General features: G+C 58.4%; 60 protein-coding genes and 1 tRNA gene (1 of these 61 running past the window's edge). 29 read left to right on the top strand and 32 right to left on the bottom strand.

The window, feature by feature from the left end; all coding sequences use genetic code 11:
* Window positions 1-223 precede the first annotated feature (223 nt).
* Window positions 224-673, bottom strand: a complete 450-nt coding sequence (locus ACR0B3_RS12675; RefSeq protein ID WP_480809401.1) for a methyltransferase family protein — start codon at window positions 671-673, stop codon at window positions 224-226.
* Window positions 674-869: 196 nt separating this feature from the next.
* On the opposite strand from ACR0B3_RS12675, the gene kynU reads away from it, so the two are divergent.
* Window positions 870-2,063 (top strand): kynureninase, encoded by a 1,194-nt coding sequence (gene kynU, locus ACR0B3_RS12680; protein WP_480809402.1) that lies wholly within the window; start codon window positions 870-872, stop codon window positions 2,061-2,063.
* Here the strand turns inward: kynU and ACR0B3_RS12685 are convergent.
* Window positions 2,056-2,634, bottom strand: a complete 579-nt coding sequence (locus ACR0B3_RS12685; protein WP_480809403.1) for a TetR/AcrR family transcriptional regulator — start codon at window positions 2,632-2,634, stop codon at window positions 2,056-2,058. The genes kynU and ACR0B3_RS12685 overlap by 8 nt on opposite strands.
* Before the next feature lie 99 nt (window positions 2,635-2,733).
* On the opposite strand from ACR0B3_RS12685, the gene ACR0B3_RS12690 reads away from it, so the two are divergent.
* A complete protein-coding gene (locus tag ACR0B3_RS12690; protein WP_480809404.1) occupies window positions 2,734-3,198 on the top strand; it encodes a (2Fe-2S)-binding protein in 465 nt (154 codons plus the stop codon).
* 3 nt (window positions 3,199-3,201) lie between these two features.
* Window positions 3,202-5,442, top strand: coding sequence for a xanthine dehydrogenase family protein molybdopterin-binding subunit (locus tag ACR0B3_RS12695; protein ID WP_480809405.1), 2,241 nt, complete (start codon window positions 3,202-3,204; stop codon window positions 5,440-5,442).
* Between the two features lie 51 nt (window positions 5,443-5,493).
* Here the strand turns inward: ACR0B3_RS12695 and ACR0B3_RS12700 are convergent, their stop codons facing one another.
* The 4 genes from ACR0B3_RS12700 to ACR0B3_RS12715 all read right to left on the bottom strand — a co-directional run bounded on the left by ACR0B3_RS12700 (window position 5,494) and on the right by ACR0B3_RS12715 (window position 10,775).
* Window positions 5,494-6,816 (bottom strand): autotransporter outer membrane beta-barrel domain-containing protein, encoded by a 1,323-nt coding sequence (locus ACR0B3_RS12700; RefSeq protein WP_480809406.1) that lies wholly within the window; start codon window positions 6,814-6,816, stop codon window positions 5,494-5,496.
* A 403-nt stretch (window positions 6,817-7,219) separates the two neighbouring features.
* Window positions 7,220-7,999 carry a gamma-glutamyl-gamma-aminobutyrate hydrolase family protein gene (locus ACR0B3_RS12705; RefSeq protein WP_480809407.1) on the bottom strand — a complete coding sequence of 260 codons (780 nt, stop codon included), beginning with the start codon at window positions 7,997-7,999 and terminating at the stop codon, window positions 7,220-7,222.
* A 133-nt stretch (window positions 8,000-8,132) separates the two neighbouring features.
* Window positions 8,133-8,558 (bottom strand): GlcG/HbpS family heme-binding protein, encoded by a 426-nt coding sequence (locus ACR0B3_RS12710; protein WP_480809408.1) that lies wholly within the window; start codon window positions 8,556-8,558, stop codon window positions 8,133-8,135.
* An 81-nt stretch (window positions 8,559-8,639) separates the two neighbouring features.
* Window positions 8,640-10,775: a malate synthase G gene (locus tag ACR0B3_RS12715; RefSeq protein ID WP_480809409.1), complete on the bottom strand. Its 2,136-nt coding sequence runs from the start codon at window positions 10,773-10,775 to the stop codon at window positions 8,640-8,642.
* 205 nt (window positions 10,776-10,980) lie between these two features.
* On the opposite strand from ACR0B3_RS12715, the gene pepN reads away from it, so the two are divergent.
* The 6 genes from pepN to ACR0B3_RS12745 all read left to right on the top strand — a co-directional run bounded on the left by pepN (window position 10,981) and on the right by ACR0B3_RS12745 (window position 18,870).
* Window positions 10,981-13,533 (top strand): aminopeptidase N, encoded by a 2,553-nt coding sequence (pepN, locus tag ACR0B3_RS12720; protein WP_480809410.1) that lies wholly within the window; start codon window positions 10,981-10,983, stop codon window positions 13,531-13,533.
* Window positions 13,530-13,958 (top strand): hypothetical protein, encoded by a 429-nt coding sequence (locus ACR0B3_RS12725; protein ID WP_480809411.1) that lies wholly within the window; start codon window positions 13,530-13,532, stop codon window positions 13,956-13,958. The genes pepN and ACR0B3_RS12725 overlap by 4 nt, the downstream gene beginning before the upstream one ends.
* Before the next feature lie 126 nt (window positions 13,959-14,084).
* Window positions 14,085-15,344 (top strand): hypothetical protein, encoded by a 1,260-nt coding sequence (locus ACR0B3_RS12730; protein WP_480809412.1) that lies wholly within the window; start codon window positions 14,085-14,087, stop codon window positions 15,342-15,344.
* A 77-nt stretch (window positions 15,345-15,421) separates the two neighbouring features.
* Window positions 15,422-16,933, top strand: a complete 1,512-nt coding sequence (gatB, locus tag ACR0B3_RS12735; RefSeq protein ID WP_480809413.1) for an Asp-tRNA(Asn)/Glu-tRNA(Gln) amidotransferase subunit GatB — start codon at window positions 15,422-15,424, stop codon at window positions 16,931-16,933.
* Between the two features lie 153 nt (window positions 16,934-17,086).
* Window positions 17,087-18,325, top strand: coding sequence for a peptidase T (pepT, locus tag ACR0B3_RS12740; protein ID WP_480809414.1), 1,239 nt, complete (start codon window positions 17,087-17,089; stop codon window positions 18,323-18,325).
* Window positions 18,326-18,423: 98 nt separating this feature from the next.
* Window positions 18,424-18,870: a DUF4177 domain-containing protein gene (locus tag ACR0B3_RS12745; RefSeq protein WP_170733181.1), complete on the top strand. Its 447-nt coding sequence runs from the start codon at window positions 18,424-18,426 to the stop codon at window positions 18,868-18,870.
* Window positions 18,871-19,142: 272 nt separating this feature from the next.
* On the opposite strand, the gene ACR0B3_RS12750 is transcribed toward ACR0B3_RS12745, so the two are convergent.
* Window positions 19,143-19,385, bottom strand: a complete 243-nt coding sequence (locus ACR0B3_RS12750; protein ID WP_480809415.1) for a glycine zipper 2TM domain-containing protein — start codon at window positions 19,383-19,385, stop codon at window positions 19,143-19,145.
* Between the two features lie 362 nt (window positions 19,386-19,747).
* Window positions 19,748-19,823: transfer RNA gene (locus tag ACR0B3_RS12755), tRNA-Thr, on the bottom strand.
* Between the two features lie 179 nt (window positions 19,824-20,002).
* Between ACR0B3_RS12755 and ACR0B3_RS12760 the strand changes: the two genes are divergently transcribed.
* The gene (locus ACR0B3_RS12760; RefSeq protein WP_480809416.1) at window positions 20,003-20,878 is read left to right on the top strand and encodes a hypothetical protein; all 876 of its coding nucleotides are present in this window, start codon (window positions 20,003-20,005) and stop codon (window positions 20,876-20,878) included.
* A gap of 10 nt (window positions 20,879-20,888) precedes the next feature.
* Here ACR0B3_RS12760 and ACR0B3_RS12765 read toward each other — a convergent pair whose 3' ends face one another.
* Window positions 20,889-21,155 (bottom strand): DUF2312 domain-containing protein, encoded by a 267-nt coding sequence (locus tag ACR0B3_RS12765; protein WP_170686114.1) that lies wholly within the window; start codon window positions 21,153-21,155, stop codon window positions 20,889-20,891.
* 145 nt (window positions 21,156-21,300) lie between these two features.
* Here ACR0B3_RS12765 and ACR0B3_RS12770 point away from each other — a divergent pair, with 145 nt between their 5' ends.
* The gene (locus ACR0B3_RS12770; RefSeq protein WP_170686115.1) at window positions 21,301-21,519 is read left to right on the top strand and encodes a hypothetical protein; all 219 of its coding nucleotides are present in this window, start codon (window positions 21,301-21,303) and stop codon (window positions 21,517-21,519) included.
* 9 nt (window positions 21,520-21,528) lie between these two features.
* Here the strand turns inward: ACR0B3_RS12770 and ACR0B3_RS12775 are convergent, their stop codons facing one another.
* Window positions 21,529-21,744 carry a hypothetical protein gene (locus ACR0B3_RS12775; RefSeq protein ID WP_170685887.1) on the bottom strand — a complete coding sequence of 72 codons (216 nt, stop codon included), beginning with the start codon at window positions 21,742-21,744 and terminating at the stop codon, window positions 21,529-21,531.
* A 241-nt stretch (window positions 21,745-21,985) separates the two neighbouring features.
* Here ACR0B3_RS12775 and ACR0B3_RS12780 point away from each other — a divergent pair, with 241 nt between their 5' ends.
* From ACR0B3_RS12780 to ACR0B3_RS12795, 4 genes are read left to right on the top strand one after another with little or no spacing between them, the layout of a single operon-like run.
* Window positions 21,986-22,849 (top strand): MBL fold metallo-hydrolase, encoded by an 864-nt coding sequence (locus tag ACR0B3_RS12780; protein WP_480809417.1) that lies wholly within the window; start codon window positions 21,986-21,988, stop codon window positions 22,847-22,849.
* Window positions 22,850-22,868: 19 nt separating this feature from the next.
* Window positions 22,869-23,297 (top strand): YeeE/YedE family protein, encoded by a 429-nt coding sequence (locus ACR0B3_RS12785; RefSeq protein WP_480809418.1) that lies wholly within the window; start codon window positions 22,869-22,871, stop codon window positions 23,295-23,297.
* The gene (locus ACR0B3_RS12790; protein ID WP_480809419.1) at window positions 23,297-23,728 is read left to right on the top strand and encodes a DUF6691 family protein; all 432 of its coding nucleotides are present in this window, start codon (window positions 23,297-23,299) and stop codon (window positions 23,726-23,728) included. Before ACR0B3_RS12785 ends, ACR0B3_RS12790 begins: the two co-directional genes overlap by 1 nt.
* A gap of 9 nt (window positions 23,729-23,737) precedes the next feature.
* Complete coding sequence (locus tag ACR0B3_RS12795; RefSeq protein WP_480809420.1) at window positions 23,738-24,166, top strand: protein tyrosine phosphatase family protein; 429 nt, start codon at window positions 23,738-23,740, stop codon at window positions 24,164-24,166.
* Window positions 24,167-24,178: 12 nt separating this feature from the next.
* Here ACR0B3_RS12795 and ACR0B3_RS12800 read toward each other — a convergent pair whose 3' ends face one another.
* The 5 genes from ACR0B3_RS12800 to ACR0B3_RS12820 form a co-directional block, all read right to left on the bottom strand.
* Window positions 24,179-25,267 (bottom strand): FliM/FliN family flagellar motor C-terminal domain-containing protein, encoded by a 1,089-nt coding sequence (locus ACR0B3_RS12800; RefSeq protein WP_480809421.1) that lies wholly within the window; start codon window positions 25,265-25,267, stop codon window positions 24,179-24,181.
* 77 nt (window positions 25,268-25,344) lie between these two features.
* Window positions 25,345-28,026 (bottom strand): ATP-binding protein, encoded by a 2,682-nt coding sequence (locus tag ACR0B3_RS12805; RefSeq protein ID WP_480809422.1) that lies wholly within the window; start codon window positions 28,024-28,026, stop codon window positions 25,345-25,347.
* Window positions 28,014-28,319 (bottom strand): hypothetical protein, encoded by a 306-nt coding sequence (locus tag ACR0B3_RS12810; protein WP_480809423.1) that lies wholly within the window; start codon window positions 28,317-28,319, stop codon window positions 28,014-28,016. Before ACR0B3_RS12810 ends, ACR0B3_RS12805 begins: the two co-directional genes overlap by 13 nt.
* Window positions 28,316-28,696, bottom strand: coding sequence for a response regulator (locus tag ACR0B3_RS12815; RefSeq protein WP_170685895.1), 381 nt, complete (start codon window positions 28,694-28,696; stop codon window positions 28,316-28,318). The genes ACR0B3_RS12810 and ACR0B3_RS12815 overlap by 4 nt, the downstream gene beginning before the upstream one ends.
* Before the next feature lie 78 nt (window positions 28,697-28,774).
* Window positions 28,775-30,070, bottom strand: coding sequence for a short-chain fatty acyl-CoA regulator family protein (locus ACR0B3_RS12820; RefSeq protein ID WP_480809424.1), 1,296 nt, complete (start codon window positions 30,068-30,070; stop codon window positions 28,775-28,777).
* Between the two features lie 176 nt (window positions 30,071-30,246).
* Between ACR0B3_RS12820 and ACR0B3_RS12825 the strand changes: the two genes are divergently transcribed.
* From ACR0B3_RS12825 to aat, 4 genes are all read left to right on the top strand, one after another.
* Entirely contained in the window at window positions 30,247-30,783 is a 537-nt protein-coding gene (locus ACR0B3_RS12825; protein ID WP_170685897.1) for a LuxR C-terminal-related transcriptional regulator, read from the top strand.
* Window positions 30,784-30,933: 150 nt separating this feature from the next.
* Complete coding sequence (accB, locus tag ACR0B3_RS12830) at window positions 30,934-31,434, top strand: acetyl-CoA carboxylase biotin carboxyl carrier protein (protein WP_480809425.1); 501 nt, start codon at window positions 30,934-30,936, stop codon at window positions 31,432-31,434.
* A gap of 9 nt (window positions 31,435-31,443) precedes the next feature.
* Window positions 31,444-32,793 (top strand): acetyl-CoA carboxylase biotin carboxylase subunit, encoded by a 1,350-nt coding sequence (accC, locus tag ACR0B3_RS12835; RefSeq protein WP_480809426.1) that lies wholly within the window; start codon window positions 31,444-31,446, stop codon window positions 32,791-32,793.
* 48 nt (window positions 32,794-32,841) lie between these two features.
* Entirely contained in the window at window positions 32,842-33,474 is a 633-nt protein-coding gene (gene aat, locus ACR0B3_RS12840) for a leucyl/phenylalanyl-tRNA--protein transferase (RefSeq protein WP_480809427.1), read from the top strand.
* Here aat and ACR0B3_RS12845 read toward each other — a convergent pair.
* The 6 genes from ACR0B3_RS12845 to ACR0B3_RS12870 form a co-directional block, all read right to left on the bottom strand.
* Complete coding sequence (locus tag ACR0B3_RS12845) at window positions 33,438-33,797, bottom strand: DUF2155 domain-containing protein (RefSeq protein ID WP_170685901.1); 360 nt, start codon at window positions 33,795-33,797, stop codon at window positions 33,438-33,440. The two genes, aat and ACR0B3_RS12845, sit on opposite strands and share 37 nt — an antisense overlap.
* Window positions 33,794-34,246: an outer membrane lipid asymmetry maintenance protein MlaD gene (gene mlaD, locus ACR0B3_RS12850; RefSeq protein WP_480809428.1), complete on the bottom strand. Its 453-nt coding sequence runs from the start codon at window positions 34,244-34,246 to the stop codon at window positions 33,794-33,796. Before mlaD ends, ACR0B3_RS12845 begins: the two co-directional genes overlap by 4 nt.
* Window positions 34,247-34,249: 3 nt before the next feature.
* Window positions 34,250-34,633, bottom strand: a complete 384-nt coding sequence (locus ACR0B3_RS12855; RefSeq protein ID WP_170685903.1) for an NADH:ubiquinone oxidoreductase subunit NDUFA12 — start codon at window positions 34,631-34,633, stop codon at window positions 34,250-34,252.
* Between the two features lie 79 nt (window positions 34,634-34,712).
* Window positions 34,713-35,075: a RidA family protein gene (locus ACR0B3_RS12860; protein ID WP_480809429.1), complete on the bottom strand. Its 363-nt coding sequence runs from the start codon at window positions 35,073-35,075 to the stop codon at window positions 34,713-34,715.
* A gap of 210 nt (window positions 35,076-35,285) precedes the next feature.
* Complete coding sequence (gene clpX / locus ACR0B3_RS12865) at window positions 35,286-36,551, bottom strand: ATP-dependent Clp protease ATP-binding subunit ClpX (protein WP_170685905.1); 1,266 nt, start codon at window positions 36,549-36,551, stop codon at window positions 35,286-35,288.
* Between the two features lie 137 nt (window positions 36,552-36,688).
* Complete coding sequence (locus ACR0B3_RS12870) at window positions 36,689-37,321, bottom strand: ATP-dependent Clp protease proteolytic subunit (RefSeq protein WP_170685906.1); 633 nt, start codon at window positions 37,319-37,321, stop codon at window positions 36,689-36,691.
* Between the two features lie 307 nt (window positions 37,322-37,628).
* Here ACR0B3_RS12870 and ACR0B3_RS12875 point away from each other — a divergent pair, with 307 nt between their 5' ends.
* From ACR0B3_RS12875 to ACR0B3_RS12885, 3 genes are all read left to right on the top strand, one after another.
* Window positions 37,629-37,976 carry an ArsR/SmtB family transcription factor gene (locus tag ACR0B3_RS12875; protein ID WP_480809430.1) on the top strand — a complete coding sequence of 116 codons (348 nt, stop codon included), beginning with the start codon at window positions 37,629-37,631 and terminating at the stop codon, window positions 37,974-37,976.
* A gap of 91 nt (window positions 37,977-38,067) precedes the next feature.
* Complete coding sequence (locus tag ACR0B3_RS12880; protein ID WP_170685908.1) at window positions 38,068-38,205, top strand: entericidin A/B family lipoprotein; 138 nt, start codon at window positions 38,068-38,070, stop codon at window positions 38,203-38,205.
* Between the two features lie 829 nt (window positions 38,206-39,034).
* Window positions 39,035-39,451 carry a type II toxin-antitoxin system Phd/YefM family antitoxin gene (locus ACR0B3_RS12885; protein WP_480809431.1) on the top strand — a complete coding sequence of 139 codons (417 nt, stop codon included), beginning with the start codon at window positions 39,035-39,037 and terminating at the stop codon, window positions 39,449-39,451.
* 98 nt (window positions 39,452-39,549) lie between these two features.
* Here the strand turns inward: ACR0B3_RS12885 and ACR0B3_RS12890 are convergent, their stop codons facing one another.
* The 4 genes from ACR0B3_RS12890 to lepA all read right to left on the bottom strand — a co-directional run bounded on the left by ACR0B3_RS12890 (window position 39,550) and on the right by lepA (window position 43,624).
* Complete coding sequence (locus tag ACR0B3_RS12890; RefSeq protein ID WP_480684435.1) at window positions 39,550-39,999, bottom strand: hypothetical protein; 450 nt, start codon at window positions 39,997-39,999, stop codon at window positions 39,550-39,552.
* Between the two features lie 130 nt (window positions 40,000-40,129).
* Window positions 40,130-40,450: a hypothetical protein gene (locus tag ACR0B3_RS12895; RefSeq protein WP_480809432.1), complete on the bottom strand. Its 321-nt coding sequence runs from the start codon at window positions 40,448-40,450 to the stop codon at window positions 40,130-40,132.
* Between the two features lie 375 nt (window positions 40,451-40,825).
* Entirely contained in the window at window positions 40,826-41,596 is a 771-nt protein-coding gene (locus tag ACR0B3_RS12900; RefSeq protein ID WP_480809433.1) for a hypothetical protein, read from the bottom strand.
* A gap of 228 nt (window positions 41,597-41,824) precedes the next feature.
* Window positions 41,825-43,624, bottom strand: a complete 1,800-nt coding sequence (gene lepA, locus ACR0B3_RS12905; RefSeq protein ID WP_170397199.1) for a translation elongation factor 4 — start codon at window positions 43,622-43,624, stop codon at window positions 41,825-41,827.
* A 76-nt stretch (window positions 43,625-43,700) separates the two neighbouring features.
* Here lepA and ACR0B3_RS12910 point away from each other — a divergent pair, with 76 nt between their 5' ends.
* The 4 genes from ACR0B3_RS12910 to ACR0B3_RS12925 all read left to right on the top strand — a co-directional run bounded on the left by ACR0B3_RS12910 (window position 43,701) and on the right by ACR0B3_RS12925 (window position 47,731).
* Entirely contained in the window at window positions 43,701-44,828 is a 1,128-nt protein-coding gene (locus tag ACR0B3_RS12910) for a hypothetical protein (RefSeq protein ID WP_480809434.1), read from the top strand.
* A gap of 164 nt (window positions 44,829-44,992) precedes the next feature.
* The gene (locus ACR0B3_RS12915) at window positions 44,993-45,301 is read left to right on the top strand and encodes a hypothetical protein (RefSeq protein ID WP_480809435.1); all 309 of its coding nucleotides are present in this window, start codon (window positions 44,993-44,995) and stop codon (window positions 45,299-45,301) included.
* A gap of 65 nt (window positions 45,302-45,366) precedes the next feature.
* The gene (locus ACR0B3_RS12920; RefSeq protein WP_480809436.1) at window positions 45,367-46,308 is read left to right on the top strand and encodes a LysR family transcriptional regulator; all 942 of its coding nucleotides are present in this window, start codon (window positions 45,367-45,369) and stop codon (window positions 46,306-46,308) included.
* Window positions 46,309-46,441: 133 nt separating this feature from the next.
* Window positions 46,442-47,731 (top strand): MFS transporter, encoded by a 1,290-nt coding sequence (locus ACR0B3_RS12925; RefSeq protein ID WP_480809437.1) that lies wholly within the window; start codon window positions 46,442-46,444, stop codon window positions 47,729-47,731.
* A gap of 70 nt (window positions 47,732-47,801) precedes the next feature.
* Here the strand turns inward: ACR0B3_RS12925 and ACR0B3_RS12930 are convergent, their stop codons facing one another.
* Window positions 47,802-48,251, bottom strand: a complete 450-nt coding sequence (locus ACR0B3_RS12930; RefSeq protein ID WP_480809639.1) for a low molecular weight protein-tyrosine-phosphatase — start codon at window positions 48,249-48,251, stop codon at window positions 47,802-47,804.
* 28 nt (window positions 48,252-48,279) lie between these two features.
* On the opposite strand from ACR0B3_RS12930, the gene ACR0B3_RS12935 reads away from it, so the two are divergent.
* Window positions 48,280-48,984 carry an NAD-dependent deacylase gene (locus tag ACR0B3_RS12935; protein WP_480809438.1) on the top strand — a complete coding sequence of 235 codons (705 nt, stop codon included), beginning with the start codon at window positions 48,280-48,282 and terminating at the stop codon, window positions 48,982-48,984.
* Window positions 48,985-49,042: 58 nt separating this feature from the next.
* Entirely contained in the window at window positions 49,043-49,651 is a 609-nt protein-coding gene (locus ACR0B3_RS12940; RefSeq protein ID WP_480809439.1) for an HdeD family acid-resistance protein, read from the top strand.
* Between the two features lie 78 nt (window positions 49,652-49,729).
* Here ACR0B3_RS12940 and ACR0B3_RS12945 read toward each other — a convergent pair whose 3' ends face one another.
* The 6 genes from ACR0B3_RS12945 to meaB form a co-directional block, all read right to left on the bottom strand.
* Window positions 49,730-50,188 carry a copper chaperone PCu(A)C gene (locus tag ACR0B3_RS12945; RefSeq protein WP_480809440.1) on the bottom strand — a complete coding sequence of 153 codons (459 nt, stop codon included), beginning with the start codon at window positions 50,186-50,188 and terminating at the stop codon, window positions 49,730-49,732.
* A gap of 45 nt (window positions 50,189-50,233) precedes the next feature.
* Complete coding sequence (locus tag ACR0B3_RS12950) at window positions 50,234-50,584, bottom strand: hypothetical protein (RefSeq protein WP_480809441.1); 351 nt, start codon at window positions 50,582-50,584, stop codon at window positions 50,234-50,236.
* 69 nt (window positions 50,585-50,653) lie between these two features.
* Window positions 50,654-50,803: a hypothetical protein gene (locus tag ACR0B3_RS12955; protein ID WP_480809442.1), complete on the bottom strand. Its 150-nt coding sequence runs from the start codon at window positions 50,801-50,803 to the stop codon at window positions 50,654-50,656.
* A gap of 175 nt (window positions 50,804-50,978) precedes the next feature.
* Complete coding sequence (gene rpmB, locus ACR0B3_RS12960; protein ID WP_008756960.1) at window positions 50,979-51,266, bottom strand: 50S ribosomal protein L28; 288 nt, start codon at window positions 51,264-51,266, stop codon at window positions 50,979-50,981.
* A gap of 170 nt (window positions 51,267-51,436) precedes the next feature.
* Window positions 51,437-52,579, bottom strand: coding sequence for a Hint domain-containing protein (locus ACR0B3_RS12965; protein ID WP_480809443.1), 1,143 nt, complete (start codon window positions 52,577-52,579; stop codon window positions 51,437-51,439).
* A gap of 168 nt (window positions 52,580-52,747) precedes the next feature.
* Entirely contained in the window at window positions 52,748-53,725 is a 978-nt protein-coding gene (gene meaB, locus ACR0B3_RS12970) for a methylmalonyl Co-A mutase-associated GTPase MeaB (protein ID WP_480809444.1), read from the bottom strand.
* A 120-nt stretch (window positions 53,726-53,845) separates the two neighbouring features.
* On the opposite strand from meaB, the gene hrpB reads away from it, so the two are divergent.
* Window positions 53,846-54,017, top strand: partial view of an ATP-dependent helicase HrpB gene (gene hrpB / locus ACR0B3_RS12975; protein ID WP_480809445.1) — the beginning only. It continues 2,267 nt past the right edge of the window; the window shows 172 of its 2,439 coding nt (coding positions 1-172); it begins with the start codon at window positions 53,846-53,848; its stop codon lies beyond the right edge, outside the window.

Raw genomic sequence — 54,017 nt, forward strand, 5'->3', positions numbered from 1 at the left:
AGCCCAGTTTTTGCAGCTGCAAAGCCGAGTCCGGCGTCATCGCAACCCGGTTCTCGCCCTTAAACGTTTCCTTCGGCGTTCCTATTTTCACCAGTCGGTTCCCCCTAATTTTAGTTTCAGGCCAGATGGGTGATCAGCATAGAATGTCACGCAGAGATGTATCTCGCGCAAGATTATTTCGCAAGCGCAGCAATTGTGGCGCTGTGTCATGATAAGCACACCCTTAAATCCACCGCCGCGTTTTACGCTCATACCGAGCGAAATCGGCCCGGAAAGTACGGCGCAGCCGATCTTCCTCGGGTATGATAAAGCGCCGTTCAAGCAGCCAGACGAAAATCGGGATCAGCACCAGCGATAGCACTGCGTCAAACCGCAGAATCAGCCCAGTCAGGATCAGAACATCACCGGCATAAATCGGATTGCGGCTACGCTTGTAGATGCCCGATTGCACTATTGCCGATGGTGTTTCATGCGGAATGACCGTCGTGCGATGGCGGCGGAATTCGACCACGGCCATGATCACCAAGACAATACCGCCTCCGATCAGAATACCGCTCAGCAGATCCGTGATTGCTCCGTCCAACGACAACCCCAAAGGCAACGCGCGCGCCTGCATCCAAGCGAGCGCGGCAAAGCCCACAAGCCAAACAGGTGGAGTGTCGATCAGGCGCATGGCAGTCCCTTCGCGCGGCGACATAGGGTGGCAGATGTCGCTTCTGATCGCTCTCCTATCGTTTTCTGACTACATTGGCAAAAGCGCAGGGTGTCGCATCGGCCCAGGGCGCTGGATAACCCGCACCAATAGACAGACACAACGGGATCAGATAGCCAGTTGCAACCTGACCAATTCAGAAAGACAAAGTCTCGCCATGACCGATTTTGCCAAAACCAAATCCATGTTTCACCTGCCCGAGGGCGTTATTTACCTGCATGGCAACTCATTGGGCCCAATGCCAAAAGCAGCAGGCGCGCGCGTTGGCGAGATGTTGCAAAACGAGTGGGGCAAGATGCTAAGCACGAGCTGGAACGCGGCGGGCTGGATGGCCCTGCCGACCGAGCTCGGCGACCGCATCGCGCGGTTGATTGGCGCGGAACCCGGTTGCGTCATGGTCGGCGATACACTTTCGATCAAGGTCTATCAGGCGCTCGCCTCGGCGCTGGAACTTAATTCCGGGCGCAAGGTGGTTTTGTCCGACAACGGCAACTTCCCCTCGGACCTATATATGGCAGACGGGTTGTTGCGTTCATTGGGCCCCGACTACGAGCTGCGTATTGTCGACCCCGAAGATGTCGCGGCGCACATCACCGAAGAAGTCGCGGTGCTGATGCTGACCGAAGTGGGTTATCAGACCGGTCTTCTGCATGACATGAAAGCCCTGACCGAACTGGCCCACGCGAAGGGTGTAGTGACAGTCTGGGATCTGGCCCACTCTGCCGGCGCGATTCCGGTGGACCTGTCCGGGTGTAAGGCAGATTTTGCCATTGGCTGTACGTATAAATATCTCAATGGCGGCCCCGGCGCGCCAGGATTCATCTATGTCGCCCCGCATCTGCGCGACCGGGTTCGCCCAGCTCTGTCTGGTTGGCTTGGTCACGAAGCACCTTTCGCCTTTGATCTGGATTATCGCCCAGGCTCCGGGATCGAGAGGATGCGTGTTGGCACCCCTCCGATTATTCAGATGACAGCTCTTTCAACGGCGATGGATATTTGGGACCTGGCCGGCATGGAAGATGTACGCGCCAAATCCATTGAGTTAACCGAACTGTTCATAGATAGCGTCGAGGCCGCCTGCCCTGAACTGGAATTGGCCAGCCCGCGCGATCCGAACCTCCGAGGCAGCCAAGTGTGTTTTCGGTTTGCCGAAGGATATGCCGCCATGCAGGCGCTGGCCGCACATGGCGTCATAGGTGACTTCCGTGCACCCGATGTCATGAGGTTTGGATTTGCACCGCTCTACATCGACGCGGGTGATGTTAGTCAGGCCGTCGACATATTGGCGGACATCATGGGCAAACGGCTTTGGGACAAAGAAGAATACAAAGTGCGACTGCGCGTCACCTGACCTCAAGCGCCGCGCCCAACAGCGCAGCCAATTGCGAGATACCTTGTTCGAACTCTTCCGCGCTGGAGGCCGTCATCTTGATGCCCTTCAACGACGTCGTGATCGTCTTCGCGGCCTCGTCCGGTCCAACTGGCAAATGCGCACGACCTGCCGCATCCTCGCGGCGTAGCCAATCGGCATAGAGGCGGGTCAGTTCAGCCTCGCCCTCCTGCACGATATCGGTTGACATGGATTTCGTGGCATCCAGCATCTCGAGCCCATGAGGCGAGGCCAGAATCTCAGCCATCCCTTGCGACTGCGCCTGAATCGCCTGCGCGAGAATCTCGGGCAAAGGTCCGGCCGCCTTCAGGGCCTCGGCCACAGCAGCAGTTTTTTCCCCGTAATAGAACTGGGTCAATTCACGAACGATGGCCTCTTTATTCTTGTAATGCAGATACACCGCTGGCCGGGACATGCCTGCGCCCTTTGCAATGTCATCCATCGATGTCTTGCGAAATCCATAGGTTGCAAAGGCCTGAAAGGCCGAATTCAGGATGGCGGAGGTCTTGGAATCTTCTAGTGCACTCGTCATGGCAAAACCTCTGACAGTTTTTGTTCATTTTGTCAATTGACAGCCTGACACTTTTCATTAAATATGTCAGAGACCAGTCAAAGCTAAGTGAGGTGCGCCATGACGACGGCCCTTAAGATCAACGGAAAGACCCATCAGGTTGATCTGCCTGATGATGTACCCCTGCTATGGGTTCTGCGTGATGAAGTTGGACTGACCGGCACCAAGTTCGGTTGCGGCGTGGCAGCCTGCGGCGCGTGCACCGTGCATATTGATGGCGAGGCCGTACGGTCCTGCCAGGTGACGCTTTCGGATGTCTGGGGCGACGTCACCACGATCGAAGGGCTGGGAACACCCGACGCCATGGCCACGATCCAGAAAGCCTGGGTTGACCACCAGGTGGCGCAATGCGGTTATTGTCAGTCTGGCCAGATCATGCAGGCCGCAGCACTGCTGGCCGAAAACCCGACCCCCACTGACGCGGATATCGACGATGCGATGCAAGGCAACCTGTGCCGCTGTGGCACATACCCTCGCATCCGCGCCGCGATCCACGACGCCGCATCCAAGCTGAAGGAGGCCTGATCCATGGCAAGCATCGGTAAAATCCTGCGCCGCACCTTCCTGATCGGTTCAGCCGCCATCGTCGGCGGTGTGGCCTTCGGTGCCTATTACGTCACCCGCCCCGCGGCCAACCCGCTGAAACCGCGTGACGGCGAAACCGCGCTCAGCCCTTTTGTTCTGATCGATCAGCAGGGCGTGACCCTGTTCGCACCACGCGCAGAAATGGGTCAGGGCGTTATGACAACCTGGGCGGCGCTAATCGCCGAAGAGTTGGACGTTGAACTGGACGATATCCGCGTCTTGCACGGTCCGGCTGCGGCGGCCTATTACAACCACGCCCTCATGGGGGAAAGCCTGCCGGGCAAGGGCTACGACATCTCGGAATTCCAGCACAACCTGGGCGAAGCTCTGGGCGTTCTTGGCAGAACGCTCAGCCTGCAAGTCACCGGGGGTTCGACCTCGATGAAAGACGGGTTCGAGCGGATGCGGATGGCCGGGGCCACCGCACGCGAGACATTGAAACAGGCCGCGGCGGACCAACTGGGTGTGAAACGCGACCAACTCAAGACCGAAAATGGCGCAGTGGTTGCCCCGGATGGCACCCGCATTCCCTATACCGAGCTGGCCGAGGCCGCAGGCCAGATCGAACCGCCCGAGGTTGCGTTGCGCGATCCGTCCGAATGGCGTCTGATTGGTAAATCCCTGCCCCGCGTCGATATTCCGGGCAAATCCACCGGCACCGCCGAATTTGGCATCGACGTGCGGCCAGAGGGTCTGAAATTCGCCTCGGTCCGCATGAACCCCAAGCTGGGCGGTGTAATGAACGGTTTTGACGCAAGTGGCGCCGAAACCATGCCCGGTGTTGAAAAGATCGTCGATCTGGGCACGGGTGTCGCAGTGATCGCCAACAACACTTGGCTTGCCATGCAGGCGGTCGAGGCGATCGACGTGGATTGGGGCGATGCCCCCTATCCGCCCGAAAGTGATGCGATATTCGCGCAAATTGCCAAAGCGTTTGATGACGCGCCGAACTCGACCATGCGCGATGACGGCGATGTCGAAACCCTTCCCGAAGGTGCCACCGAGATCACAGCGGAATACACCGTGCCATATCTGGCCCATGCCACAATGGAACCGATGAACGCCACTGTTCTTTATTCCGGCAACAAGCTGGACATGTGGTGCGGTCATCAGGCCCCAACGCTGATCCAGATCCGCGCGGCCAACACCGCTGGTCTGGAAACCGACGCAGTCGAAATCCACACCACCTATCTGGGCGGTGGCTTTGGCCGCCGGGGCGAGCTGGATTTTGGCGAGATCGCCACCAAGGTCGCCATGGAGATGCCCGGCACCCCGGTTCAAACGACGTGGAGCCGTGAAGAGGATATGCGCCACGATTTCTACCGCCCCGGCGCTATGGCGCGGATGCGGGGGGCGGTGAAAGACGGCAAGGCTATCCTGATTGACGGCAAAGTCGCCTCGCAATCCCCGACACATCAGGCCGTTGAACGTGTGACCGGATTTGCTGGCGGCGGCCCCGACAAAGTTCTGGTCGAAGGCTTTTTCAATCAGCCCTACGCCGTGCCCAACTACCGCATGAGCGGTCACGTCGCCGATCTTGCTGTACCGGTTGGCTTCTGGCGATCGGTCGGCAACAGCCACAATGCCTTCTTCCACGAGACCTTCCTGGATGAAATGGCCCATGCCGCAGGGCGCGATCCGCTTGAATTCCGATTGGAGTTGGCAAGGTCCGAATTCGCCCCGGCTGCGGGGTGTCTGGAGGCCGTAAAAGAGATGTCAGGTTGGACCGGCAAAACCCCAGATGGCGTGGGGCGCGGCGTGGCAATGGCCTATAGCTTTGGGACCCCGGTCGCGCAGGTCATCGAAGTTGTGGACGAAGACGGCACCATCCGCATCAACAAGGCCTGGATTGCCTGCGATGTCGGCCTCGCCCTGGACCCGGCAACGGTCGAGGCGCAGATGATCGGCGGAATGATCTACGGGCTGTCTGCAGCAGTCCAGGAAGAAATCACCTTTGCCGATGGCGAGGTCGAACAATACAACTTCCCAGATTATGATGCGTTGCGGATGCAAACCACCCCAGTCACAGAAGTCCGGATACTGGAGACCAACAAACATCTGGGCGGCGTTGGTGAACCCGGGACACCCCCGTCAATGCCTGCACTGGGGAACGCGCTGTTTGACCTGACTGGCGAACGCGCCCGTAGCCTGCCACTGAACAAGCAGTTCGACTTGCTCGTATGATCAAATTGCGCCGACCCGGCTCTGGGTCGGCGCGAGCTCTTCCTGATGGCCTCAGAAGTTGACAGAAAGAAAGACTGCAGCTTCCGTCGCTTCAAAATCACTTTCGAACATGTCGAGATAGCCGATCGAAGCCTCCAGAAAAACAGCCTCGCTTGTGCGCCCTCTCACGCCCAAGCGGGTCGACCAAACAACATCGTTGTCCGTGTTTGCAACTGTTCCACCCCCTAAGTTCTCGCGTTCAAACCAATAGGTCGCGCTGAGCGATGCATAGGGTGAGATGACGTAGCTGCCATTGAAGAACGGGCGACTTACTTCAACCTCGGGCGTTAGGGCACTGTATTTTGCTTCTTGGATTTCACCAATAAACTCGGCTGGATTTCCCAGGTACGTCCCGGTGAGATCGTAATCCTCGGCGCTATAATGATAGTAATCATAAGAGATCGACGGACGAATTAAGTAAGCCCCGGCCTCATATTGTCCAATTGCTTCGAGATTCGCGTGCCAGCGGGTGCGATCAAAATCACCGCTCAGCTCCAGCACATCCACGTCTGTCGAGAAGCGACCGATCGTGGCGAGACCGTTCAGAACCCACCTCTCAGACATCCGCCAGGCGAAATAGGGTCCGATCGCGAATCCCGAAGTATCCTGAGAAAACTGCCCCTCAAAGCCGTCTAGCTGAGTGTTTTCGTATTCAAGCTGCAAACCCAAAACCAGATTATCCCGTACAAGACGGTCAATTCCAATTTCGAAAAAGCTGTCGTTCACGTCAAGTTCGCTGATGCCCCGGCTGTCCTCAATGTCGGTATAGGTAATATTGGTCCAGACATTCCATGTAGAAGCTGGCCCAAACTCGCGCCCTTCCGTTAGCGGAGGGCCAATGGCAACTGGATCACACAAGGCAGGGTCTAGCTTACCGGTCGCATCCGCAACGCAACTTTGATCGACACCTGCGGATCGCCCATTTGCATAGGTCGGGATGACAGGCCGACCGCTCTCGTCGGTCTCACCAATTCCATCGCCGCCTCCTCCACCCGAGCCTCCTGAGCCACCGCCGGACCCTCCGCCGGCTCCACCTGACCCGCCGCCCCCGAAACCACCACCGGAACCGCCGCCGCCACCAAAGCCACCGCCACCCCCGAATCCACCACCTGATCCACCCGAACCTCCGCCGCCGCCATTGCCGCCACCGGAACCGCCGTTTCCTCCGCCGCCGTTGCCGCCGCCGCCTCCTCCATTGCCGCCGCCCCATCCAGGCAGCGTCCAATCTCTTCTTTGGTTTTGCGTATCGATCAGACAGTCGCGCCCATTTGGTGCCCCGCCGCGTTTGAACAGACGATGAACGCCCCCTGATCCATTAGATACGAAGGGAGACAAGCTTAGATGAACTCCGGGCCGAGAACGGCTCCAGGTATCAACGGACGTGTTGCCCTGCGCAGCTTCCAGACGAAAAGCACCGCTTTCCGTCTGCGATAACCACAATGAGGATGAAGAGTCAGGTGTTCGCCCGATGTAAAGCAGGTCTCCGGCCGAGCTGCATTGTTGCGCATGCCCTGCAGTTCCCAAGATCACCAAACATAGTGCCGCAGGAACCAATTTTCTTAAACCACGAGGGTACTTTCCTGAAAAGATGCGCATGAACTGCTCCGAACCCAATCAGATTTGAATATTGCCAAGGGTATCTCGGCGCAAATTCCCGGTTCAGGAAAGATATCCAATTATCTTTTTATTCGAATGTTGCTGGCAAACCTTAGAACGATCCATCGACGGATCAGCGTGGCTAAGCAGACTGCCGGATCGCGCCGACCGTTTTCGCGTTTTTCCAATCATATACAGCGCGACCAAATTCCTTGAACAACGGCCGCGAGACCGGGTCATTCGCCGCATCCCATTCAGGGTGCCATTGGACCGATAATGTAAAGCCCGGCGCATCCTTGACATAGATCGCCTCGGGCGTGCCATCAGGCGCGTGGCCATCGATCACCACATTCTCGCCCAGCGTTTTGATCCCCTGCCCGTGCAGCGTATTGGTCATCACTTCGGCCGCACCCAACAGGCGGTGAAATACACCGCCTTCGGTCAGACTCACGACATGACGCAGGGCGAATTTCTCTTCCAAAGTACCGTCAGGCGGCATCCGGTGGTTCTGACGCCCAGGCAAATCGCGGATTTCAGGATAGAGCGTGCCGCCTAAGGCCACATTCACTTCCTGAAATCCCCGGCAGATCCCGAAAAACGGCTGCCCCCGCTCGGCACACGCCCGTACCAAAGGCAGGGTGATCGCATCGCGCGCCCGGTCGAATTCGCCATGCGCCTCGGTAGCGGGTTCGCCATATTCCTCAGGGTGAACATTGGGTCGGCCACCGGTCAGCAAGAAACCATCGCAGACCTCTAGCAACTCATCGACCGAAACATAGCGCGGATCGGCAGGGATCAGCAGCGGCAAACAATCCGAGACGTTCGAAACCGCCTCGGAATTCATCGTCCCACCCGCATGGGTCGGGTACTGATCATTCATCAGATAAGAATTCCCGATAATTCCAACGACGGGGCGCGCCATTCCATTTCCCTTGTTTCGCTCGTCTCTTGCAAAACCTATCGGCAGCCTTGGCCGCGCGCAACGGCACAGACCCTGCATGGCAGCGCAAGCGCTTGTTCAGCGGTGCACATCTGCGACACCGTTTGCAAAGGCGTTAAATCTCGCCGTTCAACCCAGCTGCTTCGATACCCGCCAGCGCAGCCTGGGCGTCGTTATCTGACGTGTCGCCGGTTACGCCAACCGCTCCGATCACCGCACCCTTTCGGTCGCGCAACAGCACACCACCGGGAACCGGAACAACCTGTCCACCATAAATACCGTTCACTGCCGCCATGAAATAAGCCTGTCCTTCGGCCCGCTGCATCTGCGCCGTGCCAGCCATGCCCAGCATCACCGATCCGTAAGCCTTGCCATGCGCAATTGCAAAACGTCCGGGCGCGGCGCCATCTTCGCGTTCAAACGCAATCACATGCCCACCGGAATCCAACACCACAACCGAGAGCGGTTTAAGTTCCATCTCGCGCCCTTTTTCCAGCGCTTTGCGAATGATAGTCCGTGCTTTACGCAATGAAATTACCATGCCCGATCCCTTTCATCTGGTCAAAAATATCCTCTGGGGAGCGCGAGGGGGCAGACAGCCCCCTCGTTCCCGCCGCTGCCTCTAGTTTACGCTCGCCTTCAGCTCCAGCCGACGCGCATGCAAAACCGGCTCGGTATAGCCCGAGGGCTGCACCCGTCCGCGGAACACCAGATCGCAAGCCGCCTGGAACGCGATCCCGTCAAAGCCCGGAGCCATCGGGTTATAAGTCGGATCACCTTCATTCTGACGATCCACAACAGCTGCCATTTTCTGCAGCGCGGCCATCACCTGCTCTTGACTGATTAGATCGTGATGCAGCCAGTTGGCCAATGCCTGAGACGAGATCCTGCAGGTCGCGCGATCCTCCATCAGACCGATATCGTTGATATCCGGCACTTTCGAACAACCGACCCCCTGATCGATCCAGCGTACCACATAGCCCAGAATGCCCTGTGCGTTGTTTTCGATCTCGCGAGTGATCTCATCCGAGCTGAGATTGCGACCACCAAGCAGAGGAATGGTCAACAGGTCATCTAACGTCCCCCGTGCACCTTCAGCGGCCAGCTCATCCTGGCGCGCCAGCACGTCGACCTTGTGGTAATGCGTGGCATGCAGGGTCGCGGCGGTGGGCGACGGCACCCAGGCGCAGGTCGCGCCGGATTGGGGGTGGCCGATCTTGGCCGCCAACATGTCTTGCATCCGATCCGGCATCGCCCACATGCCTTTGCCAATCTGCGCCCTGCCCTTCAGGCCACACGCCAGACCGATATCGACATTGCGGTCCTCATAAGACGCGATCCATGGCGTGTCCTTGATGTCGCCCTTGGGCAGCATCGGACCGGCCTCCATCGAGGTATGGATTTCATCCCCCGTGCGATCCAGAAACCCGGTGTTGATAAAGGCGACGCGCGATTTTGCGGCGCGGATACATTCCTTGAGGTTGGCCGAGGTGCGACGTTCTTCATCCATGATGCCCAGCTTTACTGTATTGCGCGGCAGGCCCAGAATGTCTTCAACCATGTCGAAAATCTCGACCGAGAACGCGACCTCCTCGGGGCCGTGCATTTTGGGCTTCACCACATAGACCGAACCCTTGACCGAGTTTCCACCCTCGCGCTTGAGGTCATGCATAGCGATCAGCGTCGTGCAGAGCGCATCCATCAACCCTTCACCAATCTCACGGCCTTCGGCGTCCAGCACGGCAGGGTTGGTCATCAGGTGACCCACATTGCGCACCAGCATCAGCGAGCGCCCTTTCACCGCTGCCTGCGCCCCATCGGGTGCTGAATAGACCAGATCCTCTGCAAGCTTGCGGGTGAAGGTTGCACCGCCTTTCGTGACCTCTTCGGTCAAGTCACCGGCCATCAGGCCGAGCCAGTTCCCATAGGCCTGCACCTTGTCGGTCGCGTCGACACAGGCAACCGAATCCTCACAATCCATGATCGTTGAAAGCGCGGACTCCAAGCGCACATCGGCAATACCCGCCGGATCGGTTGCACCGATCGCGCTATGCGCATCGACCATGATCTGGATGTGCATCCCATTGTTGCGCAACAATACGAACTCAGGCTTTTCACCCGCTCCACCGAAACCGGCAAACTGCGACGTATCCGCCAGAGCCGGTATCAGCGCGCCATCCTGAACGCTCAGCCCGGACACGTCCGCCCAGGACCCTTGGGCCAACGGTGCGGCCTGATCCAGAAACGCCTTGGCCCAGGCTATGACGCGCCCACCACGTTCGGTATCATAGGCTTTCCCGGTCGGCAAATCGCCCAGCGCATCCGTGCCATAAAGTGCATCATATAAGCTGCCCCAGCGGGCATTCGCCGCGTTCAGTGCGAAGCGCGCATTGGTGATCGGCACAACAAGTTGCGGACCTGGGGTCAGAGCGATCTCGGGGTCGACATTGGCGGTCTCGATCTCAAAATCGTCGCCTTCTTCAACCAGATAACCGATTTCGCACAGGAATGACTGGTATTCACCTGCATCGATTGGCAGGCCCCGCCTCGCTGCATGCCAGCCATCGATCCGGCTTTGAATATCAGCGCGCTTCTCCAACAATGCTCGGTTTTTTGGCCCCAACTCATTCACCAGCCGCGCCAGACCCGACCAGAACTGGTCTGCAGAAACTTCCGTTCCCGGCAGGGCTTTCTGTTCGATAAAGTCCACCAGTACCGGGTCGATCTGCAGCCCGCTGCGGGTCTGTCTACTGCTCATGTTCCGAATCCCCTACGATTGTGTGCGATGGTATGCGTCCTTCAATTAGGGCGTTCGTTTCCGATAGGCAACTTATGCCCTTAGGTCGCGGCCTTTTGGCCCATTGGGAAACTGTTTCAAATTGGCCTGAACGTTTGCGCGTTGGTTGCAGCACCCGCGCGAAGCCCCTAACGTCGCGCCAGACTCACGGATTATGAGGCCCCCGATGCGCGACGCTGCCCCCACCACGATCTATCTGATAGACTACACCCCGTTTGGCTATCTGGTGGACAGCGTGCATCTGACCTTTGATCTGGCCCCGCATGAAACTCGGGTCACCTCTCGCATTGCGTTCCGCCCGAACCCCGAGGCCACTGACCGTACGTTCTTCCTGCACGGGGAAGACTTGAAACTGATCAGTGCCGCGATTGATGGCAACGTGATCACGCCTGAGGTGACGCCGGAAGGCCTGACTGCCACCGTTCCTGATGGGCCTTTTGTATGGGAGGCCGTGGTCGAGATCGATCCCGGCAACAACACCGCGCTTGAAGGGCTTTATATGTCGAATGGCATGTACTGCACCCAGTGCGAGGCCGAAGGGTTCCGCAAAATCACCTATTACCCTGACCGGCCTGACGTGATGTCCACCTTCACCGTGCGCATCAACGGCGGCCTTCCAGTGCTTCTGTCGAATGGCAATCCATCGGGAATGGGCGAAGGCTGGGCTGAGTGGAGTGATCCCTGGCCTAAGCCTGCCTATCTGTTCGCGCTGGTGGCCGGTGAGTTGGTCGCCCATCCCGGTCAGTTCACCACCATGTCAGGTCGCGGCGTCGAATTGAACCTCTGGGTCCGACCTGGAGATGAGGGCAAATGCGCCTTTGGGATGGAAGCCCTGAAAAAGTCGATGAAATGGGACGAGGACGTCTATGGCCGTGAATACGATCTGGACGTTTTCAACATCGTTGCCGTCGACGATTTCAACATGGGCGCGATGGAGAACAAGGGGCTGAACATTTTCAACTCCTCTGCCGTTCTGGCCAGCCCCGAAACCTCGACCGATATGAATTTCGAGCGGATTGAAGCGATCATCGCCCATGAATATTTCCACAACTGGACCGGTAACCGCATCACCTGCCGCGACTGGTTCCAGCTGTGCCTGAAAGAAGGCCTTACTGTATTCCGCGACGCTCAGTTCACCTCGGACATGCGCTCAGCCCCAGTGAAACGCATCCACGACGCGATAGATCTGCGCGCGCGACAATTCCCCGAAGATAACGGACCCTTGTCGCACCCCGTCCGGCCCGAAAGCTTTCAGGAAATCAATAACTTCTACACCTCAACCGTCTATGAAAAAGGCGCCGAGGTCATCGGGATGCTGAAACGGTTGGTTGGGGATGAGGCCTACTCCAAAGCGCTGGATCTCTATTTCGACCGCCACGACGGGCAAGCCTGCACGATCGAGGATTGGCTCAAAGTATTCGAAGACACCACGGGCCGCGACCTGAGCCAGTTCAAACGCTGGTACAGCCAGTCGGGCACCCCGCGCGTTTCGGTCGCCGAAGACTGGGCCGATGGAACCTACACTCTGACGCTCAACCAACGGACCGAGCCGACACCGGGGCAGAATGACAAGCTGCCTCAGGTCATCCCCGTCGCTGTTGGCTTGCTTGGCGCTAACGGGGACGAGGTGCGCGCGACCGAAGTGTTTGAGCTGACCGAAGCCCAGCAGAGCTTTACTTTCACAGGCCTTGCCGCCAAACCCGTGCCTTCGATCCTGCGCGATTTCTCGGCCCCCGTGATCCTTGAGCACGAAACAAGTAACGCCGAGCGCGCCTTTTTGCTGGCCCACGACACCGATCCGTTCAACCGTTGGCAAGCGGGGCGGTCGCTGGCCGAGGATACCTTGCTGCGCATGATCACGGATGAGGCGACGCCTGAGGCCAATTACCTCGACGGGTTGCTGGCAGTTCTGCGCGATCAGGCACTGGACCCGGCCTATCGCGCGCTGATGCTGGGCCTGCCAACGCAGTCAGAGCTGGCGGCGGCGCTGTATGACAAGGGCAACACCCCCGACCCTATGGCGATCTGGCGGGCGGTTGAAACCTTGCGTCAGGCCACCGCTCAGCATGTACAGGACCTGCTGCCCCGACTGCATAGCGAGACACTGGTTGACGTGCCCTACCAGCCGGATGCTGAGCAATCTGGCAAACGGGCATTGGGCAGCGCGGCGCTTGCCCTGACTTCGCGGCTGGACGGCGGCTCCAAGGCGGCCGAGGAATACGCGCGCGCCGACAACATGACACTGCAGCTGACTGCCCTGTCGTGTCTGCTGCGCGCAGGCAAAGGCGAAACCGAGTTGGCCGCATTCTATGAACAATGGCAGCATGACCGGCTGGTGATGGACAAATGGTTTGCTCTGCAAGTGGCGATGACCGGGCCTGAAAATACGGTTGAGACCACGCGACGGTTGACCGAGCATGCTGATTTCAATTGGAAAAACCCCAACCGCTTTCGCGCATTGATGGGGTCTTTGGCAGGCAGCCATGCAGGGTTCCATCAGGCGAATGGGGCAGGATATGCCCTTTTGGCTGACTGGTTGATCAGGCTTGATCCAGTGAACCCGCAAACCACTGCTCGGATGTGCAGCGCATTTCAGACATGGAAACGCTATGACACAGATCGTCAGGCGCTGATCCGTAGTCAGCTGAACCGCATCGCCGAAACCCCTAATCTGTCGCGGGATACGACCGAAATGGTCTCGCGCATCCTCGGCGCATGACCCCGTTTGCGTTCACCCGGCAGAACCGCACCCAGCGTGCGGTTATGACTCTGATCTGTGTCTATGCCCTTTTGATCGGGCTGGTTATCCTGCTGAACGCCGCATGGTGGCTGATGGCCTTACTGGCCCTGCCAACCCTGCCCGCACTTGCGGATGTTCTGAAAGATACCAGCGCGGGAATGGAACTGACCGATAAAGCGCTGCGCTGGCACACGGGCAAACGTCAGGGCGAGATTGAGTTGTCGGACATCGACCGATTTCGCTTTGACACCCGCTGGGACTTTTCAGTGCGTGTATCTGCAGTGCTGAAATCTGATAAACGCCTGCGTCTGCCTGATGAATCACTTCCGCCGCACAAACAGTTTGAAGAGATTCTGAATCAAGCCGGATTCGCCGTTGAGCGCCATCATTTTAAAGTTTTCTGAAACGATTCCCCGATTCTGGGCGCAATTGGCCCTCGAATCCTGGGTTCAAAGCGACGCACGCTTGATTTGAGTGTAATTTTTGGCAAACTGGACGGGTTACAAGTTTGTTCCAGTTCGAGTTTTGCCATGTTTTGGTCTTTGAAGGCATTTGCCGCCCGTATTTTCGGTTCTACTGATCCCACCTCAACGCCTCTGCCAGCGTCGGTTGCCGATGCCACCGCATGGCTTGTTGCATCTGGGCAGTTGAACATTCCGATTGCTGAAACGAATGCGGATGAAGCGATCGGCCACAAGGTCATCGAACGGGGCCGCTATTTGGCGCGGCAGGATCTGTGGGCAGAGCTTTCACAAGAAATGCGCGCCGCAGATGAGGGCCGCAGGTCCACACCTTGCGGACAGCCAATTGCCGATTTACTGGCTTTTGGGGCCCGTTCGGATGTGGTTTTGGCAACGGAACATGCGCTATCGGACCACAAAGAACTGTCAGACTATAATCTTCTGGGTGGGATTTCCGAACTGGAATCTGAGATACAAAACCATCCCGACGATCCGATGATCACGCTGGTGGTTGCTCTCGCCCATATTGATCTTGCCTGGGCCTGGCGTGGGACGGCGCATCCCGATACCTTGCCAGCCCTGCATCAATCCCGCTGTGCGGCGCATTTTGACCGCGCCGCCGCGCTGCTGCCACTCTGCCGCGCGGCATTGCCGGACAGCCCTGCAATCGCTGCCGCAGACTGTGCGTTGCTGGCCGGCCACGTGGACCCGCGCACTCGCGTCGCGGACAAATACGAGGCGCTGATCACGCTCGACCCACAGAACCACCGCCACATGCGCGCGATGGGTAGCCATCTGCTGCCTCGCTGGTTCGGTAGCTATGAAGAGCTTGAGGTTCAGGCTTTGCGCAACGCCGCGCGCACGCAAAACATCTGGGGGGCTGGGGGCTATACCTGGGTGCAATTCGACGCCATTGCATTGGATGACGAAGCGTGCGCGCGGGTGGATGTCGAGTATTTCCTGGAGGGCTTGCGCGATATCGTTGCGCGCCGCCCGGATCAGCCGACCATCAATCTGTTGGCGGCCTATTGTTCGGTCACATTGCAAAACCGAATGGGCCAGAATCCAAAAGCTGATATCGCGCGTAAGCAGATATGCGAAGCCGCAAACTGGCTTATTCGCGATCACCTGACCGAGCTGCACCCCTTGATCTGGGCCCATGCGGCGAACGGGTTCAACAACAGTCTGCGCGTCAACTCGACCGAGCGTTTCGCTGCACGCGGTCGCCGAGACGCGCTGAAGGCCATTGCCAATCAGCTGCGGGATGAGCTGCGCAGCGGCCAAAGCGTGACCTTCACGCCGACGGGGCTGCAATTCTCAGAGAGCTAAAGCGCCTTTGCCCCTTGCCCCTTTGGCGCGCCGGGCCTAATACGCAGGCTTAGACTTCTGCGGAAATGAGGCGCGCCATGCTCGACCTGACATACGAAATGCCCAAACCCAAAACCATTGCCGGGGCCAAGCACGATTGGGAACTGGTGATCGGGATGGAGGTGCACGCTCAGGTCTCATCCAATGCCAAGCTGTTCTCGGGCGCGTCGACCCAATTCGGTGCCGAGCCGAATTCGAACGTGGCGTTCGTGGACGCCGCGATGCCGGGAATGCTGCCGGTGATCAACGAGTATTGCGTGGAACAGGCTGTGCGCACCGGGCTGGGTTTGAAAGCTGATATCAACCTGAAATCGGCGTTTGACCGCAAGAACTATTTCTACCCTGACCTGCCGCAGGGCTACCAGATTTCTCAGCTTTATCAGCCTATTGTAGGCGAAGGCGAAGTGCTGGTCGAGATGGGTGATGGCACCGCGCGCATGGTACGGATCGAGCGTATCCACATGGAGCAGGACGCGGGCAAATCGATCCACGACATGGACCCGCATATGTCCTTTGTCGACCTGAACCGGACCGGTGTGTGCCTGATGGAGATCGTTTCGCGCCCCGATATTCGTGGTCCTGAAGAGGCTGCCGCCTATATCGCCAAGCTGCGTCAGATCATGCGTTATTTAGGCACCTGCGACGGCAACATGCAGAACGGCAACCTGCGGGCGGACGTAAACGTTTCGATCTGTTTGCCGGGTGCTTACGAGAAGTATCAGGAAACACAGGACTTTTCGCATCTGGGCACACGTTGCGAGATCAAGAACATGAACTCGATGCGCTTTATCCAGCAGGCGATTGAGGTCGAAGCCCGCCGCCAGATCGCCATCGTCGAAGGCGGCGGTACCATCGATCAGGAAACGCGCCTGTATGATCCGGACAAGGGCGAGACACGCTCGATGCGGTCCAAGGAAGAGGCGCATGATTATCGCTATTTCCCGGACCCTGACCTGCTGCCGCTAGAAATCGAACAGGCGTGGGTGGATGACATCGCCGCCAAGCTGCCCGAACTGCCAGACGACAAAAAAGCGCGTTTTATCAGTGAGTTCGGACTGACCGACTATGACGCTTCGGTACTGACCGCCGAGGTGGAATCGGCTGCTTACTTCGAGGAGGTCGCCGGGGGACGCAGCGGCAAACTGGCTGCGAACTGGGTGATCAACGAGCTGTTTGGCCGGTTGAAAAAAGAAGATCATGACATCACCGAGTCTCCGGTGTCCCCCGCTCAGTTGGGTGGGATCATCGATCTGATTTCGTCTGATGCCATTTCGGGCAAAATAGCCAAGGACCTGTTCGAGATTGTCTATACCGAAGGCGGCGACCCTGCGAAAATCGTCGAGGATCGCGGCATGAAACAGGTGACTGACACTGGCGCCATCGAGGCCGCTTTGGACGAGATCATCGCCGCCAATCCGGCACAGGTCGAGAAGGCCAAGGTGAACCCGAAACTGGCTGGCTGGTTCGTCGGTCAGGTGATGAAGGCCACCGGCGGCAAGGCCAACCCGAAGGCCGTTAACGAATTGGTCAGCAAGAAGCTGGGTTCATAAATCTTCCGAGTTGTACAAACCCCGAACAGGGGTTTGTTCGACTTGTACATAACGAAAACTTAATTTTCGAGACCGGTATTGGGGCAAGCCATCGGCTTGACTCAGCGCCCGAATGCGCATTCTCATCCCCTCAAATCAGAGAGGTGAGCCGTCATGAAAAATCGTTTCGATCAGGAGTTGGAAACCCGGCTGGTACGCTATGCGGCGCTCGACAGTCAGAGCGATGAGACCTCGCCTTCGACCCCGAGCACCGAAATCCAGTTCGACATGCTGAACCTGTTGCGGCAAGAGTTGACCGAGATAGGTGCGCAAGACGTTCAGATGACCGGCGACAGCGTTGTCGTGGCCACCATCCCCGGTACGGCCGACGGACCGACGATCGGATTTCTGGCGCATGTGGACACCGCGCCTCAGTTCAATGCAACCGGCGTGAAGCCTCGGGTGATCAAAGGGTATAATGGCGGTGACATTACCTTCCCCGATGATTCTGATCTGGTGCTGTCGCCCGAAGAACACCCCTATCTGGCCGAGAAGATCGGGCATGATCTGATCACCGCGTCGGGAACAACCCTGCTGGGGGCCGATGACAAAGCGGGCGTTTCGATTCTGATGACGATGGCGCGGCACTTGCTGGAGAACAAAGACTTGCCCCACGGCCCGATTCGCATTGCCTTTACACCCGATGAAGAGATCGGACGCGGTGTTACCGAACAGTTGCCCAAAGATCTGGGCGCGGATTTCGCCTATACGCTGGACGGGCAGGAACTGGGTGAGATCGAATATGAAAGCTTCTCGGCCGACCGCGCGGTGATCAAGATCACCGGTGTGTCGATCCACCCCGGATTGGCCAAAGACAAAATGGTAAACGCGGCGCACCTGGCGGCAAAGATCGTGCAGACCTTGCCTCAGGCGACGATGACGCCCGAAGTGACAGACGGGCGCGAAGGGTTCATCCATGTGACCGACATGAATGGCGGCTCATCCGAGATGGAGATCAAGCTGATCCTGCGCGATTTCGAGATGGAGGCGTTGGAAGCCCAGCGCGATATTGTCCGTCAGGTCTGCGCCGCCGTGCAGGCGACCGAACCACGTGCGACCATCACCTGCGATATCAGTCATCAGTACCGCAACATGCGTTATTGGCTGGAAAAGGACATGACCCCGGTCGATCTGGCGCGCGACGCTTGTCGGGAACAGGGGATCGAGCCCGTATCTGTCCCGATCCGGGGTGGCACCGACGGCTCGCGCCTGACCGAGTTCGGCACACCAACGCCGAATATCTTTACGGGCATGCAGTGCATTCACGGCCCGCTGGAGTGGATCTCGGTCCAGGATATGGCGGTTGCGACCGAAACCTGCCTGTCGCTGGTCAGCAAGGCAGCGCGGAGCTAAGGCAACAGTACGGGCCGAAATTCGCCAATGCGTGATCTTGGCTTTCACCCGCCTGCCAAAATGTTAATTTGACCGGGTCAGGCAATCAGGACCAATTGATGCAGCGCTACGAATACAAAGTTGTCCCCGCTCCGCAAAAAGGCACCAAAGCGAAAGGCGTTAAAACGCCCGAGAGCCGGTTTGCCACCTCGATCGAGCAATTGCTGAACCAGTTGGGTCAGGACGGCTGGGAATACCAACGCGCCGAACTGCTGCCCAGCGAAGAACGTTCGGGCCTGACCGGATCGACGACCAACTGGCGGAATGTTCTGGTGTTTCGTCGGGCAATAGCGCTGGAAGAACCCGAACAGACCGAACCTGTGGATGAGGGCACCGCCCCAACCGCGCGCGCAGTTCCAGGCCCCGAGGAGGTATTGGCCAAAACACCTGCCGCCCCCGCCCCGATATCGGAAGAGCCTGAGGACCCGCCCTTGTCTCTGAAACCTTCGGACGAGGTGGTGGCCGAGGACGAGCACCCCGAGCAAGTGCGCCCATCCGGGTCGTGATTGGATAACAATCAACCGAAAGACACCGCATGAAGGGGCAAGGCACTGATACCCTGCCCCCATAACGGTTATGCTTTGTCAGTTCCGACCCGCGAACCCCATTGGCGAGAAACAACGCAGTTAGGGTGTTGCTGCTAAGCCAACTGACCTTGCATTTCGCACACCTGCGAAACTTGGCGCGCAGCCACCAGACAAGGGGACCTAAATGTCCTGCGAAGCCAATATTTGCGGAGCAAAACAAGGCTGGGGTACGAGGGTTTACTGCAAGGTTGTTAATTGCACGCTGCCTGGCCTGCATACATCCCAACGCCTGCACCTGCTGCAGTCGCGAGTGTCTTACCTGTACCGCCACCGAACCGATTTCCAACGACTCCCCCAAGGGCAGCGCCACCAAGGATTCCGGCAGCACAGCGAGCGTCATGCTGTACTTGCGCCTGAGTTGGCGTCGTCGGAGCCCCGCAAGCAGCCAAGAGCAGTGAGGTCGCAAGCGCACAGGTTATCAGTGCTTTGTTCATCTCGATTGCCTCTCAAATACCAAATAGTTATCTGATTAGGTGGCTTTGATCAGTCTAGCGTACAAGGTTTCAGCGTCTGTTCGATTTGAGTTTAATCAAAACTTAATAAAGAAGACCAAGGGACAAGGGCTTCGCGCGATTTTTGTTGGTTTCCTAAGATTGCGGGGGCCGGGTTCCTGATAAACCCCGACATTGGACTGGCCGCATTTTGTGGGAAATGGGCGATGAGCGCGGAACATCTCGGTAAGTTATTAAGGCACAATAAAGCGCGACAACTAAGTCTTTAGTTCCCCTATGTTTCCCCCGACACAACATGGGTCGCGAGCCAGATGGAGCATATAAACATAGGTGCAGATGTAAGATGGTGCCCCCACACGGACTCGAACCGCGGACCTACTGATTACAAATCAGTTGCTCTACCAGCTGAGCTATAGGGGCGCTGGGTGTCGATTAATGTTTCGGACCCAGGACTGCAAGCCCGAAATTTGGGGTCATCTTAACTTTGTGATGATTTGCCTTAGGATAGCGATGAGATCAGGCCCTTTCCGAATTTGACTGCCCCGGGGACAGGTTGTAACCCAAATGGCAATTCGGCCCCAGGTAAGGACGTTTACGAAATGCAGATGGTCATCCAGGCCGGCGCGCACTTTACGGATCACGATGAGTTGCTCGGCCTTCTGCAAGCAAATGCGCAGGTTGTTGGTGAAAACCATGTTGCGTTCTGGGGGCTTCGGCCGTTCCGAAAAATCTTTCGCCCGGCGTTGAAACCCTCGGCCGACCGACCATCGCGTCAGGATACGCTGGCGCGGTTTCAGAAACTGTTCCCAAAGGGGCAACAGGTGGACCGGGCGATCCTGTCAAGCGCGCTGTATCTGGGCGAGCGGGCTTCGATCATCATGGACGGGCAGTTCTATGCCAATGCCGGGCAGCGGATGGCCTATCTGGACCAACTGTTCAGCGACTCGACGGTGGAACTGTTCGTGGGTCTGCGCAATCCCGGCAGCTTTATTCCAAAGGTGCTGATGTTGCTATCGGCACCGGAACGCGCGCATATCCTGTCGACCACCGACCTGAGCTGCCTGAGTTGGCTTGCGATGATCGAGGATATTCGCGACCTTGCGCCGGACGTCAAAATCACCTTGTGGAGCAACGAGGATTCTCCGCTGATCCTTGGTGACATCGCGCGCGCTATGGTCGGACTGCCAGAAGATGCTCCGTTTGCGCAGGAATACGCGCTGCTGTCTTCGCTGGTCACGGAAGTGGGCAAAAAGGAAATCCAGAGCTTGTTGGAGCAGCAGGCTGCCCCCAATGATCCAATGCTCAGAGGAAGGCTGGCGCAGGTTTTTCAGCAGCAGGCGCTGACCGAGGCGATTGAAGAAGAAGTGGAATTGCCCGGCTGGAACGAGGATATCCTTGCGGCCTTTACCGAGCTATACGAGCAGGATCTGGCGCGGCTGCAAACCATGCCAGATATCCGGTTTCTGAAACCCTGAGCGGCAGGGGCTACATGCCCAGCGCTTCTTTGTACATCTCCAAGACCGCCTCTTCCTCGGCGATGTCATCCTTGTCGCGTTTGCGCAGCGCGACGACTTTGCGCATGACCTTGGTGTCGTAGCCGCGGGCCTTGGCCTCGGCCATGACCTCTTTCTGCTGGTCGGCGATGTCTTTCTTTTCGGCTTCAAGACGCTCGAACCGTTCGATGAACTGGCGCAGCTCGCCTGCGGTCACTCGGTAGTTGGCTGCGGCCTGATCTTCGGTGATGTCTTCCATCTGCGTCTCTCCCAAAGGCTGAAAATAGATGCCGGATACATCGGCACCGACCCGACCGCAAGCAGGCATTCTGCGCGGCGGGCTTGTCTGCCCTGCGCTGATCCGATAAGCGCGGTCTCGGGTTCAAAGGGTGAGCGTAGACAACATGTTCGACATTATCGTCTGGGGCGGGGCCGCCCTGTCTGTGGCCGGGTTGATCGGACTGGTCTGGTGCATCCTGCGGGTGATGAAAGCACGCAAGGCCAACCTGACGGATGATGAATTGCGCGCCGCAGTTCAAGGCGTCTTGCCGTGGAATCTGGCGTCGCTGTTTCTGTCGGTACTTGGGCTTATGATGGTTATCCTCGGGATTTCGCTGGGATAACCGGATCGATCAGATCGGCATATTGTCGAACCGCGCCTCCAATGCATCTTCGCACAGGGCGGCATCCAAACGGCGCAGGCGCGCGGGTATCTCGACACGTTGCGCACGCATCTTATCCAAAACCATGCTGACACGAGGCTGAAGCGCGAGCCGGGTTTCGAGACACGCACCATTCAACTTTTGTTCAAGCCGTTCCGCTTCGGTAAAAAGATCCTGAGCAGTCATTTCATCCTCCCGTATGGTGCAAGTGTGCCCGATATAGGTAACGAGTTTAAGACGAGCACGAGACCGGGCCAAAACATCGCGAAATCTTGCCTAATCGGAAGAAAAACCGACACTATGCCTTGGGTCGCTCAAAGCATACGCTCAAATTACAGTGATTGCTTTGACAGACATCAATTCGTGATTTGGCACTTTAAACACATTCCACTATTGATATATGTATGAAAGCTGAACGGAGGACCCCATGACGCCCATTGTGAAAGCCTTTTTCGACCCGCAGACGTTCACCGTCTCATACGTGGTGCAGGAACCTGAAGGACAAGCCTGCGCGATCATCGACAGCGTGCTGGATTTCGATCACGCCTCAGGTCGGACCGACACCGGTTCAGCCGATCAGATTGTGGACTATGTGACGGCGAAGGAGCTTAAGGTCGAGTGGGTTTTGGAAAGCCATGTCCATGCCGATCACCTGTCGGCGGCCCCCTACCTGCAGGAGAAGCTGGGCGGCAAGATCGGGATTGGCGAAAACATCGTGGTGGTTCAGGACACTTTTGGAAAGGTCTTCAACGAAGGCACCGAGTTTCAGCGTGATGGCAGCCAGTTTGATGCGCTGTTTGCCGAAGGGTCGAGCTTTCACATTGGCCAGATGCGCGGGGATGTCATGCACACGCCGGGCCATACGCCCGCTTGCATGACCTATGTGATCGGCGATGCGGCCTTTGTCGGCGATACGCTGTTCATGCCGGATTTCGGCACCGCGCGGTGCGATTTTCCGGGTGGGTCGTCAGCGGATCTTTTTGCCTCGATCCAGAAGATCCTGTCATTGCCCGACGAGACCCGGATTTATGTCGGACATGATTACAAGGCGCCCGGTCGAGATGAATACGCGTGGGAGACGACGGTGGGTGAACAGAAGGCTTTGAACGTGCATATCGGTCAGGGCCGCAGCGTTGAAGAGTTCGTTGAGATGCGGGATGCGCGCGACGCAACCCTCGCGATGCCGCGCCTGATCTTGCCCTCGCTGCAGGTCAATATGCGGGCTGGTCAGATGCCGCCAGCAGATGAACAGGGTGATGTTTTCATGAAAATTCCTGTCAACAAGCTGTGATAAGAGGGCAATCGAGCCAATGAATATCGAGTGGATTTGGGGTCTGGCGGGTGGTCTGCTGATCGGGCTGGGTGCCGCCGTTTACCTGCTGTGCAACGGACGGATCATGGGGGCCAGCGGCATTCTGGGCAGGCTGGTCGCGCGCAGTGATCGCAGCGCAATGACCGAACGATTGGCCTTTGTCGGTGGCTTGATCGGGATGCCTTTTCTGCTGCGCCCGCTGATTGCGCCGCAGACCGAGACTCATCTGACCCCGGATTTCGCAATCGTGATCCTTGCGGGGCTGCTGGTTGGGGCGGGCACGCGGATCGCCAATGGCTGCACGTCGGGTCATGGTGTTTGTGGAATCTCCCGGTTCTCGCTGCGCGGGATTGTTGCGACGGTGTTCTACATCCTTGCCGGTGGGCTGACGGTTGCGCTGTTTCGCCATGCTTTGGGGGTGATCTGATGCGCAGTTTGTTTGCCTTTCTCGCCGGATCGTTGTTCGGCACCGGGCTTTTGATCTCGGGCATGACCGACACCACCAAGGTGCAGGGGTGGCTGGATGTGTTCGGCAATTGGGATCCGACATTGGCCTTTGTCATGGGCGGAGCGATCCTGCCTATGCTGATTGCCTGGCGGCTGACGCGGAACAGGGTTCCTGTTGTGGGTGGACAGTTCCCTGCCCCGCCTCAAATCGAACTGGATCGCCGCCTGATCGTGGGGTCGGTATTGTTCGGGGTTGGTTGGGGATTGGCCGGTTTATGCCCCGGCCCGGCAATGGCCTCGCTGACATATGGGGGCGTTGGCGGTATTGTGTTCCTGATCGCGATGATTGCGGGCATGTTGGCGGCGCCGACGCTCGGCGCGCAACTGGACAGGATGGCGAACGCAGCCTAAGCAAGTGCCATGGAGATTCGACCGATTACCCCCCGCTATGCCGTCTCACCCCAGATCACGGTTGAGGATGTGCCAGCCATCGCCGAGGCAGGTTTCGTCAAGGTGATCTGCAACCGCCCAAATTCCGAGGTGCCGCCCGAGCAGCAATCCGATGCCATCGGGCAGGCCGTGCGCGATGCCGGAATGGAATACGAAGTTCTGGAACTGACGCATCAGACCATGACGCCCGAAAATGTCGCGCTGCAACGCGATCTGGCCGAAAGCTGCAGCGGCCCGGTTTTGGCCTATTGCGCGTCCGGCACCCGGTGTTCGGTGGTCTGGGCACTCGGACAATGCGACCAGTTGAGCCCGGATGAAATCCTGGATGCGACCGGCAAGGCGGGATATGCGCTGGACGGGCTGCGCCCCACGCTTGAACAGCTGCGCGTGCAAGACTAAACGATTTCGGGGTCAGCCATCGCCCCCGGGCGCTGGCAATCCGGCCAGATGCGAAATCTCGGCGACCCGCTGATCGGCGGTGGTGGACAGTAAATCGTCTGGGTCCATCATCGCCTCATCCAACGTCAGATCCTGGGTTGAAATTTCATCGTCCAGAAGGGATGGCATTGCCTCATCTTCGGGCATGGGCTTGGCGCTTGTCTTACCGGCAAGAAAGTTCTGGTCCTCTTTGGCAAGCAATGTCGGAACAGGGTTCTGTTCATTGATCCGAACCGCGCGCATTCCTCCACATTGACCCAGACGTCCGACCGCCGTGCGGGTGCGGTCGATTGCCAGAACTTCGACCCGATCCACACACGCATCTTGCAACGGGAGTACATCCCCGACACAAAGCTCTGATAGAGCGGTGAGCGGCAATGACATACGGCTGATCAGGGCGTTCAGTTCGGCGCGCATAACCCCGGATGCCTGATCCAGATTCATACCCGTGTCGGCGATATCTGCTGCCTGCTCGTCGTCCGCGGGCGGCCGTTCGGGCAACAGGATGCAAACTTCACCTTGTCGGCTGCCGCCTGCCAGCTCAACCGTCAGATCGAATACCCGATATGCCTCGTCCACCAGCGCAAGGGTCAGGTTGCGTCGATCTTCGGCCCGCGTCGTGAACTCATATCCCGACAGGCTGGCCATATCCGCCGGGGATTCGACCAGTTTTTGGGCCCGACCCAACATATCCTCGAGCAGTGGGGCAACCATGGCGGCGTCGGTATCGGTAAACGCGCGTTCAGTCGGCGGATCAGAAGATACCATCGCGATCGTCTGCTGCTGAACCACTGCGGACACGCACCCTGGGTCCAGACACACAGCCGCCACGTTGCCCTGATCCGAGCCGAAAATCAGCATCAGCCAGCCCTGGTTCAAGCGCGCGGCCACGTCTTCCTGCGCGCGCACCGCCTGTTTTGCCCCGATGACCGCCAGCGCAAGCCCTATGCCATCACCGGCTGCGCGCGCCAAACCCAGACGCAAGGCGCGCAGTATTGATCTGGGCGTATCAACGCCGCCTTGCCCCGCCGAAAGTTTGCGTGCCAATGCTGATTTGGTCATCGCCCCGCTCTGCCGTTCAAGAATACTCCGGAGAAAGGTGTAACCTGCAGACCGTTACGAATGTCTTTATGACAGCCTTATTGCGCGGCCTGACGGTAGGCGAGCGGTAGGCTGACGCGGAAGGCGGCCCCGCCCTGCCCGGGCAGATACGCGACCTCGCCGCCGAGGCGCTGCATGATTTCGCGACAGATCGCCAGACCCAGCCCGGCCCCACCCGCCTTGTCCGAGCCGACGCGGGCGAACTTCTCGAACACCATCGATTGCGCCTCGACCGGGATGCCACCGCCGTTGTCAACGAAATCGATCACCAGCTGCCCGCCAACATCATGGGCTGATATCGTCAGCACCGGCTCTTCCGCGTCGCAGTATTTTTGGGCATTCGAAATCAGGTTGATAAACACCTGACCAAGCCGGTCCAGATCAGTGTGCAGCGGGATGCGTTCGCTGGCACGGATTCGTCGCACGCCGATTTTGCGATCACTGCCTGCCAGCGCGCTTGAAACGGCGCGATCCAGCACCTCACTCAGCGTTGCTTCGCCCATGTTCAGGCTGACCTGCCCGCTTTCAAGAACGCTCAGGTCCAGCAGATCGTCAAGCAACCGCGTCAGGCGTAGCGCTTCGTCATGAATGATCGCGGCATAGCGGGTCTGTTCCTCTTCGCTCAGGCCGCCCGTATCACGCATGATCTCGGAAAAGGCGCGGATCGACGTCATCGGCGTGCGCAACTCATGGCTGACCTGGCTGAGGAACGCGTCTTTTTGCATCGAGACCTGCGTAAGCTTGGCATTTGCCTCGCGCAGCTGCCGCGCGGTGCGGCTGAGCTCGGTTGATTTCGCCTCAAGCTGGCTGGAATATTCCAGCATTTGTGCGGATTCGTCGGCCACGGCCAGCAGGTCTTCGACCGACACAGACGCGCCGCCCACGATCTGCCCGATCATCGCATGAGCGGTCGCGGCCCCGACCGAGCCGCTGAGTTCGCGCTCAAGGCGTTCCAGAAATTGTGGTGTTGGTTCCGGCAGCCGTCCGGGGCGGCCATTCTGGCGCTCGGCCTCGGCCTGAAAGAACACCTGCGCTGGGATGGTGCCAAGAATTCGCTGGGTCATGATCATCAGGTCTTCGCTTTGCGCGACCGAGCCGGTCCAGCCACGCGGTGCCACCGAATGATCAAAAACATTGACGAACTGCGCGCCTTGCAGCCGTTCCAGCGGGCTGGGAAAGCTGAGCATCGAGGCGACGCAGAAGGCAATTGTGTTCAACGACATCGACCACATGACTGTGTGCACCATTGGATCGATCCCTTCGATCCCGAACAGCGCCTGTGGGCGTAGCCAGCTCCAACCGAAGGGGCCGTTTACGATCACCGAAGCCGGGATGATGCCGCCGCCCATTCCGGGCAGAAGCAGCGTGTAAATCCACAGGAAAAACCCGACGCTGAGCCCGACGAGCGCCCCGGTTCGTGTAGCGCCACGCCAGAACAGGCCGCCAACCAACGCGGGAAGGATTTGGGAAATCCCTGCAAAGGCGACCAAGCCGATTGAGGCCAGCGCGGCCCCGCCGCCTGACAGGCTGTAGTAGAAATAACCCAGCGCCATGATCACGGCGATCGAAACCCGCCGCGCCATCAGAACAATGGTGCGCACATCGCCCGAGACTGACGCCGTGCCTTCCTGTGTATTCAGCCAGATCGGCATGACCACGTGGTTCGACACCATCGTCGACAGCGCCATGGCTGTCACGATCACCATCGACGTGGCCGAGGAAAACCCGCCGATGAAGGACAGCATTGCCAGCCAATCATTGCCTTGCGACAGCGGAACGGTCAGCACGAACAGATCGGGGTTTGAGCCTTCGGGCATCAGGTCGAGCCCCACCACGGCGATGGGCACCACGAAAAGGCTCATAAGCAGCAGGTAAAGCGGAAAAGCCCAGGCGGCGGTGCGCAGGTGGCTTTCATCATCATTCTCAACCACCATGACCTGAAACATCCGCGGCAGGCAGACAAAGGCGGCAGCCGAGAGGAAGATGAAGGTGGTCCAGCGTCCAGCGTCCACATGCCACTGGCCGATCTCGGAGGCGTCAATCTGGTCCATCATCGGCCCCAATCCCCCAGCGATGCCCCAGACGACAAAGATGCCGACAGCCAGCAGGGCGAAGAGTTTCACCACCGATTCCAACGCGATAGCAGTAACGACACCGTGGTGGCGCTCATTTGCGTCCAGATTGCGCGTCCCGAAGAGGATGGCGAAGACGGCCAACCCGGCGGCCACCCAGAACACGCTGGAGCCTTCGCGGTAGAGACCGGTGGGATCGGCCTCGGCAAAGATCGAGAATGACAGCGTGATCGACTGCAATTGCAGCGCGATATAAGGCGTGCCGCCCAGCACCGCCAGAATGGTCACGCAGACCGCCAGCGTGTTGGACTTGCCATAGCGCGACGAGATCAGGTCAGCGATGGATGTCACGCGCTGACTGCGCCCGATGCGCACCAGCTTACGCAAGCCCCACCACCAGCTGACCATTACCAGCGTCGGGCCCAGATAGATGGTCACAAATTCCAGCCCGGACCGCGCGGCATTGCCAACCGCGCCATAAAACGTCCAGGCAGTACAGTAGATTGACAGTGACAGGGTGTAGATCAGCGGCGACCGCAGCCATTTGCCGCCTCCGCGTGCCGCAACGCGATCCGCTGCGAAAGCCACGCCAAACAGCAGCACCACATAGCCCAGACAGACCAGAATCAGGACATTCAGGGTTGCCATGTCTCGGCCTCGGGCTCGGCGGTATCGCGGGCGGTCATGCGTCTGGCGGCAATGCCAAAGATCACGCTGATCAGGATCAGAACGCCCCAGCATGCAAAAATATAGAACATGGCCGTCGACAGCGATACCGCCTCGGGACCAGAGCTGTAATCGGGCCAGAGCAGAGGAAGCGCGAGCAGGGCGGCGCCCAAAAAGGGCAACAACCGCGCCGCATCTGCCAATCTGCGACGACGATAGCTTTGCCTTTCCAGAAACAGGGACGGACGAACCTTGCCGTCGCCCGGCGTGCTCATGACTGGGACGCCTGCGCATGCAGGTCGCGCACTGCGGTCAGCACCTCGGTGTTCGAGAAGGGTTTGGTCATGAAACGGCTGACCCCGGCTTGTTCGGCCATCTCGCGATCACGAGACTGCCCGCGCGCGGTCAGCATCAGGACCGGTAACGCCTTCATCTCAGCGTGTTCGCGCAGATCGCGCAGCACATCCATGCCGCTTTTTCCCGGCAACATCACATCCAGTATCACCAGATCAGGCCGCGCGGTCAGAATCACTTGCACCGCATCGGTCCCTTCGGCATGCGTTTCCACCTGCCAGCCCTCGCGCGTCAGCAAAAAGCGGATCGCCTCGGTGATGTTGGGCTCATCCTCGATCAACAGAACCTTGCGGCTCATATTTGCATGTCCTCCCCATGACCGGTTGCACGTCTGGCCACCCGTCAGACCCAGCTTACGCCCAGCGTCACGAAACTGTCAAAACCCTTCACTTAAGATCGATGGCTCGCGGCGCGCACTGCAGTGGCGTTTGGGGCAAATCCGGCAACTGGCCCCGACCTGCGCCGCGTGTTCCGCAGGCTGCACCATGTCTTCAACCGGCAGCACCAGCATGACCGAACGGTAGACCGGCTCGGCCCCAAATTCCGCGGCGGGCTGCGGCGACGCGATGGCGAAACACTCGAACTCGGCAGCGGTGCGGCCAAGCTGGACGACCCGTTTGCGGAGGGGCACCAGAGGCCGGTTCAGGGCTGTGAACAAAGGCCAAAGCGGGCAAGCCTCACCATGGCGTGGCAGCGCAAAACCCGGCGCGGGTTTGTAAAACAGAACGCTACCGGATGCGTCGCAGATCACCAGCCCGGCTGGGCGTGCCAGTGTGCCTTCGGGCAGAAAGGCCAACCGTCTGAGAACCGTAGAAAGATCCACTGAAAACATCGCCGCTAAAGCCAACGGATCAGGGTTCGCCGCATCAAGCGCCGCGCACACCTGATCCAGAGGCATGGCGCGCGCATCGGCGGTGTAGAGATCCAGCAAATCCGAGGCCACTGCATTGGCGGCGGCAGAATCGAGCCCTTCAAGCGGGATATCCTCCGCTTGCCCGCCGGCCTCAAGTGCAGGGAAATGGAACCCCTGTTCGGCAAAATAAGCCTCAACCGCGTCCAGCGGGATGCCGCGCAGATCGCGCTGCCCGTCGCTGTCGTCAAGATAGGTCACCAGCGCCTTCGAGCTTTCGGCCAGCCTTTCTGCATCCTGATGCAGGTTGCGATGGAAACGGTCGCGCCATTCCAGCTCGATCTCTCCGGGTTCGGCCAGAATCGCGGCGGTTGAACGGATTGCAGCGGCGGTTGATAGCACCTCATGCATCGAGGCAGCCAGATGCGGGTCATGTGTCAGCCGGTCTGACAAGATTTCCACCGTGCGCTCTAACGACACTACGCGGCGGTGCATATGGGCCAGAACACCGGACCAGCCGGGAAAGCGGCCAGCAAACTCTTCCAGCCCATCAACCTCGGCTTTTTGACCGACCGCATCCGCTGCTGCCTCGCGCAGGGCTGATATCAGCGTCTCTTCAATCCCTTGTGTCAGCAATGAGGGCTCGACCGACAAAGCGCTGGCAATGTCGACCAACAGCTTGCCCCCGATGCGGCGGCGATTGTGTTCGATCAGGTTCAGATACGAGGCTGATATGCCCACCTGTCGCGCCAGTTCGGCCTGTCGCAGCCCTGAGATTTGCCGCCTTTCGCGTATCCGGCTGCCGGTCAGGGTGTCTCGCATTGCGTTCGCATCCTTGGCTGCTGCGCTTGGGTTTGCAGAATACCCTCATGATTTTTAACTGTTAACGCAAAATTTTCAAAGAAGATTTACAACCTTAACAAAACACATCGAAAGAAACCAATTCATTCTAGCTGCGCGCCCTTCTCTTTCGGCGCAATTCCCGTCACCATACGGGCATGAGCGATCCCGCCTTCGAATACGCACCCATTGGCCTTGTCGAGCTGGAAAACCGGATCATTCGCCGGTGCAATCTGCAGTTCGCGCGGACCTTTGGCGGCGATGAGGTGGACTATCGCAACATGCCTTTGCTGCACCTCTACCCCTCGGTCGCGGATTGGGAGAGGATCGGCGCACGTAGCCTGCAGGTGATGCGCGATACCGGCTATTACACGGACGAACGGGTGATGCGGCGGCGCGATGGCGATCTGTTCTGGTGCCGTGCCCGGGGCCGGTCGCTGACGCCTGACGATCCGTTCCGTCACGGGATCTGGAGCTTTTCGGACATCTCGGAAGAACGCCCGCTGGTTGAACTGACCACCCGTGAACGCGAGGTTGCGATCCTGTCCTGCCGGGGCCTGTCGGCCAAGGAAATCGGTGTTGAACTGGGGCTCAGTTACCGCACGATCGAGGCCTATCGCGCCCGGCTTCTTGAGAAATACGGCGCCCGGAAACTGCCCGAGTTGGTGGCAAAGCTGTCGGGAACACCGCTGTAAACGCTCCGACCCTCGTAATTCACGCAAAAACCCCCATTTGACAGGCTCAGACGGCGCTTTTCATGGCCGACCGCATGGCTTATAACCCTGCGTAATCAGACCAAGCCCGCAGGGAACAGACGGGCCATAGGGGAACCTTCGAGGACACTCATGACAGATACCAAACACGAAGCGGATGTGGCGTTTATCAAGGCTTTGGCCGAACTGCTGCGCGAAAATGACCTGACCGAATTGCAGGTTAAACGCGAATATGGCGATGACGACAGCCTGAATGTCCGCGTCAGCCGCGCGACGCAGGCTGTTGCCGCACCGGTTCAGGTTGCCGTTCCTGCCGCAGTACCCGCCGCTGCCCCTGCTGCAGCACCGGCAGCAGCTGCGGCCGAGGCCCCCGCTGCAGTGGACGATCCTGCCAGCCACCCCGGCGCGGTGACCTCGCCCATGGTGGGCACTGTTTATATGCAGCCCGAGCCCGGCGCGCCCTCGTTCATCAGTGTCGGTGCGTCTGTGTCCGAAGGCGACACGCTGCTGATCGTCGAAGCGATGAAGACCATGAACCACATCCACGCGCCCAAATCGGGCACCATCAAGCGCATTCTGGTCGGCGATGGCGATGCTGTGGAATTCGGCACGCCTCTGGTCATCGTTGAGTAAGGCGGGCCCATGTTCGACAAAATCCTGATTGCCAACCGAGGCGAGATCGCCCTGCGCGTGATCCGTGCCGCGCGTGAAATGGGGATCAAGACGGTCGCCGTGCATTCCACCGCCGACAGCGACGCGATGCATGTTCGCATGGCGGACGAATCGGTGTGCATCGGTCCTCCGCCCAGCCCGCAAAGCTATCTGTCCGTGCCCGCGATCATCTCGGCCTGTGAAATCACTGGCGCGCAGGCGATCCATCCGGGCTATGGCTTCCTGTCTGAAAATGCCGAGTTCGTGCAGATCGTCGAAGATCACGGCATTACCTTCATCGGCCCCACCGCCGAACATATCCGCGTGATGGGTGACAAGATCACCGCCAAGGACACGATGAAGGAACTGGGGGTTCCTTGTGTTCCGGGTTCCGACGGTGGTGTCCCCACGCTGGCCGACGCCAAGCGCATCGGTGAGGAATTCGGCTATCCCGTCATCATCAAGGCCACCGCCGGTGGCGGCGGTCGCGGCATGAAGGTGGCGCAAAACGCCGATGAGATGGAAAGCGCCTTCATGACCGCACGCGCCGAGGGCAAAGCTGCCTTTGGCAATGACGAGGTCTATATCGAGAAATACCTGACCACCCCGCGCCATATCGAGATTCAGGTCTTTGGCGACGGCAAGGGTAAGGCGGTTCATCTGGGTGAGCGCGATTGCTCGCTGCAGCGTCGCCACCAGAAAGTGTTTGAAGAAGCACCCGGCCCAAGCATCACCCCGGAAGAACGTGCGAAGATCGGTAAGATCTGCGCCGACGCGGTCGCCAAGATCAACTATATCGGCGCGGGTACCATCGAGTTCCTCTATGAAAATGGCGAGTTCTACTTCATCGAAATGAACACCCGTTTGCAGGTCGAACACCCGGTGACCGAGGGCATCTTTGGCGTCGATCTGGTGCGCGAACAAATCCTTGTGGCTGCTGGTGAGGACATGTCGTTCGGTCAGGATGATCTGGAAATAAATGGCCACGCCATCGAAGTTCGGATCAACGCGGAAAAACTGCCCAACTTCTCGCCCTGTCCCGGCAAGATCACTGCGTATCACGCGCCGGGTGGCCTGGGTGTGCGGATGGATTCGGCGCTGTATGATGGGTATTCGATCCCGCCCTATTACGACTCGCTGATTGCCAAGCTGATCGTGCAAGGACGTGACCGGGCCGAGGCGCTGGCCCGTCTGGAACGCGCTTTGGGAGAGCTGATCGTCGACGGCATCGACACCACCGTGCCGCTGTTCCACGCGCTTCTGCAGGAACCCGATCTGCATAGCGGTGACTATAACATCCACTGGCTGGAGCACTGGCTTGCGGAGAACATGGCCGACTAAGAACACGAGGTCGGAAGGCGGCAGCCTTCCGGCCCCGAGGCATCCGTCATGAGCCTTTCCCCCGAACTGCTGCTGCATGGGTATTCCATCGGCATATTTCCGATGGCCGAGCACCGCGATGACCCCGAGCTGTTCTGGGTCGACCCAAAGTTTCGCGGCGTGTTCCCGCTGGATGGATTTCACATCTCACGCAGTCTGGCGCGGCGTATCCGGACCTGCGGCTTTAGGGTAAGCATCAATCAGGATTTTGTGGGCGTGGTGGATGGCTGTGCCGACCGATCGGACACCTGGATCAATCCCGAGCTGCGCCGCCTGTATCAGGAATTGCACCAAACCGGTCGCGCGCATTCGCTGGAGGTTTGGGACGGATCGCTACTGATTGGTGGCGTTTACGGAGTAGCTCTTGGTGCGGCTTTCTTCGGTGAAAGCATGTTCTCGCGCCGCACGGATGCGTCCAAGATCGCACTTGCCTATCTGGTGGACCGGCTGCGCCAAACCGGCTTTACGCTGTTCGACACGCAGTTTCTAACGGCGCATCTGGCCTCGCTGGGCGCGATCGAAATTCCGCGTGCGGTCTATCATGGCGAATTGAAACAAGCGCTTGAATTGAATACGGATTTTACCGCTGATCTGCAGCAGACCCCTCAGGGCGTGATACAGCGGATCACCCAGACATCATAGCGCGCATGATCCAGCGCATTCAGCGCAGGAGAGGTCGCGATCATCCAGCCGTCAAACAGCTGCTGCGCTTTGCCCTGCTCCCAGATCGTCAGATAGGCAAAGGCGTCCCCGGTTGGGTTCTCAGCCGGATATCGGCAGTCTGCCAATGCGACATCCAGCCCGAACACGGTCGCCGTCTGCCCGTTCTGCACCTCGATATCCAGGGTTTGCCCACTGACCTTATCCAGCCCGCGCAACATGGCACCAGGCCCGGATTCGACCTTTTGCTGCGCAGCGGCAGAGGTCGCGGCGACCAGCAATGCCACCAAAACCGCACGGATCATTCGCCGCCATCCCCGGCAACAAACTTGACCAGCAACGAGATCAGGCTGACCGCGCCCTGCGTATCCTCAATCTCATCCCCCGCTTCGAAATAGAACGGAGAACCTCCGGGCATCACCTCAACGAAGTTGCCGCCCAACAGTCCTTCTGAGGAAATCACAACGGCGCTGTCATCCGGGATCAGAATGCCATCCGCCACCGAAAAACGCGTATCTGCGCGGTACGTATCAGAGTTCAGGGTAACCCCGGTTACTGTTCCGATCTTCACACCGGCAAGGCGCACATCGGTTCCGACGCCGACGCCTTCCAGCGAACGGAAAGACGCGCCCAACTCATAGCCCGCATTCGACTGCGAAAGGCCTGTGGACTGGCTGGCATAGACGCCAAAGGCGATGGCACAGGCCAATACGACGCCGCCGACAATAACTTCGGTCTTGGTATGAGCAGACATCGCTTATTCCGGGCTCCACGCCTCGTAGTCCGATCGCTCAACCGGATCAGCGCGGCGCAAAGAACCCGCCGGAGCATAAGCTAGCGCAGTGCCCGTCAGATTTTCCTGATGCGGTTTTTCCCACGATTTGTGGGGAAGAGGTTTGTCCGTTGGCGGCTCATCCCAGGTGCGGTGCAACCATCCATGCCAGTCGGGATCGATGCGGCTGGCCTCGGCCTCGCCATTGAAGATCACCCAGCGCTTGCTGTCATCGGCATTGTGATAGAAAACGTTGCCCTCGTCGTCTTCACCGACCTTGATCCCCTTGCGCGCAGTGTAAAACTGCGTGTTCAGGGTGGCTCCGTTCCACCAGGTCACGGCCCGTAAAAGACTGTTCAGGATTCCCATCGGCTGCCTCCGGCATTTCTGTCCACGCAGATATGGACCAAAGGCACGCCGAGGTCCAGTACCGCAGACGCCTCGTGCGTCATTCCGGCAGGATCGCGGTGACTTCGATTTCAATCCGGTATTTCGGATCGATCAATCCGCATTCAATCATTGTCGCCACCGGAGGGTTGGCGCCGAAGGTTTCAGCCAGAACAGGCCAGCAGGGTTCGAATTCGGTGCGATCGGGAAGCATATACGTGACGCGTACAACGTCCGCAAACGAAGCTCCCGCTTCGGTCAGGGCTATTTCGATGATCGCCAGAGCCGAGCGGCACTGGTCAACTGCCGTTTCCCCCTGCCCGACGGTGCCTGCGACATGGACCCAGCCACCTGCAACCACTGCGCGGCAATAGCCAACCTTGGCCTCGAATTCGCCACCTGAAGAAATACGTCTGATTGTCATGTTCCGCTCACCAAACAATTGCCTCATTGGCCGCAAGGCCGGCTTCATACGAGGCTCTGCCTCGCGCTCCGGGATATTTTTGGCCAGATGAAGAACGGATCCCCTGCTTCATCTAGCTATGAATATCCCGGGGGAGTCGCCCTACGGGCGGCGGGGGCAGAGCCCCCTACCCAGTGTGCGATTGGTGATCGATGCAGAGTGAAGGCTGGACTAACCAGCCGAGGCTGATTCCGCCGTGTCTGCATAAATGATCAGCGGTTGCGACTCTGACGTCACCGCCTCTTCGTTGACCACAACTTCGGTCACATTCTTCATGCCCGGCAGCTCGAACATCGTATCCAGCAGGATATCTTCGAGGATCGAGCGCAAGCCACGTGCGCCGGTTTTGCGTTCAATAGCCTTCTTGGCGATGGCTTTCAGCGCATCATCGGTGAAGGCCAGATCGGCATCTTCCAGCTCGAACAGGCGCTGGTATTGCTTGACCAGAGCGTTTTTCGGGCTGGTAAGGATGGTGACAAGCGCGTCTTCGTCCAGATCTTCGAGCGTTGCCAGAACCGGCAGGCGGCCGACGAATTCCGGGATCAGGCCGAATTTCAGCAGGTCTTCGGGTTCCAGATCCTTGAAAATCTCACCCACGCCGCGTTCGTCATTGTCACGTACATCCGCGCCGAAGCCCATTGCCGAGCCTTTGCCGCGCTGCGCGATGATCTTGTCGAGCCCTGCAAATGCGCCGCCGCAGATGAAAAGGATATTGGTTGTGTCCACCTGCAGGAATTCCTGCTGCGGATGCTTGCGGCCACCTTGTGGCGGAACGCTGGCCACGGTGCCTTCCATCAGTTTCAGCAGGGCCTGCTGAACACCCTCACCCGACACGTCGCGCGTGATCGAGGGGTTCTCGGACTTGCGGGTGATTTTGTCGACCTCGTCAATATAAACGATGCCGCGCTGAGCGCGCTCGACATTGTATTCGCTGGCCTGCAGCAGTTTGAGGATGATGTTCTCGACATCTTCACCCACATAACCGGCCTCGGTCAGCGTGGTTGCATCCGCCATGGTGAACGGCACATCCAATATCCGTGCCAGCGTCTGCGCCAGCAGGGTTTTACCGCAGCCGGTGGGACCGATCAGCAGGATATTGGATTTCGCAAGCTCAATATCGCTGCCCGCTTTCTGGGCATGGTTCAGACGTTTGTAGTGGTTGTGCACCGCAACCGACAGAACCCGTTTGGCGGTGGCCTGACCGATCACGTAATCGTCCAGAACCTCGCAGATATCCTTTGGCGTAGGCACACCGTCCGAGGATTTCAGACCGCTGGCTTTGGTCTCTTCACGGATAATATCCATGCAGAGCTCAACACACTCATCACAGATGAATACGGTCGGGCCTGCGATCAGCTTACGCACCTCATGCTGGCTTTTGCCGCAAAAGCTGCAATAGAGCGTGTTCTTGCCGTCACCGCCTGAATTCGTCGCCATGCTTTACCCCTCGGGCTCCGTCTCGGCGACCCCATCCAAAGGGTCGCGTTTGCCGTCATTGCCTGCAGCTTAGGCCAGCGTTCTGGCAGCTACAATCTCAAAATCAATCCTCACGCCGGACGCGCGCTGTTTTGAACTTAGTCTTCGTCACCATCCATCTTGGCGCGGTTCTCGACGATCTCGTCAATATGGCCCCAATCCTTGGCTTCTTCCGGGCTCATAAAGTTGTCACGATCCAGCGCCTTTTCAACCGCCTTTTTGGTCTGCCCGGTATGACGTACATAGATGTCATACAGGCGATCTTTCAGCTTTTGCGTCTCGGCCGCGTGGATCATGATATCGCTGGCCTGGCCCTGATAGCCGCCACTGGGCTGGTGCACCATGATCCGGCTGTTGGGCAGCGAAAAGCGCATTCCCTTCTCACCGCCGGCCAGCAATACCGAACCCATCGAGGCCGCCTGACCGATTACCAATGTGGAACATTTCGGCTTAATATACTGCATTGTATCGTAAATCGACAAACCGCTGGTCACCACGCCGCCGGGCGAATTGATGTAGATCGAGATTTCCTTGTTCGGGTTTTCCGCCTCAAGGTGCAGCAACTGCGCGACCACCAGATGGCTCATGCCGTCATGGATCGGGCCGTTAATGAAAATGATCCGCTCTTTCAGAAGACGCGAGAAGATGTCGTATGCGCGCTCGCCCCGGCTGGTCTGCTCGACGACCATGGGGACGAGAGTGTTCATATATGTTTCAACTGGATCGAACATTCGGAACCTGCCTGTTTTGCGATGGATCGGGACATTACCCGAAGAAGAGTTACCCGAGTCTTAGTGCCGCCACAGGGGGGCTGCAAGGGGGGCCGAACGTTCCGGTGTTTTCCGCGTGCTCAAGCGTCTCGATTGCATCTGATGCATGTGACCGATAAGAGCTCGCGGCACCAATACGCTCGTCACATCACGCTATTTTGATCCGTACATATAGCAATACATGCCTGAAACTTGTACCAAGTGAACGCGCCGCAACGAGGCTCTTTGCCAATATGAGATTCGGCGAGAGTAACGAGGGAATACGATCATGGCTTTGCCGCAAATGACCGAGGAAATGTCACCTGATGATTTGGACCGGATGGTTGAGAATGCGACGCGTGCGTCCAACTTTCTGAAGGCCATCAGCCATGAAGGGCGCCTCATGATCCTGTGCCACCTGGTGTCAGGGGAAAAATCTGTGACCGAGTTGGAGCGCTTGCTCTCGGCGCGGCAGGCGGCTGTTTCTCAGCAATTATCGCGCCTTAGGTTGGAAGGTCTGGTTGTTCCCCGTCGCGAGGGGAAAGCCATTTATTATCGGCTGGCCGATGAGCGGCCCGCACGCATTCTGGAAGTGGTCTATGAATTGTTCTGCACACAGGACAAGGCCGGTTCATAACCATCGGCCTGAATGAGGACGCTGTAAAACCGGTGGCTCTGCCCTACTAAAACTGCTAACCAATCCGAAACACGCACTTATGGAGCAACTGATGATCCGCACAATTCTGATTGGTTTGGCCTTGTTCACCCTCACTGCCTGCGAGACCGCAAAAGGCGCTGGAAAAGATATCGAAAACGCGGGTGACGCGATTCAGAATGCGGCTGAGGACGTTCAGGAAAACATCTGATTGTGACGGGATGTTGCGTTAAGGCAACGCCCACCCGCAATATATAGTTGCCACACCTACTCAACCCAGGTAATGTTGCCCGTACAGGTGCATAGACGCGGCATTGCATTTCTGACACTTCTACGGGGTTCTTTTGCGCAAGCGAAAGAACCCCGTTCTGGTTCGGAGAGTGGTGCGTGGTAGCCTGTATGAACCGAAGGTTCTGAAATAGGAAAAGGCGTCAGGTGCTCAGACGCGGTCTTTGCATGCATCCTTGCGGACACTCCTGACGCCTTGCCGGTCCGGGCCGCCCGAGGGCCGTCCCGATCCAGTTGCCTCGGCCCCCGAAAGAACCTTGGCGACTGCCACACGCACTATGTCGCGTCACAGCCCGCGCAGACCTTGTAAGAGGCTAATCACCTGATCCGAACCGTAGTACAGATCACCTGATCCACCGCCGGTAAGCCATTGCAACCAAGTACAAATCCTAAAACCTGTCTTCGTCGCGGCGGCCCCCTTGGCCCTTGCGTCCCGCCCCTGTTCCGAAGAACTGAAGCAGTGATCAGACTGTTGCACCAGCGTCATGATCCGGCAAGAAAATAGCACTGCAGCATGAAAATTAGACGTGGATAAACTGTTGATATCCGCCGGGAGAGCCATGTGGACAAGTCGGAAATCGACGCCAAATGGCGGGGTTGTGAAGGGATAAGTCCAGACTTAAGAAAACACCCCGATTTTCGCCACTTTCTGCAGCTGCAAAGGTCGCGCGCGCTGCGTTAGGGGGGAATTGTCCGAGTTGTACAACACTCAAACCCCCAATCTTTCGAATCGAACAACCGGAGATTCGCTCATGCGCCTGACCATTTCCCAAGCCCGCGCCCGTTTGGGCGAACTGGTCACCCTGTCACAAGACCCGCGAGAGGTGATCGTGCTGACCCGATATGGCAAACCACAGGCTGCGCTGGTGTCGATGGCCGAGGCTGAACGGATCTGGCAGTTGCAGGATGACGACCGGGTCGGACACAAACACCCGCTCAGCGGGCTGCGCGGGTGGTGGTCGAAGGGGCGTGGTATTCCGGGGATGGAACCTGGGCCGGACGGCAGGTACCTCACCGCGCGCGACGCCGCGCTGAAGGTCCGCGAGATCCAGATGACCCGGGCCGAGGAACGCCGCATCCTCAGGCGCGGTGGTCTGGACCCTGTCGCGGGCGGCGAGATCGCCGCCCGGCCCGTTGCCTCCCTGTGGAGACGTCTGTTCCGATTATGAGAAGCGTCCTGACCGGGCCGGGTCACCTACTACTCCTGCCGCAGTCAAAAATCTCAGCGGCAAATACCCCCTTTAACATCGGTCCGGTCAGAGACGCTTCAGTTCACCTGACGTTCCAGAACGGTGCTGTAGGTCGTTCCTCGACGCAGGCTACGGAAATCAGCATAGATCTTGCCATCCTCGTACCGGGCATCGATCAGGGCGTTCACGCCGATCTCGGGATCGGCCGAGCTTTCCACGATGCTGACACGGGTCGGATCATCCAGGCTGATGGTGCCGGTCGCATCCATGACGCGCCAGTCCTGAGTGGCATTCGAACGCCACTTGCTGGGGCCCCAGAACACGTTGTCTTGCTGCTTTTGGATGTCGAGCACCCATTCGGCATTGTTGAACCGCGGCGCGTCACCAGTTGTGGTCCGGTTCGGCCCAACGGTGGTATAGCTGCCCGCCCAGGTGCCGCGCAGGTCCGGCGTATCGGCCATGGCTGCGGTGGCAAGAGTGAGGCTGGTGGCCAAAGCGGCAGCTCCGGCAGTCATGTATCTGGTCATGGGGATCTCCTCCTGAAAGCGACCCTTTGGAGTTCAAAAACGAACATCCTTGCTGTGGGATACAGATTGGGCGGAGGTGTGCCGGTTACAACTTACCTAAGGGAAACTTCATAATCGGTTAATGTTTGCGTCAGGCCCAGGCGAGCGCGGTGCCGAGGATGACAAGGCCGATGCCCGCGACTTCGCGATACGAGAAGTGCTCGCCAAACAGAAAGAACGAGGCGATGGCGATCAGAACAACCTCGGCCCCCAGAATGCCGGTATAGATGATGCCCAACCGTTCTTCGCGCAGCGCGGCGAGTTCGAGCGTTGCCCCGGCCAGCAGGGTCGCAACGATCAGCAGGCCAAGGCCCACGCCGGGGAGCTTCCACCAGAACTTCATCGCGATCATGGCCACGGAATAGAGACCCGCCGACCCGAGGGCGATGATGGGGATCATGGATGTGGACATCTGCGCCTCCTGCCGAGGGTTCCGTTGGGTCAAGTGTAGCAGGAGAATGGGGTTGGGGCTGTGAGGTGGGTCACAGTGTGAGTGATGGGTTAAGAACCCATCCTACGTAGGGTGGGTTTTCAACCCACCAATACCCTCGTAGGGCGGGCTTCAGCCCGCCGTCTCCATCCGATCCATGGAGTGAATGGCGTGCTGAAGCCCGCCCTACGGTTTATGAATACCGTTCGATCAGCAGAACCGAGGGCCGCGACCGACCCGAGGGGAGGCGCAAACGCGCCGCCCGTTTTGCCGGAGGCAAACCTTCGGTTTGACGGGGGCGGGTCGGCGCGGCCCGGCGGTGCCGCCGGGCGGGTGGGTCGAAATATTTCGCTGAGGTCACAACAACAATTGAAGCAACCTCTCACCAAAGATGACGAGGATCGCCGCTCTACCTGCCCATGTTCCAGTGCTTTCGCCAAATTTTTCGGCAAACTTCAGTGTCGAAACTTTAGTCATTTCGCCGACATGTGCAGCCAGCTTTGATCCGACTTTTTGAAAGCCTTCGCCGGTTTCAACTATCAACTCGTCAGTCTGCTCACTTGGCGATTTCAGTGAAGTTTTGAGCGCTACGAGACGCTCTTCTAACCTTTGAAGTTCGTCGTCTTTCAGAAGGAAATCAGGACCTTGGTTGTGTCCGAGACTGTCAGGAATATCGTTGCGCACAACAGACAAGAGCTCCAAAATGCTCGGTATGTCCTCAATAATAGATTGAACGAGTTCGGTATCCGGAAACTCGATCTGCTCGTCTTCGCCATCTTCAGATACATCTAGATAGATGCGATGATCAGCGGGGAATAAATCGCCTTCAAAATGATCCTCAACGGCTCGGACTACCTCGTCCAATTGATTGGCCAAGATGGAGTTTCCGAAGAAATTTAGGACTGTTTCGCGGCTCGAGCTTGCTTGGTCCCAAACGCTCGATTGAAGTTCGTCAAAGTTCTCGAACACATGTTCGCTAACTAAATCGTCAAAATCGAAATCGCCAATGTCTTGAAATTCAAGCTCCAGCCAGTCGACAATTTCCTTGGCTTTCTTTTTGCCGCTCCAACTGAGGTCCAATTCAGGTGGAGTACTAGGATCATATACTTCGAACTCACCGTAGGTCATTGAAACTACCAGAAACAGAAATTTTCTAGCAGCTTAGCTGCCCTTGGGTTGTTTTCAATCCCTAGGAGGGCTTCCACCACAGAGGTTGATTTAATGATCATTGCTTCAGGCCGCACAGAAGGAGCCAAGCGAGGGGAAGAGCTAACAGGTGTCCCTAACCTCACAGCGTGGGCACGCAGTTGGCTGCGCCAACCGCTTTCGTCCACCCGCCGTAAAAATGGCCAGCTGTTAGCTGTCCATTTTTAAGGCGCTAATAAACGCCTCCTGAGGTATATCAACCTTCCCGAACTGGCGCATCTTCTTTTTCCCGGCCTTCTGCTTGTCCAGAAGTTTGCGTTTCCGCGTGGCGTCCCCGCCGTAGCACTTCGCGGTCACGTCCTTGCGCAGCGCCGAGAGGGTCTCGCGGGCGATGACCTTGCCTCCGATGGCGGCCTGTATCGGGATTTTGAACATGTGGCGCGGGATCAGGTCCTTGAGCTTTTCGCACATCGCCCGGCCCCGCATCTCGGCCCGGTCGCGGTGAACCATGGTCGACAGCGCATCGACCGGTTCGTCATTCACCAGCACCGACATCTTGACCAGATTGTCCTCGGTATAGCCAGTCATCTGGTAGTCGAACGAGGCATAGCCCTTGGTCACCGATTTCAGGCGGTCGTAGAAGTCAAAGACTACCTCGTTCAGCGGCAGGTCATAGACGACCATGGCGCGGGTGCCCGCATAGGTCAGGTCCAGCTGAATGCCGCGGCGGTCCTGGCAGAGTTTCAGCACGTCACCGAGATATTCATCCGGCACAAGGATGGTCGCCTTGATGCGCGGTTCCTCGATATGGTCGACCTTGGACGGATCGGGCATGTCGGCGGGGTTGTGCAGCTCGATCATCTCGCCGTCTTTCATGTAGACGTGATAGATCACCGACGGCGCGGTGGTGATGAGCTCGATATCATATTCGCGTTCGATCCGGTCGCGGATGACCTCAAGGTGCAGAAGGCCAAGGAAGCCGCAACGGAAGCCAAAGCCCAACGCCGCCGAGGTTTCCATTTCAAAGCTGAAGCTGGCGTCGTTCAGGGCCAGTTTGTCGATCGCATCGCGCAGGTCTTCGAATTCGGAACTGTCGACGGGGAAGAGGCCACAGAACACCACCGGCTGCGCGGGTTTGAAGCCCGTCAGCGCCTCTTCGGTGCCGTTGCGGTCATTGGTGATGGTGTCGCCGACGCGTGTGTCACGGACCTGTTTGATGGACGCAGTCAGAAAGCCGATCTCACCGGGGCCGAGGCTGTCGACCATCTCCATCTCCGGGCGGAAGACGCCGACGCGATCGACATGGTGCAGGGTGTTGTTCGACATGAACTTGACCCGCATCCCCTTTTTCAGCGTGCCGTCCATGATGCGGACCAGAACGATCACGCCCAGATAGGCGTCGTACCACGAATCCACCAGCATCGCCTTGAGCGGCGCGTCGAGATTGCCCTGCGGTGCGGGCAGTTGCTGCACGATGGCCTCAAGCGTTTCGTGGATGCCCTGCCCCGTCTTGGCGGAGACCTGAATGGCATCGGTCGCATCAATGCCGATCACGTCCTCAATCTGTTCGGCCACGCGGTCACAGTCCGACGCGGGCAGGTCGATCTTGTTCAGCACCGGAACGATCTCATGATCGGCATCGATGGCCTGATACACGTTGGCAAGCGTCTGCGCTTCGACCCCTTGGGTCGAGTCCACGACCAGCAGAGAGCCCTCGACCGCACGCATCGACCGGCTGACCTCATAGGCAAAGTCCACGTGGCCGGGGGTGTCGATCAGGTTCAGCACGTATGCCTCGCCATTGTCGGCGGTATAGTCGATGCGAACCGTGTTGGCCTTGATGGTGATGCCGCGTTCCCGCTCGATATCCATGCTGTCGAGCAGCTGTTCCTTCATGTCGCGATCCTTGACCGTTCCGGTCTCTTGGATGAGCCGGTCAGCAAGGGTGGATTTGCCATGGTCGATATGCGCGACGATGGAGAAATTGCGGATATGAGCGAGGTCTGTCATGGGTTGGGGATATGTATTAACTGTTTCGCGAACGCAATGGTTGATGAGAGGTCAGAAGTGATTTGAGGCCGCAGGCATGAACAGCAACGACACCATTGTGAAGCTAAGTAAGGTATCCAAGCCAGGACGTAGAGTCCTTCTTGCCCGGTTCCTGCTCAGAATATTGGGAGAAATTGTCGACACCGTCGAACTTAAGAACCGGCGGGGATCAACGATACTGGAAGGTATGGCACTTTCAATAGTAGCCATGGACTTAGAGTTAGAATCTAGCGAATTTATTGAGCCTCGATATCCCGAGAACCAACCAATTGTCTATGCCGTTCGATCAAAGCGATTCAGCTACTACTGCTTCACAATTGAAACGAGTTCAGGCTCAGATGTTACCGTAAAGCTAGGCAACGGTCCGGGTCCAGAATTCGTCAAGGAATACAAGATCGCACCGAAAGCCGCATTCGAACTGCTTGGATACGAAGTCGATTTGCTCACTAGCCACGTACTTGGGGGCAAGACCCAATCTGAATTCGAGATAACGAACCATTTGCGTAGGCAACCACTTTGGGGGACCATCGCAGCCGCAGATAACAAGAGCCATCAAAATTTAAATGAAACGAACAGGACCAGAATGGCACTCGTACATGCCAACCGCGAAACCAGCGGTGCTTTTGAGTTTTGGCTCACTTACTTCGACAGCATTGTATCAGGACAGTTGCTAGAGCAAGACCTTCTTCGGAGAATTGCGAAAATTCACCAAGGCACTTGGATAAACGGTGCCAAGGCAATTGCAAACGAAATCGAACGAATTCAGGCTCAGTTGCAAGTTGAGACTGCACTCGCGGACCTCAAGAGTAACTCGCAAGTCCAAACCAAAACACGCCATGGTATCGGTGGGAACAACCCACCTGAGAGTATTCAAGATGAGTTTTTGGTAGGTTCGGTTACTTTGATCTGGGAAGCAGAGAGAGAACTCTCAACCGCCCTAGAAGATGAAAATCCTGCTCGCGAATGGATTGAGGCAATCCTAGCTAAGTTCAAATCCGGACTAGCAAGTTTTCTCAGGTGGTGCGCGAGCAAAGGCGATCTTGCTGTCGACACTTTGATCAAGTGGGGTATTCCTGCTGCCGGGGCGGGGTATGCCGCAAAGTATCCAGAGAAAATCGAAGCCCTAATTGAAGCTATCGAGCACTGGCTTCCGTTTTTGTCATGACTAGTGCCGGGCTGAAGCCCGGCCTACGGGGTGGGGTGTTTCCGACTCGGGTATTCACTTTTTCGCAACGTGTGATTGATCCCGAATCCACTTTGATTCATACTCCGCCGCAGACCGAGAGGGGCATAAGACCCATCCGGGCAGGCAAAAAACGAGGCTCGAGTATGAAACAGTTCCTCTTAATCGCATTTTGTGCGGCATCGCTGACGTCGGCGGCCCACACAGTGGACGCGGCGCAGATCAAGCGGGCGTGTTTGGCATCGGACCGTGAGGCGGCGACGCGGGCGCGGTGTACGTGCATCCAGCGTGTGGCGGATCAGGCGTTGACGCGTGGCGATCAGAAGACCGTGGCAAAGTGGTTCGAAGACCCCCATCAGGCGCAGGAGTTGAAGATGTCGCAGACCGCGCGCGATGATGCGCTGTGGGATCGGTATCAGAACTTTGGCCAGATGGCGCAGGCGATCTGTAGCTAAGTCCAAGGCAATCCTTGACCTGATGCCCGCTGCACCCCAGAAAGGCGCAGCGAAAGGTATGTGCGATGGTGATGAAAGGGCTGACCCTGCGGGGCCTTGAGGTTTTCGAGGCGCTGGCACGGACGGGATCGGTGGCGCAGGCGGCCGAGATCACGGGGCTCAGCCAGCCATCGGTTTCCCAGCAGTTGCGCAACCTGGAAAAGGCTTTAGGCACCGATCTGGTGGATCACGGGCGGCGACCGATGCGGCTGACGCAGGCCGGGCGCAGTTTTTTGGCGCGCGCGCAGGCGGTGTTGGCCGAGCTGCAGGTGGCCCAAAGCGAGCTGGCGGTGATGGATCTGGGGCATCTGACCACGCTCTCCATCGGGCTGATCGACGATTTCGACAATGATCTGACGCCGCGGCTGGCGACTTTGCTGGCCGACAGCCTGACCCGGTCCAAGTTCAAGCTCACCACCCTGCCCAGTCTGGACCTGTTCGAAGAGCTTGAGGCGCAGCGGCTGCACATGGCCGTCTCGGCCCACTCGGGCGAGGTGTTGGAGGGCGTGGTCGAATACCCGTTGGTGCAAGACCCGTTCATATTGGTTGCGCCCAAAGGGGCCGAGCAGCCGATGCAGGACCTGCCTTTTCTGCGCTATGCCCGCGAGCAGTTGATCAGCCGCCAGATCGAAGGCCATCTGGCCCGTCAGCAGATGGAGTTCGAGGAACGGTTCGAGATTGGCTCGCACCTTGCCCTGATGGCGATGGTCGCGCGGGGCCTTGGCTGGGCGATCACCACCCCGCTGGGCTATATGCGCGCAACGCGATTCCATGACGGGCTAGAGGTGCACCCCGCCCCGTTTGGTGAATTCGCACGAACGATTTCCCTGTTCACCCGCTCGGACTGGTCGGATCAGGTGCCACAGGAAGTCGCAGGTATGATCCGGAGGCTGATGCAGAGCCAGATCATCGACCCCGCAATTGCGCAGGTGCCGTGGTTGGGCGGGCAGTTGAAGGTGTTCGGATAGGACGGAGCGTGGTTTTGGACGTCAAACCGGGACGCTTGGCGGGTGTTTCTGGCGTCGTTGAGCAAGGCGGCACGATTGAGGTCAGCCTTTTGAAGCTGTTGCGTAAGTTGCCTGCAAAGATGAGGGTGCGGTTATGGCAACGGAACTAGAATTCTCTTTCGCTGCGCTGAGCAGTCCGGCGAGACGGCACATTCGGGTGTTTCAGATCCACCAGTTTCTGGATCGTTTTGCGATGGGTTTGACGGTTGCCGTCGTTGCGCTGGCGCTCACCGACCGAGGCATGGACCTTTTGCAGATTTCCCTGCTTTTTGGGGTCTACTCCCTTACAACCATGGCGATGGAACTGCCGTTCGGCGGATTGGCCGATAACATTGGACGCAAGCCGGTTTTTCTGGGTGCGGTCGTCGCCAGCGTGATCTCTCTGGTACTTTTCCTCTCGACACGCGACTTCTACGTCCTCGCGCTGTCGTTTGCGTTCATCGGTTTTGGGCGCGCCCTGCGATCAGGTACGCTGGACGCCTGGTTCGTTGAAACCTTCAAAGCCGCAGCCCCAAATGTGGATGTTCAACCCGCTCTCGCAAAAGCGCAATGGGCCAATGCCATGGGCTTGGCGGTGGGGGCTGTTTTGGGCGGCCTTCTGCCTGATCTCTTTGGCGGTGTGGCAGAGAGGCTGGGTGTCAGTATCTATGATGTGTCATATATTGCGAGCCTGGCAATGATGCTCGGGGTGTTCGCCTATACCGTTATTTTTATTGTGGAAAAACCCCGCCCACTGAATTCCAAAGCCGTGATGCAGGGGTTTGCAGCTGTACCATTGGTGGTTAAAGACGCGGGTCTACTTGCCCTGAAACATCCGGCGCTGTCGGTGCTTTTGGCGGCTTTGGCGTTTTTCCTGATGGGAACTAATCCGGTTGAGGTGCTGTGGCCGACCCATGCAAAGCCAATGTTGGATGAGGGCTATGCGAATACGGTCATTGGCCTTGTGACCGCTGCCTACTTCTTCTCAATCGCATTTGGCGCGTCGCTGTCCCCTCGCGTCAATCGAATATTCAAACGACGACACGCGACTACCCTTGCGGCGGCTTTTGTCTGCACGGCCGTTGTTCAGATCGCCTTGGCTTTACAAGGCGGCATCGTCGGCTTTGCGATGGTATTCATCCTCTATTCCGTTCTGCTTGGGGCTTCTGAGACGCCAGCCAGCAGTATTCTGCATAGATGCGTAGAAGACCGACAGCGATCCACAATGCTGTCTCTCAAGTCGCTGATACAGCAACTTGGGGCGGCCTTGGGCCTGATTTTGGCAGGCGCCATCGCTGAGGTCTATTCGACACCAACGGCTTGGATGGTTGGTGCCGTGTTCATTGCTATTGCCGTGATCCTGATCGGCATCTTAGCCAAACGGCTGACCGCCGAGATTGATTAGAGGCCGCTGGAGCGGCGTGCTGCATTCCGTAGCAATGGCCTAACGCAATTTCCAATTTGACCTTCTGCGCCTACCCGCTCGTGTTTAGATGCGCTGCTAACCCCGCCACCGCCTCTTCAATCAAATCTAGCGCCCCGTTGAAATCGCGGGTGTAGTATGGATCCGGCACGTGGTCTGCCCCGATATGGGGCGCGAAGTCGGTGAGCAGGCGAACGGGCGTGTCGCTGCCCTTTGGGCGCAGGTCCTCGATGCCCGCAATGTTGTCGGCATCCATGCCGATGATCAGGTCGAAACGGTGGAAATCTTCGGCCACAAATTGCCGTGCGCGCAGGTCGCTCAGATCGATATCACGGGCACGGGCAGCTTTTTGCATCGGGCAATAGGGCGGGTCTCCGATATGCCAGCCCGAGGTTCCGGCGCTATCGGTCCGGTGATGCGGGGCGCAGCTGCGAAAAACGCCTTCAGCGGCGGGTGAGCGGCAGATATTGCCCAGGCAGACGAAAAGGATACGCTGTGTCATGGGAACGGGTGTAGCGCGAGAGGCAGGCATGGAAAAGATCGTCATTCTGACCGGGGCTGGAATTTCCGCCGAAAGTGGGCTGGGGACCTTCCGCGACGAAGGCGGGTTGTGGGCGCAGCACCGGATCGAGGATGTGGCCACGCCCGAAGGCTTTGCCCGCAACCCGGCGCTGGTGCACCAGTTCTACAATGCCCGCCGGGTGCAGGCTGCCAAGGCGCAACCCAATGCGACGCATGAGGCACTTGCGCGATTGCAGCGGGACTGGCCCGGCGAAGTGATCATTGTCACCCAGAATGTCGACGGCCTGCACGAAGCAGGCGGGGCCGCAGATGTGATCCACATGCATGGTACCTTGGCCGGGGCGCTGTGTGCGGCCTGCGGGCACCGCTGGACCTCACCCCCCGAAATGGAGGTGGGCGAGCCTTGCCCCGCTTGCCAGCAACCCTCAGCCCGGCCCGATGTGGTCTGGTTTGGCGAGATGCCGTATTTCATGGACCAGATTTACGATCATCTGGCCGAGGCCACTCTGTTCGCCTCAATCGGCACCTCGGGTCAGGTCTATCCAGCGGCGGGGTTTGTGCAAGAGGCTCGGGCCTCAGGCGTGCGAACGGTGGAGTTGAACCTTGAGCCATCCGCCGGAGGGGCGCTGTTTGACGAGACCCATCTGGGGCCTGCGTCGGAAACCGTACCGCGTTGGGTCGACAGTCTACTGGCGCGGGGGTGCACGCGATAGGGGCAGACAGCGGAACACTTTCCTGTCTATGGTGTTGAAAACAAAGCGAGTGAGTGACATGACCGACCTACCGCCCAAAGACGGAGAAATCCTTGACGACAGCAGCATCAACGCGCGCGATACGTTAAGCGCCAATCTGGCGAGCCTGTGGTGGACGTTTTTGCTGCGTGGTGTTCTGGCCGGTTTGATCGGGATCGCCGCATTATTCTGGCCGACCAGCAGTATCTCACTGCTGCTGCGGCTGGTGGGCGTGTTGCTGATCCTCGACGGTGCACTGACTTGGCTGGGCTTCGGGCGGCGCGGGCTGATCGGAGGGTTCGGGATCGGGGCCGCACTGATCGGCCTGGTCCTGCTGATCTGGCCTCAGGGCGTGGCCTGGCTGGCCTTTACCCTGATGGGGGCGATGGCGCTGTTCGTGGCCATTGGCTCGTTCATGGCGCTGCCGCAGATACATCCGCAGGACCCCGAGCGGGCAACGGTGCGCAACTCGGGCATTTTCGCGCTGATCATCGGGCTGGTGCTGATCTTCTGGCCGGGCAGCGGGATGGTGGCGCTGGGTTGGGCGATTGCCTTCTTCGCACTGACCTCAGCTGTGGTGATGTTCTTCCTCGCTGCGCGTTTCAAGAAAGCCGGCGACCGGGTGGGGATGAAAACGGTCAATCACTAGCGCAACAGGCCGGGCACCGCCCGGCCTGACGCATGGATGAGGGCCACCGGAACGGTGGCTTGAAGACAGGCGTGGCCCCTAATGCGCGTGCTTGTCCTGCCGCTCCAGATCGACGGGGATTTCGATCTCGACCTTTCCGGCGTTTTCGAACACCAGCGTCACCGGAATGGTTGCTCCATGTTCGAACGGAGCGGTCAGACCCATGAACATGACATGGTCGCCGCCGCGTTTCAGCATGTGGGTTTCGCCCGCAGGAATGGCAAAGCCTTCCTCGACATGCACCATTTTGGCGACACCGTTTGCATCAATCTCGTGGGTGTGCAGCTCAACCCGGCCCGCGACATCCGACGTGACGCTGATCAGGCGGTCGTCAGAGTCACCAGTGTTTTCGATCATCATGAAGGCCGCACCGGCCTTGGCTGACTTGCCCGAAGACCGGGCGTATGCGTCATCGACAACGATGACATCAGCGGCAAACGCGACCGAAGTCAGAGACAAGGTGGTCAGGGTTGCAAGCAGGGTGGACTTGAGGGTCATTGCGCCTCTCCTAATATAACTGTCTGATTTTCCGGGACGTTTAGTTCAGGCAGTTGCAGGGGGCGCGCGTGCGGGGTGCTGCGGAACCGGGGCGGCGATCAGGCTGTTGGCGCGCCGCAGCAATTCGGGCACCGTTTTGGCGGGTGCTTGCGGCAGATCAGCCTGATCGGGATGCACCGCACCCAGCAGACTGAGCGCGTAGTCGGGGCAATAATGCGGGGCGCGTGTGGGCTGGCCGTCTTCGTCCACATAGACCATGACCGGCCCATTGCCGGTACAAAGTACCATTTGACCAACGGCCTGATCTATTCCGCGCGCCTCGGCCACGCCCATACCGGTAAGGATCACCAGCACGGACAGGGCATAAGGCAGAGTATTTCGCAGAACAGCTCTCATTCCGGCTTGGGTATACGCCGGGGCAAAAGCGGGCTTCAAGCGCCAAAGCGTCGCGCTTGAAGCCAGATTTTAGTGGTCAAGCCCCGGTCGTTTGACCGGGCTTTTGGTCAGGCTGGTGTGCGAGCGATTCACCCAGCGCTGCATACGGTTACAGGCGGTGATCGTCTTGCGGATCAGCGCCCCAACCACGAGGAACAAATAAAAACTCTTTAACGACATAACTGAGCCCCCAACTCTGGCCTCATCCATAAATGCAAACGCGCGCCCTGTATGTGAACAAGGTCACGGTTTCGGTAAATTTTGAGAATACCCATGGCTTAAGTCTAAGGGTGATCTGAAACGAAAAAACCCCGCACCGAAAAGTGCGGGGTTAGAAATTCGACTGAAAAAGAGATCAGGCCGAAGCTTGCGCCTTGGCGATTTCTTTCTTCACTTTCAGTGCGTTCGCGGACAGCTCATCATCCTTGGCTTTGGCCAGGAATGCGTCCAGACCACCGCGGTGATCCACCGAGCGTAGGGCAGCCGCCGAGATGCGCAGCTTTACGCCGCGGCCCAGGGTTTCGGACTGCAGGGTAACGTCGTTCAAGTTCGGCAGAAAACGACGACGAGTTCTGTTTTTGGCGTGGCTGACATTGTTGCCAGTCATCGGGCCTTTTCCGGTCAGTTCGCAACGGCGCGACATGGTTTCTTCCTTTGTTTCTGGAGGCCGGGCACTAGACCCGCGGCCAAATCACAAGGGGCGCAACCCGAAGTCGCGCCCGAAAACTGGTTGGATGCGTTTAGTGGGAATCGCGCGGAGGGTCAAGACGGCTGCGCCGAAATCTTTACACCTCTGTTGAATTCCCTGAAGCATCAGATCCGAGGCATGCCCAACAGGGGTTTGTTATTCCTCAAATGCCGCGTGATCAACTGTGCTTGCATACGTCCACGCGGGATCAGGCGGGCCGGATCGGCACGATAATCGAGATCGGCCAGCTCGGGAAAAATCTCAAATATCTCTCGGCGCGCTTCGACACTGAGCGCTTTCAGCGCCTCGGGACCAGTATAAAGGCTTTCGGTTGGCGCGTTTTCTGCAAAGATTACCTGATGCTGGTCGAACAACAGGTGGAAATACTCGATTCGCTCGACGCCCTGATCGACATAAATTCCCGGCAATGCGGTGAGTTTGATGGCGGGTATCAGAACCTCGGTCGTGCCGAACATGCGTTCAGCGATTTTCGATTGTACCAACATCCGGTGCTGGCGCGAGACCAGCAAATCGCGATGCGGTAACCCCTCGCCCAGTGCCCCCGCGAGGATGCGCACGGGCCAGAGCTTGGGGTTGGCTTCAAGCTGAGGGCGATCAAATGCGCGACGTCCGATCCAGCGGATCGGGTGCAAACCCTGCCCCATCGTGGGGATCAGATCACCTGTGCGCAGAGACTGGATCGGGGCTGAACCTTGTGTGGTCGTGATCAGCGTATCGCGTGTGAAACAGGGCATGCCCGAACCGTTCTCGAACGCGGAATAGGTGACAACGATGCCGGAAGGCAGGGTGAATGTGCCGCTGGAGATCGAGTATCCGACCCCGTCTTCAACCGTAATCTCTCCGAAGGTATCGTCGTTGATCACAGTGCCTTCGGGCAGGTTCAGCGTGTCAGTGCCGTTGCCGCCGCGAACATCGCCCGAGACCGAGGTGCTGATAAAGTTCAGCGTGTCATTGCCGCCACCCAATCGGATATCGCCAACGGTCGATCCGCTGATATCCACCGTATCGGCATCAGAGCCACTGGCAACGCGCCCGCCAACCGTGCTGTTGGTGACGATGATCGTATCGGTGCCTGCGTTGCCCAGCACATTGTTAGAAATCGTGCTGTCCGTAATGGTGATATCGTCATCACCACCGCGCCCGCGGATGTTATCAATTGGCGAGCCCTGCGGCGTGCCGTTTAGCGTACCGTTGTCATTTGTGACATCGATATTGTCGTCGCCATTGGTGCCATTGATATTGGGCATTCATATGTGTCCCGTTCCTCGGGGCGTTCGGACAGATCACGTCGATCAAGCCCTTACCCAGACCGGTTCAAACGCAGCAAATCACACTCGAACATATCAATTTATGCATCGATATTACACCATTAGCGGCCGGTACACTAGCCACACGCATAGATTGTGGTTTCAGAGTTACGTGACGGAAAGACCATCAAGGATTTGTTCGGCTGCCGCCGACGGGCTGAGGCTGCCAGCGCTGACCTGTGCGCCCAGATCGCTCATGCGGTCGCGCATTTGCGGCGTTTCGAGACGGGCGAGCAGGGCATGGCGCACTTCTTGCTTGAACCAGTATTCGGCCTGCGCAGCGCGGTTCGACGCCCAATGCCCGGCCTCGCGCCGCTTTTTGGTCAGGTCCTGCATCTCGTCCCAGGCCTGTTCCAGCCCGTGCTCTTCAACCGCCGAGATGGTCATGGCCTTGGGGAACCCTTCGGGGTCCTGCGGACGTTTGCGCAGCAGGCGCAGTGCGCCCGCGTAATCGGCGCAGGTGCGGGTGGCGGTGGCCTTGAGGTCTCCGTCGGCCTTGTTGATCAGGATCATGTCAGCCATCTCCATGATGCCGCGCTTGACGCCCTGCAATTCATCGCCCCCTGCAGGCGCGAGCAGCAGCAGGAACAGATCAGACATCTCGGCCACCACGGTTTCCGATTGGCCGACGCCCACGGTTTCAATCAGCACAACGTCAAATCCAGCAGCTTCGCACAGCGCGATGGCTTCGCGCGTTCGGCGGGCGACGCCACCGAGGTGGCTTTGGCTGGGAGAGGGCCGGATAAAGGCGTTCTTCTCACGGCTCAGACGCTCCATCCGGGTTTTGTCGCCCAGGATCGAGCCCCCCGAGCGGGCCGAGCTGGGATCAACCGCCAGAACCGCCACGCGCAGCCCCTGCCCCGTCAGCATCATGCCGAAGCTTTCGATAAAAGTGGATTTCCCGACGCCGGGCGTGCCCGACAAGCCGATCCGCAGCGCCTGTCGCCCGGCCTTGGTCAGATGATCCAGCAATTCTGCTGCCTGCGCCCGATGATCGGCGCGCCCACTTTCGACCAGCGTGATCGCACGGGCCAGCGCTCTGCGATCTCCGTTCAATATCCTGTCGCCAAGTTCGGCAGTGTTCATCGGTGGGCCCCCGGCTGGAATTTGCCCTAGATGAGGCGGGAAGCACGGGTTTGTCCAGCCCCTAGTCTGACGCGTCTTGCGGGTGCTGGACCTTGGCCGGGGCTTTGGCGATAAGGCGATATGACCCGGTTGCCCATAGATGATGCCATTCCAGACCTTCTGAGCGCCCTGCAAACGCATGGGCGCGCGGTGCTGCAGGCACCTCCGGGGGTTGGTAAAACCACGCGCGTACCGCTTGAGATGTTGCAGGCGGGCCTGTGCGCAGGTCGGATCGTGCTGCTGGAGCCCCGGC

Source organism: Ruegeria sp. CE9 (assembly GCF_056537425.1).

What these genes read in the sequence shown, in the direction of transcription:
- ACR0B3_RS12675 (WP_480809401.1), bottom strand. Translation starts at nt 673, where the DNA reads ATGCGCCTGATCGACACTCCACCTGTTTGGCTTGTGGGCTTTGCCGCG.
- kynU (WP_480809402.1), top strand. Translation starts at nt 870, where the DNA reads ATGACCGATTTTGCCAAAACCAAATCCATGTTTCACCTGCCCGAGGGC.
- ACR0B3_RS12685 (WP_480809403.1), bottom strand. Translation starts at nt 2,634, where the DNA reads ATGACGAGTGCACTAGAAGATTCCAAGACCTCCGCCATCCTGAATTCG.
- ACR0B3_RS12690 (WP_480809404.1), top strand. Translation starts at nt 2,734, where the DNA reads ATGACGACGGCCCTTAAGATCAACGGAAAGACCCATCAGGTTGATCTG.
- ACR0B3_RS12695 (WP_480809405.1), top strand. Translation starts at nt 3,202, where the DNA reads ATGGCAAGCATCGGTAAAATCCTGCGCCGCACCTTCCTGATCGGTTCA.
- ACR0B3_RS12705 (WP_480809407.1), bottom strand. Translation starts at nt 7,999, where the DNA reads ATGGCGCGCCCCGTCGTTGGAATTATCGGGAATTCTTATCTGATGAAT.
- ACR0B3_RS12710 (WP_480809408.1), bottom strand. Translation starts at nt 8,558, where the DNA reads ATGGTAATTTCATTGCGTAAAGCACGGACTATCATTCGCAAAGCGCTG.
- ACR0B3_RS12715 (WP_480809409.1), bottom strand. Translation starts at nt 10,775, where the DNA reads ATGAGCAGTAGACAGACCCGCAGCGGGCTGCAGATCGACCCGGTACTG.
- pepN (WP_480809410.1), top strand. Translation starts at nt 10,981, where the DNA reads ATGCGCGACGCTGCCCCCACCACGATCTATCTGATAGACTACACCCCG.
- ACR0B3_RS12725 (WP_480809411.1), top strand. Translation starts at nt 13,530, where the DNA reads ATGACCCCGTTTGCGTTCACCCGGCAGAACCGCACCCAGCGTGCGGTT.
- ACR0B3_RS12730 (WP_480809412.1), top strand. Translation starts at nt 14,085, where the DNA reads ATGTTTTGGTCTTTGAAGGCATTTGCCGCCCGTATTTTCGGTTCTACT.
- gatB (WP_480809413.1), top strand. Translation starts at nt 15,422, where the DNA reads ATGCTCGACCTGACATACGAAATGCCCAAACCCAAAACCATTGCCGGG.
- pepT (WP_480809414.1), top strand. Translation starts at nt 17,087, where the DNA reads ATGAAAAATCGTTTCGATCAGGAGTTGGAAACCCGGCTGGTACGCTAT.
- ACR0B3_RS12745 (WP_170733181.1), top strand. Translation starts at nt 18,424, where the DNA reads ATGCAGCGCTACGAATACAAAGTTGTCCCCGCTCCGCAAAAAGGCACC.
- ACR0B3_RS12750 (WP_480809415.1), bottom strand. Translation starts at nt 19,385, where the DNA reads ATGAACAAAGCACTGATAACCTGTGCGCTTGCGACCTCACTGCTCTTG.
- ACR0B3_RS12760 (WP_480809416.1), top strand. Translation starts at nt 20,003, where the DNA reads ATGCAGATGGTCATCCAGGCCGGCGCGCACTTTACGGATCACGATGAG.
- ACR0B3_RS12765 (WP_170686114.1), bottom strand. Translation starts at nt 21,155, where the DNA reads ATGGAAGACATCACCGAAGATCAGGCCGCAGCCAACTACCGAGTGACC.
- ACR0B3_RS12770 (WP_170686115.1), top strand. Translation starts at nt 21,301, where the DNA reads ATGTTCGACATTATCGTCTGGGGCGGGGCCGCCCTGTCTGTGGCCGGG.
- ACR0B3_RS12775 (WP_170685887.1), bottom strand. Translation starts at nt 21,744, where the DNA reads ATGACTGCTCAGGATCTTTTTACCGAAGCGGAACGGCTTGAACAAAAG.
- ACR0B3_RS12780 (WP_480809417.1), top strand. Translation starts at nt 21,986, where the DNA reads ATGACGCCCATTGTGAAAGCCTTTTTCGACCCGCAGACGTTCACCGTC.
- ACR0B3_RS12785 (WP_480809418.1), top strand. Translation starts at nt 22,869, where the DNA reads ATGAATATCGAGTGGATTTGGGGTCTGGCGGGTGGTCTGCTGATCGGG.
- ACR0B3_RS12790 (WP_480809419.1), top strand. Translation starts at nt 23,297, where the DNA reads ATGCGCAGTTTGTTTGCCTTTCTCGCCGGATCGTTGTTCGGCACCGGG.
- ACR0B3_RS12795 (WP_480809420.1), top strand. Translation starts at nt 23,738, where the DNA reads ATGGAGATTCGACCGATTACCCCCCGCTATGCCGTCTCACCCCAGATC.
- ACR0B3_RS12800 (WP_480809421.1), bottom strand. Translation starts at nt 25,267, where the DNA reads ATGACCAAATCAGCATTGGCACGCAAACTTTCGGCGGGGCAAGGCGGC.
- ACR0B3_RS12805 (WP_480809422.1), bottom strand. Translation starts at nt 28,026, where the DNA reads ATGGCAACCCTGAATGTCCTGATTCTGGTCTGTCTGGGCTATGTGGTG.
- ACR0B3_RS12810 (WP_480809423.1), bottom strand. Translation starts at nt 28,319, where the DNA reads ATGAGCACGCCGGGCGACGGCAAGGTTCGTCCGTCCCTGTTTCTGGAA.
- ACR0B3_RS12815 (WP_170685895.1), bottom strand. Translation starts at nt 28,696, where the DNA reads ATGAGCCGCAAGGTTCTGTTGATCGAGGATGAGCCCAACATCACCGAG.
- ACR0B3_RS12820 (WP_480809424.1), bottom strand. Translation starts at nt 30,070, where the DNA reads ATGCGAGACACCCTGACCGGCAGCCGGATACGCGAAAGGCGGCAAATC.
- ACR0B3_RS12825 (WP_170685897.1), top strand. Translation starts at nt 30,247, where the DNA reads ATGAGCGATCCCGCCTTCGAATACGCACCCATTGGCCTTGTCGAGCTG.
- accB (WP_480809425.1), top strand. Translation starts at nt 30,934, where the DNA reads ATGACAGATACCAAACACGAAGCGGATGTGGCGTTTATCAAGGCTTTG.
- accC (WP_480809426.1), top strand. Translation starts at nt 31,444, where the DNA reads ATGTTCGACAAAATCCTGATTGCCAACCGAGGCGAGATCGCCCTGCGC.
- aat (WP_480809427.1), top strand. Translation starts at nt 32,842, where the DNA reads ATGAGCCTTTCCCCCGAACTGCTGCTGCATGGGTATTCCATCGGCATA.
- ACR0B3_RS12845 (WP_170685901.1), bottom strand. Translation starts at nt 33,797, where the DNA reads ATGATCCGTGCGGTTTTGGTGGCATTGCTGGTCGCCGCGACCTCTGCC.
- mlaD (WP_480809428.1), bottom strand. Translation starts at nt 34,246, where the DNA reads ATGTCTGCTCATACCAAGACCGAAGTTATTGTCGGCGGCGTCGTATTG.
- ACR0B3_RS12855 (WP_170685903.1), bottom strand. Translation starts at nt 34,633, where the DNA reads ATGGGAATCCTGAACAGTCTTTTACGGGCCGTGACCTGGTGGAACGGA.
- ACR0B3_RS12860 (WP_480809429.1), bottom strand. Translation starts at nt 35,075, where the DNA reads ATGACAATCAGACGTATTTCTTCAGGTGGCGAATTCGAGGCCAAGGTT.
- clpX (WP_170685905.1), bottom strand. Translation starts at nt 36,551, where the DNA reads ATGGCGACGAATTCAGGCGGTGACGGCAAGAACACGCTCTATTGCAGC.
- ACR0B3_RS12870 (WP_170685906.1), bottom strand. Translation starts at nt 37,321, where the DNA reads ATGTTCGATCCAGTTGAAACATATATGAACACTCTCGTCCCCATGGTC.
- ACR0B3_RS12875 (WP_480809430.1), top strand. Translation starts at nt 37,629, where the DNA reads ATGGCTTTGCCGCAAATGACCGAGGAAATGTCACCTGATGATTTGGAC.
- ACR0B3_RS12880 (WP_170685908.1), top strand. Translation starts at nt 38,068, where the DNA reads ATGATCCGCACAATTCTGATTGGTTTGGCCTTGTTCACCCTCACTGCC.
- ACR0B3_RS12885 (WP_480809431.1), top strand. Translation starts at nt 39,035, where the DNA reads ATGCGCCTGACCATTTCCCAAGCCCGCGCCCGTTTGGGCGAACTGGTC.
- ACR0B3_RS12890 (WP_480684435.1), bottom strand. Translation starts at nt 39,999, where the DNA reads ATGACCAGATACATGACTGCCGGAGCTGCCGCTTTGGCCACCAGCCTC.
- ACR0B3_RS12895 (WP_480809432.1), bottom strand. Translation starts at nt 40,450, where the DNA reads ATGTCCACATCCATGATCCCCATCATCGCCCTCGGGTCGGCGGGTCTC.
- ACR0B3_RS12900 (WP_480809433.1), bottom strand. Translation starts at nt 41,596, where the DNA reads ATGACCTACGGTGAGTTCGAAGTATATGATCCTAGTACTCCACCTGAA.
- lepA (WP_170397199.1), bottom strand. Translation starts at nt 43,624, where the DNA reads ATGACAGACCTCGCTCATATCCGCAATTTCTCCATCGTCGCGCATATC.
- ACR0B3_RS12910 (WP_480809434.1), top strand. Translation starts at nt 43,701, where the DNA reads ATGAACAGCAACGACACCATTGTGAAGCTAAGTAAGGTATCCAAGCCA.
- ACR0B3_RS12915 (WP_480809435.1), top strand. Translation starts at nt 44,993, where the DNA reads ATGAAACAGTTCCTCTTAATCGCATTTTGTGCGGCATCGCTGACGTCG.
- ACR0B3_RS12920 (WP_480809436.1), top strand. Translation starts at nt 45,367, where the DNA reads ATGGTGATGAAAGGGCTGACCCTGCGGGGCCTTGAGGTTTTCGAGGCG.
- ACR0B3_RS12925 (WP_480809437.1), top strand. Translation starts at nt 46,442, where the DNA reads ATGGCAACGGAACTAGAATTCTCTTTCGCTGCGCTGAGCAGTCCGGCG.
- ACR0B3_RS12930 (WP_480809639.1), bottom strand. Translation starts at nt 48,251, where the DNA reads ATGACACAGCGTATCCTTTTCGTCTGCCTGGGCAATATCTGCCGCTCA.
- ACR0B3_RS12935 (WP_480809438.1), top strand. Translation starts at nt 48,280, where the DNA reads ATGGAAAAGATCGTCATTCTGACCGGGGCTGGAATTTCCGCCGAAAGT.
- ACR0B3_RS12940 (WP_480809439.1), top strand. Translation starts at nt 49,043, where the DNA reads ATGACCGACCTACCGCCCAAAGACGGAGAAATCCTTGACGACAGCAGC.
- ACR0B3_RS12945 (WP_480809440.1), bottom strand. Translation starts at nt 50,188, where the DNA reads ATGACCCTCAAGTCCACCCTGCTTGCAACCCTGACCACCTTGTCTCTG.
- ACR0B3_RS12950 (WP_480809441.1), bottom strand. Translation starts at nt 50,584, where the DNA reads ATGAGAGCTGTTCTGCGAAATACTCTGCCTTATGCCCTGTCCGTGCTG.
- ACR0B3_RS12955 (WP_480809442.1), bottom strand. Translation starts at nt 50,803, where the DNA reads ATGTCGTTAAAGAGTTTTTATTTGTTCCTCGTGGTTGGGGCGCTGATC.
- rpmB (WP_008756960.1), bottom strand. Translation starts at nt 51,266, where the DNA reads ATGTCGCGCCGTTGCGAACTGACCGGAAAAGGCCCGATGACTGGCAAC.
- ACR0B3_RS12965 (WP_480809443.1), bottom strand. Translation starts at nt 52,579, where the DNA reads ATGCCCAATATCAATGGCACCAATGGCGACGACAATATCGATGTCACA.
- meaB (WP_480809444.1), bottom strand. Translation starts at nt 53,725, where the DNA reads ATGAACACTGCCGAACTTGGCGACAGGATATTGAACGGAGATCGCAGA.